This window comes from Pontibacter sp. LHS1, from assembly GCF_058932855.1.
Map to the genome: position 1 here is coordinate 1 of NZ_JBZYWF010000005.1, position 55,247 is coordinate 55,247.

Here is a 55,247-nt window from a genome sequence, read left to right on the forward strand (position 1 = left end):
TCCCTGGGGGCTGAACCTGGTGGGGATAGAGAAGCAGGGAAGTCCTAACCACCTCTTCCAGTACAACGGCAAGGAGCGTCAGACCGAGCTGGGACTCAACTGGATGGACTACGGGGCCAGGATGTATGACGCCCAGATAGGAAGGTGGCATGTGGTGGATCCAATGACCGAAACGCAGGAGAGTTGGACGCCTTACCATTATGTATACAATAATCCTGTACTTCGTACAGACCCAGACGGTAGATGTCCAGATGGCGATTGTCCTACCATCAGCGTGGCTGGCATTATTGAGAATACAGCCAAAGACTTGGCAGTATCGGTTATGAACGTGGCTTTCATGACTGAAAGTCCACTTGCAATAGTAGCGAACGGCGGGCAGACCCGAGCCTATAGGGATGAGAATGGAACGATTCAAGTTGGAACAAGGCCTTTGCCAACTAGTAACAAAGAATTCTTTCAGAATTTAGGTTCTGATGCGCTAGATGGGCTGAACGTTGCTACAACTGTTGCTACGGGCGGTACAGGTGGTGCTGGATTATTGATGGCTAAGACGGGGGCTAAAACTATTGTTACTAATGCGATTGTTCAGAGAGGTAAAGGTGCTGCAAAAGGATCTTTAAGTGGAACAAAAGAAGCATTAAAGGAAGCTAAAGCTAAAATAGGATTGAAACCTACTGATAGTTTGCCAAAAGGAAAGCAAGGGAAATTTGGTAGCCCTCAAAGAGGGGATGGCAAAAAGGGATACAGACTTGATCCTACTCATCCTGATGCAAAAGCTGGTTCTGGAGAAGAATACCCACATATAAATTACTGGGATTATACGAAAGGTAAAAGAGATAAAGGAGGAGTTAGTGGCGCAATCCCTATCAAAAATTAATTCACTATTATGGAAAGTTTTAAAATTGATCTATTTGAAAGAGAGTATAAATCAGTATTTCCTGATTATAAAACTCTATCTAGTGAAGACAGTTTGAAGCTAGCTAAGGAAATATCGGAAAGATATAAAATGCCTATTGCTTCTTTAGTCGAAAGCATAGGTTCTAAACAAATTATATTAGAGGGGCCTAATGCTGAGAGTAGCTTTTGTTTAAAAGAATTGTTGAGTAGCCTCGCAATTAAGCCAATGCCAAATGTTTACATAAATTGGTACAGGTTCGATGAAATAGACTTATTTAATTTAGATGACTTGGACAAATACTTCAGTGACATATGGTTTCCTAGCTCTGACGATATTGATTTATTTGATAAGAGCTTGGATTGGATTGTTTCAATTAGACATGATGGAGTTATCAGTTATATTAGACAAAATTGATTGTCTCAGTTTGAAGAGCCTATTCTTTCACTTGTAACCATTGCCTTTTCTTTGGCGCTGATTTGTGTCCCGAGTCCTCATTCTGTATGAAAGCAAAAGTCCTTTCCACTTTGGATTGGGTTGCTGCTTTCCCGCTGTAAGCATTAAGTATATCTACTACTGCCACATGAGAGGCTGTTGATGCAGTATAGCGGTGTTCGTACGTGTCCTCGGCTGGACTTCGCTTCGGCAAAAGCAAGGCTAAATAAACTCCCTCTGGTCGGCCTTGCTTTTGCCTGCGCTTGCCAGCCTGCGGTACTCCTCACGGCTGTTCCTATTTTATTTTTAGAGTTTAAATGATGCCTCCGGCAGGAAGGCGAAAAAATAAAACCCACAGCCCATGTTATGCTCGCCTGCGGGTCAGCCGCCGCACAGCCAGCCGCCCACCCTCACGGGTGTTCTTCTCCTGGCTGGCTATGGCTTCCGCTCGCAGCGGCTTCGCGCTTTGAAACCTTACCCCCAACCCCCGGCATCAACCGGGGGCTTTTTGTTTATGGCCAGTGCTACACCTTATGGTAAAGCTATACCTATACCTTATAGCTGGTGCTATACCTTGGGGCCAGCTGATTCGGCAGCCGCACGAAAGGCCAAGGGGCTTTTCCGGCCCCTTCCACCCCAGGAGCCTTGCCTTGTGAAAGAGAAGAGTATTTTCAATCATTTCTCGCTGTTGCAACTTGTAGTGCAGCATGATTTATTGAAAAGTAGACATAATGTCCTATCTTGTAGGGGTGTAGGCCTTACAATTATAAAGGCCCAGCATCAACTGCCAGATACCTCTTCAAAGAAAACAGAACCACTCTATGCGCTACCTGCTTTCGTCCCTTTTCAGAGCCTGTTTTTACATGCTGCCCTTCCTGCTGCTTTCTTTTGCATCGCTTGCCCAGCAAACCAAGCAGCACCTGCCAACCGGGGCGCCGGAGGCTGGGGAGCTGCTGCGCGAGATGATGGCCTGGCAGGATAGCCTGCAGGCAATCGACTACGCGCTGCAGGACTCCTCTCGGCTGCATGCTTCGCTTGATAGCCTGCGGCAGCTGGGCGAGGAGGGGGAGGCGCTGGCACGAAGAGTGGACAGCCTCTCACAGGCCGTAGTAGGGCGGTCGGTGCTGCCTGAGGAGCTGAAGGAGGTGCGTGCGAGATTGGAGAGCCAACTGCAGGAGGGAAAGGAGGCGCTGGCCGCCCAGCTCCTGCCCGAGGAGCTCAAACAGGCCCTGCGCCAACTGGAAGAGGCCGGGCAGAAGAGTGCCGCCGCCCGGTTGCCACAGTCTCCTGCGATGAGGCAAGTTCCCGCCTCACCAGACGAACTGAAGGCAAAAGCCGGTCAGGCGGCGCTGAAGGCGGCGGGAGAGCCCTTTACCGAGTCCTTCGACAAGCTGGGGCAGGCGAAAGCCGATTTTGACAAGTACAAGGGCCGGGCAAGCAAGGTAGAGAGCGTGAAGGATATGCCAAAAGGCCTGCTGGCACCCTACTCGCTCAAAGGAAAGCCTTGGGCGGAGCGACTGGTGGTGGGCAGCCTCTGGCAGGCGGGCAAGCAGGAGCGCTTTTTCCTGGACCTGGGGCCGACGGTGGCCTGGCGCTTCTCGGAGCGCCTCTCGATGGGCGTGGGCGGGCAGTACCGCCTGCACCTGAGCGTGAAGGAGAAGCCCTTTGTGGGCGGCGCGGAGCGGGTGGGGGGCTACAGCCTCTTTACAGACTTCCAGATCAAGAGCGGCTTTTTTACACGGCTGCACTACGAAGGCTTAAGCGCGCCGGTGACGCACACGGATCCTCTCACGCAGGAGCAAAGGTCAGAGAGGGAGTGGGTGCCGGGGCTGTCGGCGGGGCTGGGCAAAGACTACACGCTCTACAAAAAGCTCAGGGGCTACGCGCTCCTGCAGTACAACCTGCTGCACGAGAAGAACCGCAGCCCCTACCTGCACCCGCTGCAGGCCCGTGTTGGCTTCTTCCTCTTTGGCAATGACATTATCCGTTAGTTTCGCGCAGCAGCCATGTCCGGGCGAAGAAGGGATCCAAGAACAAGCGGGTCTGTATGGCTTTACCCTGTGCTTCCGGTTGCTTTGTGAATTGCTCCAGGAGGCGATCCGTGTCCATCAGTTCCAGGCTCACCTGTGAAATAATAATGGCTTGTCTTTCCAGTGCAGTGGAATGCAGAAGGGGAATCCATTGCCGGATGATCCAGTTCTGATCTGCAAGCTCCAGGTAGTGGACCGCCTGTGCGTTACTGAGCAGGTACCGGCATTCATACTCTAGTAACAGGTCTACGAGCAAGAGACTATAGTGCCGGAATTCTTCGCTAGTGGGGTGACGCAGCCACCTGAACGAGGCGAAGTCCGACTGCTCACCGATTTGCAGCTCTATAAAATCAGTCTGAACGAACTCTGAAATATTTTGTGTAATGGTAGACATCACCTGAAACAGTTTTATAGATTACCAAACTTACATCATTGTATAAATTAAAGAAATAACCGGGACACCTGCTAGTTGTTTCGCATTTTTAACCTGCAGTTTATGTAGTGCTTCAATAAGAGTGTCTGATGAGAGGTCTATTTGTCATTACCAATCTAGAACCTATCGCTTCTGCTCCCAAAATAATTGCTTCTCCGGGAAGGCATGCCAAGTAAAGGCAGCTGTATCAGGTAATACAGCGCCATCGGATGGTGCAAAAAAGGGGCTACATGAGCCCCTCGTCTGCCAGTGAGTAATAACTATCGCTGGTGAGGATGATATGATCCAGTACCGCAATGTCAAGTAGCTCCCCTCCCTGCTTCATCTTTTTGGTCAGTTGCAGGTCCGCAGCGCTGGGCTTGAGGTTGCCGGAGGGGTGGTTGTGAGAGAGGATGATGCCGGAGGCGCAGGCTTTGAGGGCGGCCGCGAAGATGAGCTTGGGGTCTGCAACGGTGCCAGAGACGCCCCCGGTGGACACCTCAAAAATTCCCAGCACCCGGTTGGCCCGGTTGAGGAGCAGTACCTTGAATTGTTCGACAAACTCAATCCTTCCCTGGTCCCAGCTGGCTTTAAGTACTTGGTAGCAATCCGTAGAGGAGGTGATCTGTGGACGGTCACAGGGTCTGACGCGGTTGCGGTAGGTGAGTTTGATCTCGGCTACGCGGGTCACATTGGAATTTTTAACTGTCTTTTCCATAATCATTGATTTTTAGTGTGAGGAATTGATTATGGCACCTGCCCAGCCGCTGGAACGGACTAAAGGCGAGGTGGAGCCAAAGAAAATGCGGAGGGTCCGCTGTGAGGCGGATACCCATTTTGTTTGGACAACCTTGGCGCAGCACACCTGTGTCCGGAACACGCGGCTACCTTTGTGCCTGCATGAATACCGTTGAATGGTTTTCAGTAACTCTTCAGAGCATACCCACAGATTCTCAGTCTTTTGGTCGGCTCCGGCCATACTGGCTGCTCCCGGTTTCCTGCTCCCATGGGGATACATTCGTCGCTGACTTTCTGCACTAATCCCGGGACTTCCTGTTTCAGACTATTTTTTCCCTGCTTCGATCCTGCAGCGGACAGTACTTCGGGTGCTCCTGCGTACTGAATGGCATCCCGGTTGAGAGCATAGATGCTGCCGGGAGAACCGACGCATTGGCGCCTGAGCCGATGCTGGAAAGTTCCGGTCCCTGCGATGGTCACCTACTATATGCTGTCATGATACAATTCTCGAACAACCTGTACACCCGGATGAGCGAGGGGCTTCAGCGCATTGCCGTCCGGTCAGAAAACCTGTTGCAGCAGGCTGAGCAATCCTGCAGAGAAACCGAGACTGCCCTGGAAGAGCTCAAGCAGTACATACAGGAGCACGCTTTTCCTGATGCGGAGGCAGAGATTTTGTTCTTCAAGGAAATTAAGCCCCGATTTCTCAGGGAGCTGCTCTATTTCACAGAACTTTTTTACCTGGAGGCTTCCCTGCCAGTCGGGGGAAAAGACAGGGTACGCGCGTACCTGCTGCAGACATTGGACCGCGTGGCGGCCTATTTTGACCGGAACCAGTGGTTTTATACCTATTACAGGATGAACCTGAACCACCTGGATCAGGCGTTTTACCTGCGGGAAGGGCAGCAACTACCCTTCTGGCCGGGCTATTCCCTTGAGCTGGATTCCTGCTTTTCCACAGTGCACAGTTACCGGCTATCCAAGCTGCAGGCCTACGAAATGCTGGGGGACCATTTGCAGGGAAGGCTGCAGGCGTTGGAGCATGGGGAGGCGGAAAAGAGCGAAGGGGCACGCCTGACATGGACGGAGTCGAAGGCCGCACTTATTGAGCTTGCTTACGCCCTGCGCTCACGCGGGGCCGTGAATTTCGGCCAGTCGGATGTCAAGGAATTGATCAGGGGACTGGAGCATTGCTTTAACATTCGGTTGGGAAATTTCTACCGGGTTTACCAGGGCATGCGCATCCGTAAGAAAAGCCGGACGCCCTTCCTGGACCACCTGAAGGAAAGCCTGGAGCTCCGCATGGACGAAGCGGACCGGGAATAGATAGTTTTCTGCCAGCAGTGCTTTTGACAGCTCACATCACCGTGTCAGTTTACAGCTGCACCATCACGCATTACGCGGTGATTTCCGGTTGCAGCAATCTCCTTATGCCGGCAGCGGCCTGTCAGCTTTGCAAAAAAGCAGCGGAATCGGCTGTCAAAAAAATAATTGTTAGCTCACACGGCAGTGTCAGAAATCTCACCTTACATGCTCCATCTTTGTCTTAAACCCAGGGGAAACGGGTCCCCGGGTAACCTGAAAAGCCATGATAAGCGAGCTGACGTGGAGCCAGTACCTGGTGGGTACAGGCGCGCTGCTGATCCTGTACTACCTGGGGGTAGCAGGCTGGTATTACCGGCAGGAGGTAAAACACCTGCTGATGCGGAAACCTGCCGTTCCGGAATCCACTCCACCCCCTGAGGAGGAGGAACATGACTTTTTATCCTATGATGCATTAAAGGAAGTGGCGTCCCAGGTACGCCAGGGCATACTCGAGGAGGCAGGCAACCATGCCGGTAAGCAGGCGCTGCTCATGCGGCTGAGAGCGATACTGGCCAGCTGTGGCGGGTTACGCCAGCCTGCCTCCCGGGGTGCCATTAACCAATACATTATCCAGCAGGCGGAGTCACTGTGCGGGATCCGCTTTACGGAAGAGGAGCTGGAGCTGGAATGGAATAAGCCGGGCGAAACCTGATTCCCGGCTGTTGGCCCACACTGCCTGCCGACGGCTCTCCCTGAATTTACATGACACGGATTAATCAACTTTAAACCCATATGAGATGAAGATCAACGCAACTCTCCTGAAGAGGCCGGGGGGCATGATGCCCCGCAAGCCCTGGCCATCACTTGTCCTGCTGGTAACCCTGTCCCTGCTGAGCCTGTGGGCTTACGGGCAGGACGGCAATGCAGGCATCAATGAGGCAAACCTGAAAGTGCGCAGCTACTTTGACTCCGGCACCCAACTGATGTACGCGGTCGGGGCCCTGCTGGGGCTGATCGGTGCCGTGAAGGTATACCAGAAATGGAACGCGGGTGACCCGGACACGGGCAAAGTGGCCGCAGCCTGGTTCGGCAGCTGTGTTTTCCTGGTGGTGGTCGCCACGGTTATCAAATCCTTCTTCGGGGTGTAGCCCGGCATATTGCACATATGGCATCTGCGACCATGAACAACAGTGTCTATCAGATCAACAAAGGCATCAACCGGCCGATCGAGTTCAGGGGACTCAAGGGGCAGTATATCTGGTATTTCGGAGCGGGCGTGATCGCCCTGCTTTTCCTGTTCGCCATACTCTACGCGACCGGCCTGCAGCCCCTTGCTTGTGTCGGGGGCATCCTGACCGCTGGCGGCCTGATGACCCGGCAGCTTTACCGGATGAGCAACACCTACGGCCCTGACGGCCTGATGAAAAAGCTTGCCAGGCGTCGCATGCCGCGGTTAATTCGTGTCAGCAGCCGACACCTGTTTCAGTGTCCGGCAGCCTATGCGCTGCCCGAAGGCAACAAACATTCTAAAGCATCACAAGCAACGGCAAAATGAAAAAAGAACTGGAAGCCATCTTTCCCCTGATGGGCGTGGAGCATGACTGCCTGCTCTCCAGGCAGGGAGACGTTACCGTAGCCTTTCGAGCAGAGCTACCTGAAATTTTTACGCTCTCTGACCAGGAGTACGAAGCCTTACACCAGGCGTGGGTGAAAGCGGTCCGCGCACTGCCCCACGGAGCGGTCCTGTTAAAGCAGGACTGGTTCCTGGACAGCAGCTACGAACCGGACTTTACCGCCGGTGCAGCCAGCTTCCTGGCGCACAGCAGCGAGCGCTTTTTCAACGAGCGGCCTTTCCTGGAGCATACCTGTTTTCTGATGGTCACCTGTAAAGGGACGAACCGGCGGGCGTCCAACTCCCTGCTATCCAGCCTGCTGCGCCCGACGCTGGTGCCAAAAGAGACCCTACAGCCTGCGCTAATGCAGGAGTTTCTGGACAGTGTGGATCAGTTCCGGCACCTGCTGGAGGAGAGTGGTTTCATGCGTCTCAGTCGCTTGGCTGAAAAGGACCTGCTCAGCAGCCGGCGCAGGATGGGACTGATCGAACGCTACTGCAGCCTGGCAGAGCGGGAGGACCGCTACCTGCTGAAAGACATCTGCTTCGAGGACGGTCTCCGGGTGGGCAGCCAGTACGCCCAGCTTTTTACGCTCGGTGATGCGGCAGACCTTCCGGCCCTGTGCGGGCCGCGGCTCAACTACGACCGGTATTCAACCGACAAGGCAAAGTTCAGTATCGGGTTTGCCGCCTCGCTGGGGCAGCTGCTGCCCTGCAACCACCTCTATAACCAGTACATTTTTCGGGAGGACCCACAGCAGACGATCAGGACGCTGGAACGCAAGAGGCTGCGGCTGCAGTCGTTGTCGGCCTACTCCCGGGAAAACGCGCTGGCGCGGGATGCCACCAATAACTTCCTGAACGAGGCGATCGGGCAGCAGCGACTGCCCGTCAAGGCCCATTTCAATGTACTGGTGTGGACCGATGAAAAGGAAAAGCGGAAAGAGCTCAAAAGTCTGGTGGGTGCGGCACTCGCTCAGCTGGACGCGGTGGCACGGGAGGAGACAGTGGGAGCGCCGCAGCTCTTCTGGGCGGGTATCCCTGGCAATGCGGCTGATTTTCCGATGAACGAGGCCTTCGATACCTTCGCCGAGCAGGCTACCTGTTTTCTGAACCTGGAGACGGCTTACCGGTCTTCCGTCAGCCCGGTGGGACTGCGCCTCGGAGATCGGCTGACGGGGAGGCCGGTACACGTGGACATCAGTGACGAGCCGGTGCGCAAAGGGATCTGCACGAACCGCAACAAGTTTGTGCTCGGCCCTTCCGGGAGCGGTAAGTCCTTTTTCACAAACCACCTGGTGCGGAGTTATTACGAGCAGGGGACTCATGTCGTGCTGGTGGACGTGGGGCACAGCTACAGAGGACTGTGTGACCTGGTGGGCGGTTATTACTTTACCTACGACGAGCAGCGACCGATCTGCTTCAACCCCTTCTACATCGGGGAGGGGGACCGGCTGGACACCGAGAAACGGGAAAGCATCAAAACCCTGTTGCTGGCCCTGTGGAAGAAGGACGGCGAGGTATACCACCGCTCGGAATATGTGGCCCTGTCCAGTGCCCTGCAGCAGTATTACGCAAAGCTGGAGCACCACCCGGAGCTGTTCCCCGGCTTTGACAGCTTTTATGAGTTCGTGCGTGATGAATTCGTGGTGGCGCTCTCCAGGGACGGGGTGAAAGAGAAGGACTTTGACATCGGCAACTTCCTGTATGTGCTCCGGCCCTATTACCGGGGCGGGGAATTTGATTTCCTGCTCAATGCCACGGAAAACCTGGACATGCTGCAGGAGCGCTTCATTGTCTTTGAACTGGACAACATCAAAGACCACCCGATCCTCTTCCCCGTGGTCACCATCATCATCATGGAAGTCTTTATCAGCAAAATGCGCAAACTCAAGGGGGTGCGCAAGATGATCCTGATCGAAGAGGCCTGGAAGGCCATTGCACGGGAGGGCATGGCCGAGTACATCAAATACCTGTTCAAGACGGTACGCAAGTTCTTCGGCGAGGCGGTCGTGGTCACGCAGGAAGTGGAGGATATCATCTCCTCTCCGGTGGTCAGGCAGGCCATTATCAACAACTCGGACTGCAAGATCCTGCTGGATCAGTCCAAATACCAGAACAAGTTCGGGCAGATCCAGGAGCTGCTGGGCCTGACGGAGAAGGAGAAGGCATTGATCCTGTCAGTCAACAAGGACAATGACCCGAATCGCAGGTATAAAGAAGTTTTTATCAGCCTGGGGGGCGTGCTGTCAAAAGTCTACCGCACGGAAGTATCCCCCGAGGAGTACCTGGCCTACACCACGGAGGAAACAGAAAAGCTCCGGGTCCAGGAGTATGCCCGCCGGTTCGGGAGCGTGCAGCGGGGTATCGCTGCGTTTGTCCGTGACATGCAGGCGGGGGAGGAAGCACTTAAAGGGAAGGGAGGGGAAGGATGAAAAAGTACCGGCTCTTCATCGCATTGGTTCTGATGGGATTTCTCCTGCCGTGGCAGGGAGCCAATGCCCAGGACCCCATCACGGCTGCCATCAGAGAAGGCGTGATGAAAGTAATCAAAGCGCTGGACCTGCAGGTGCAGCGCCAGCAGAACGAAGTGATCTGGTTGCAAAATGCCCACAAAGTGTTGGAAAATACCATGGCAGAGCTACAGCTCTCGGAGATTCACGGGTGGGTGGAAAGACAGCGTGTCCTGTACCAGGATTACTATGCGGAGCTGCACCAGGTGAAACTGGCCGTGTCGGATTACCAGCGGATACGAGGGATTGCCCAGAGGCAGGCCCAACTCCTGGAGGAGTACCGGCGTTCCTGGCGCCTGCTGCAGGGAGACGAGCGGTTCAGCCAGGAAGAGCGGGCCTACATGGCACGCGTGTACGGCGGGATTCTCACGCAGAGCAGCCGCTACGTGGAGCTGCTGGTCCTGGCGACGGGGGCGCAGGCACTGCAAATGGGAGATGCAGGGCGGCTGGAGCTGATCCGGGAGGCGGCAGATCAGGTGGAGGCCATCTACCGGGACCTGTTACAGTTTAACCGGCAAAACTTTCTGCTGAGCCTGCAGCGAGCCAGGTCCCAACAGGAAATGGCAGCGGTCAGACGTCTCTATGGCCTGCCCTAAGATAACTGGGAAAGCATGTTCAATCTAACTAATTATAATCATGAGAAGAAAATTAGTCTTGCTGCTCTTGCAGCTCTTTATGGTGGCAACGGGGGTATCTGCCCAGACTGTTGATGAATGGCTGCGGCAGAGAAAGACGCAGCAACGCTACCTGCTCGAGCAGATCGCCGCCCTGCGGCTGTATGCCGCTTACGCGCATGAGGGGTACAGTATCACAAGAGAAGGTTTGCAAGCCATTGACAGCGGAAAGACGGGGGCGTACGGCCTGCACCTGGATTTTTTCGGGTCACGCAGGAAAACTGGACCTACAGGCATGCACTGGAAAGTGGCCGATGCACAGGCCCTTGGGGAGGGGCTTTTGCAGGTATGCCTGCAGGCGAGGCAGCTGGTACGGGACGGGAAACTTTACAGCGGTAAAGAGACGGCCTACGTGGAGCGTGTAACAGAGCGACTACTGGCCGGGCGCACCCGCCTGCTGGAAGCGCTGCGGGAAGCAACGGAGGAGGAGCACTGGGAAATGCTGCCCGAAGAGCGGCTGCAGCGGGTGGAGACTGTGTACCGGCAGATGCGGGAGCATTACCTGGCTGCCCGGCATTTCCAGCAGGAGCTCACGCTGTTGGCGGCTGGCCGCCGACGGGCCTGGGATGCATGGCAGAAAGATCGCATGTTCCACGGCCTGACTCCTGCCCTACCATGAAAAGGATCGCATGGGTAATCCTGCTGTACCTGCTCAGTCCCACGCGCCTGTGGGCCCAGACCGACGAGATACAGCAGCTTCTGCTCAACGTGGAAAAGCTGGCCCAGCACAGGCAGATACTGGCTGACATGAAGAAAGGCTACGAACGTGTGACCGCTGGTTATAGCACTATACGGGATGTCAGCCAGGGAAACTTCAAGCTGCACCACGAATTTCTGGAAGGCCTGCTGGAGGTCAGCCCCGCTGTCAGACGGTACCGACGGGTAGGTGAGATAGCGGAACTTCAGGTAGCGCTGGTGGAGGAGGGGAAAAAAGCGTTCAGTCGTTTCGGGCGGGAAGGTGCCTTCAGCAACAAAGAACTGAACTACCTGGAGCAAGTCTACTCCAGGATGCTGAGGCATAGCCTGGACCAACTGGAACTACTAACCCGGGTGTTGGCTGAGAGACAGCTGCGCATGACGGATGAGGAGCGCCTGCAGGCTATCGACGCCATCTGGCGGGACATGGAGAAGCTGGTGCAGGTCCAGCGGAGTTTTAACCGGAGTACGGCGCTGCTGGCCCTGCAGCGAGCCAAGGAGCAACGGGACCTGGCGGGAATACGGCAAATGCATGGTTTAAAACCTTAATCTGATGAAAGTATACACCTGTTTTGTTTTTGTCCTGATGCTGGGCCTGCTGAGCCCGAACCTCTCCCTGGCGCAGGGAACGGGTGCTGCCGGGCTGCACGAAACGCTTTCGCAGCTGTATGAGGAGATGGTACCGTTGTGCAGCGGGCTGATCGGGGTAGGGCAGGGTATCGCCGGCTTTGCCACGCTCTGGTACATCGGGAGCCGCGTCTGGCGGCACATTGCCAGTGCCGAGCCGATTGACTTCTACCCGCTGCTGCGCCCTTTCGTGCTGGGCTTTGCGATTCTGGTTTTCCCATCGGTACTGGACCTGATGAACGGGGTGCTGCAGCCGGTGGTAAGTGCAACAGCAGCCATGGTAAAGGACAGTGACAAGGCCATCGAGGTGCTGCTCCGGCAGCGGGAGGAGGCACTCCGCCATACGACTGAATGGCAGGTCTTCATCGGGGAGACCGGGAGCGGTGACCGCGAACGCTGGTACCAATACACCCATGACGAAGAGGCAGCCGGCGAAGGGCTCCTGGAAAGCATCGGCAATGACATGCGGTTTGCCATGGAGAAGGCCGCCTACAGCTTCCGCAGTTCGATCAAAGAATGGATGAGTGAGGTGCTGCGCCTGCTGTTTGAGGCCGCCGCCCTGTGTATCAACACCATCCGGACATTTCAGCTGGTGGTGCTGGCCATACTGGGGCCGCTGGTTTTTGGGCTGGCCGTGTTCGACGGCTTCCAGCATACGTTGACGGTCTGGATCGCCCGCTACATCAATGTGTTTCTGTGGCTCCCCGTGGCCAATATTCTGGGAGCTATCCTGGGCAAGATCCAGGAGCTGATGCTTTACCTGGATGTCTCCCGGGCAGAAGCGGAAGGAAGGACTTTTTTCAGTCAGACCGATACGGCCTACCTAGTGTTCCTGGTTATCGGCATTGTCGGGTATTTCACCGTGCCTTCGGTAGCCAACTACATCGTGCATGCCAGCGGGGGCAATACGCTGCTCCACAAAGTCAATAACCTCTTCAGTGCCACGTCCAGGACGGCAGTGCAGACGGTTTCTGGCGGTGCGGGCATGGCTGCTGATGCCATGGGAGACGCGGCAGCGCGGATGACGGGCAGCCTGAGCCGGAGTACTGCCACTTCCGGGTATTTCGGGGAGGCGGGTACCGGGCGCAGCACAGGTTATATGGAAAGCAGGCTTGCAGGAAATGACGGTTCAAACAAATAAGCGATACCATGTTCACACAAATGAAAAACATCGATACTGCCTTTCGCCATGTGCGCCTCTTCACGATGGTGATCGTGGCCTGTAGCACGCTGCTGAGCGGTTTCGCCATCTACAGGAGCCAGGTGATGGTGGCGCAGCTGGAAGGCAAAGTATATGTTCTGGCGAACGGGAAAGCCCTGGAGGCCTTTGCAACCGACCGGAAAGACAACATCCCGGTGGAGGCGCGGGAGCACGTGAAAACCTTTCACCGGCTTTTCTTCACGCTGGACCCGGATGACGGGATGATACAGGCCAACCTCGCACAGGCGCTTTACCTGGCAGATGCCTCCGCCAAGCGGGAGTATGATAACCTGAGCGAGAGCGGCTATTACACACGGCTGATTGCCGGCAACATCAGTCAGCGGATCCGAGTCGACAGTGTGACACTGGACCTGGCGCAGAGCCCTTACTTCTTCCGTTGCTACGCCAAGCAGGAGCTTGTGCGGGCTACCAGTACTGTTACGAGGAACCTGGTAACCGAGGGTTTTTTGCGCGAGGTCAGCCGGTCTGCCCATAACCCGCATGGATTCCTGATCGAGCGCTGGGTGACAGTAGAGAACCGGGACCTGAAAACCGAGCGTCGCCAGACAGCGCCGAAAGGCCACCCCTGACATCAACTTGATATTAATTAATCAATAAGACACAGACCATCATGAACCTTATCAGTCCTACACAAGCCTTTCTCCGGCAGCGCCGCTTCATGCTGGTGCTGCCACTTCTGGTGCTTCCTTTTGCCACGCTCCTGTTCTGGATTTCAGGCGGCGGTCAGGGCGGTGACAGCCGCATTTTGACACAGCCGCAACAAGGGATAAATCAGGCGCTGCCCGAGGCCAGCCTGCCCCCGGGGCTGGAGCGGGGGAAACTGCGCTACTACCAGCAGGCGGCCTCCGACTCTCTCAGGCTGCTGGAACGGCTTAAAAAAGATGTGCTGGCTTTCGGCGGATTGTTTGCAGGCGAGCACCCTGGAGAGGCAGGCATACCTGAGGACACAGGGTATTTCGCAGGCCCAGCCCGGGAAGGTGCGGTTATTGGGGGCGAGGCTCAGCTCGCTGCCCAGCAGGCTACAGCCTACCGGAAGCTGGCTCAGCTGCAAGAGATGCTGCAGGATAATCCGAAGGGCACAAGCACCGGCAAAGAATCTGTCGGGTCTTCTGCTTCGGGTATGGCGGCGTCTGCCGCAGGGCAGGAACTGGCGCGGCTGGAGCACCTCAGACAGCGGCTGCCGGATGGCCGGGACACTGATCCCGGGCTGCAGCAGCTCAACGGTATGCTGGAGAAAATACTGGATATCCAGCATCCTGAACGAGTGCGGGAGAAGATCAAGCAGTATGCGGAGGCGAGCAGGGGAGAGGTCCTTTCTCTGGCTCCGGCACAGCCGGAGGTCGTCGTCTCCCTGTTAGGAGAAGTGACCGCAACACAGGCCCGGCCGTCAGCGATGTTTCATGGTTGGTCGGTGCCGGATCCGGAGGAGCGGGCCCGGTCAGCGGTTCCCGCAGTTGTCCACGAAACGCAGACAGTCACAAGCGGCTCCACTGTCAAGATGCGGCTGACCGGGGAAGTTTTCATCAACGGGGTGCTGCTCCCCAGGGACAGCTTTGTGTTCGGAACAGCCTCCCTGGAGGGGGAGCGCCTGAAGATAGAAGTTAAGAGCATCCGTTTCCAGGATGCTGTCTTTCCGGTCGCACTTGCAGCTTACGATCTGGATGGCCAGGCAGGTATACGGGTGCCCGAAGGGATGACGCAGGATGCGGTACGGGAGTCTTCTGAGCGCGCGCTGCGCGGGGTTGGTCTCCCGGCCGGCTATCCTACACTGGAGATGCAGGTAGCCGGTACGGGAGTGGAAGCAGCCAGGAGCCTGCTTGGAAGAAAGGTCAGACAGGTAAAAGCGACCGTGAAAGCAGGATACCGTGTCCTCCTGCAGGATGAGCGGCAGAGCAGGTAAACGCAAAGCAGCTGCTGAAGTGCACAGATGATAGTTCACCAAAATTTTTGCATATGAAAAAACACGCGATCATGACAACTACTGTTGTGCTGCTTTTGCTGATCACACGCATCGCTAGCGCACAGCAACTGACTTCCGGAGAGGGAGCAAGTGTTATCCCAGCAGCTCCCTTGGCTCTTTCGGAACAAAAAACAACGCACCTCGTTTTTCCCGCTGCCATCAAAAGTGTGGACAGGGGAAGCGGGGATATACTGGCTGAACCGGCGTCGCCTACTGACCATGTGCTCCGGGTAAAAGCCGGGAAGCGGCATTTCAGGGAGACGAATCTGACCGTTATTACTGCTGACGGAGGGCTGTACACTTTCACGCTTACCTATGCTGAAAATCCGGCCGTACTCACACTCAGGCTTGGGAAGCGGCCATGGAACCAGAGCGGTGCCGTGCCGCTGAAGGGAGACAGATTTTCAATATCCGCCCTAGAGCAGGCAACGCGCCGTGTCGCCGGCTGGCCGGTGACGCATGGGCAAGCAAGGACCAGAAAGCACGGGGTGGAGCTGCAACTGGATGGGGTTTTCGTGCTGGAGGATGTCATGTTTTACCGGCTGAAACTGCGCAATACCTCTGTCATCAGTTACGAGACGGACCAGCTGCGCTTTTTTGTCAGGGACCGAAAGCAGGGCAAGCGAACCGCTTCACAGGAGCTCGAGTTGACACCCCTGTATGTACATGGGGATGCCGACCTCATTCCCTCAGATGCAGAACAGGTGCTGGTGTACGCGCTGCCGAAAATGACAGTACCGGATGACCGCTACCTGTTCATCCAGTTGCAGGAGAAGCAGGGCGGGCGTAACCTGCAGCTGAAGTTGGGCAGCAGGGCATTGCTGCGATCCATTAAACTTGACCAGCGATTAGGACCAACCATAACAGCAGAAAGATGAATGAGAAAAATTTTGAGTTCCTCCGGGACCAGGTGCGGTACACGGGTTTCGGTGACGGGTTGCAGTCCGAACTGCGGGAGAAGATGCAGAGCGGCGTTACCTCCTTTGATTTGTTCCACAATGCCAGCTTCGGAAAAGACAGGACCGCCGCGGTGCTGCATTTTCGGAAATCCGATCAGCAGGACATGTACTTTTTTAACAAATACCTGGTCGTACTCCGCCCGGAGGATCCGATGCGGATTACGGAGCAGACCTTCTACATTAACAAAGGCAACAATATCACGCTGAAGGAAGCCTATAACCTGCTCAGTGGTCGGGCTGTGAACAAAGACCTGACCAATAAGGAGGGCCAGCTCTATAATGCCTGGCTGCAACTGGATTTTAAGCGGACGGAAGGCAACGGCAATTTTGCTGTCAGGCAGTTTCATCAGAATTACGGTTTTGACCTGGAAAAAGCCTTGACTGCCCTTCCGATAAAAGAATTGGGTAGCGAACAGGACAAAACCCGCCTGTTGGAGTCGCTGCGAAAAGGTAACCTGCAGCAGGTCTCATTCCTGACAAGCAGCGGGGGTGAGGTAAAATATTTTCTGGAGGCAAGCCCGCAGTTTAAGTCCATTCATGTCTACGACGAGCAGTTGCAGCGGGTCAGGCAGTCGGAGGCACAGCGGTTGCAGACAGGGACCGCACTGAAAACCGGTCACAAAGAGGAACGGCGGCAATCTTCCGCAGAGGAAGAGGATGGCATTGGGACAAAGCGGCGGGCACAGCGGCGGGGCAAATCGCTTGGCTCCTGATAGTACTGTCTGCCCGCCTGAATAAAAAGCGCCATCCGGTATATGGAACAAGAGCAGCTATTGAAAACATTTTTTGGCAGGACTGTGCGTGACCCCCGCATCGGGGTATCACACATCGCCCTCTACGGGGCACTCTGTCTGCAGTGGGTAGAAGCAGGGTGCAGGGACCCTGTGCAGGCTTACAGTCATGAATTGATGCCTATTGCCAAGATATACGGCAGTGCCACCTTCCACAAAGTGCTGCGGGAGCTGGATGCCTACGGCTACCTGCGCTACGAGCCCTCTTATAACCGGCTGCGGCGAAGTCGGATCTACCTGGAAGTAGGGCAATACGAGGAATAGTAGGGCGGAACACTGTGTTCCGCCTTTTCTTTTAAAACTGTCTAGTCAGCAGAAAATCTTGTATTCCATGGATAAATTGAAGTCTGTCAGCCCAGAAAAAGCGGTGCAGCTATTGCGCAAGGAGGGGATTGAAATATCCCTGGAGGAGGCGAAATCAGTTTTGGAATTTTTAAGAATAATTGCTAAACTGACTGTAAGTCAATATATAAAAGATGGAAACAGCTGATTTATATATAAGAGTAAGCACAGATGAACAGGCAGACAAAGGATACTCACAACGGGACCAGGAGGAGCGGTTACTGAAATATTGCGAACAGCAAGGGATCCGGGTACGGCATGTAATTTTTGAGGACCACTCGGCCAAGTCTTTTAACCGGCCTGCCTGGCAGAAGTTGTTGCAGGAACTCAGGAAGCAAAAGGGGAAGACTGACCTGGTGCTGTTCACCAAATGGGACCGGTTCAGCCGGAACGCGGGCGACGCCTACCAGATGATCAGCACGCTGCGGAGACTCGGGGTGGAACCACAGGCAATCGAGCAGCCACTGGATTTAGCGGTTCCAGAGAACAAGATGATGCTCGCCTTCTACCTGGCGGCACCGGAGGTGGAGAATGACCGCCGGGCATTGAATGTGATCCGGGGCATGCGGAAGGCAAAGAAGGAAGGCCGCTGGATGGGGGCGGCGCCGATCGGCTATAAAAACAAGACCACGGAGAACGGCATCAAATATATCGGTCCTGTAGAACCTGCCGCCTCCATTGTGCGCTGGGCATTCGAAGAACTTGCCACAGGACGATTCAACACCGAACAGGTCTGGAAAATGGCCCGTGAAAAGGGGCTTAAATGCCAGAAGAATAATTTCTGGTTGTTCATTCGCAATCCCGTCTACTGTGGGAAAATCTTTATTGCCAGGTACAAAGACGAAGAAAGTTGTTTCGTAAGGGGTTTGCATGAGCCCCTGATTTCAGAAGACCTCTTCAATCAGGTGCAGGATATATTGGACGGCAGGGGACGCCACTACAGGCCGAAAGCGCAGACCGAATGTGAGTTCCCGCTGCGGGGCTATCTGCAATGTCCTGTGTGCGGGAACCTGCTCACTGCCAGCAAGTCGAAGGGCAGAAATGCCTACTATGCCTACTATCACTGCCACAAAGGCTGCCCGCACCGGACAAGGGCAGAGCAGGTGCACACCGTTTTCCGGCGGGAGTTGCAGAAATATACCCCGCGGAAAGAATTTTATACTCTCTACAGGGAGCTGTTGCGGGAAGCGTTCTACGGGCAGACAAAAGAACAAGTGGATGAACGGCAGGGATTGCTCCGGCAGATCAAGGATTTTGAGCAGCGCATAACGCGTGTGCGTGACCTGGTGGCTACCGGACAAATCGAACCGGAAGACTACCGCGAAATGAAACAATCCTATACTTCCAGCATTGAAAAACTGGAGGCAAAACTGAGCCATTTAGCGCGCGAGACGGACATTGAGGGGCTTTTTCGCAAGGGACTGGACCGACTGATGCGCTTAGACGAAAGCTATGATCTGGGTAACACCATGGAGAAAAGGATGCTGATCGGTTCGATTTTTCCCGAAAAACTGATAATTGAGAACGATCGAGTTCGAACCGCCCGGGTGAACGAAGTATTGTGTCTTATTTACTTGATTAACAGGCAATTAGAAGGTCAAAAAAAATGGACAAAAGGCAGAAAAAGCCTTTTGTCCAGTCAAGTGCACCCGAGAGGATTCGAACCCCTAACCCTCGGAGCCGAAATCCGATATTCTATCCAATTGAACTACGGGTGCTTTCCGTGTTGCAAAAATAGAAACAATGTGCTAAAAAGGAAATTTTAGTAGCAATAATTATAGTTCAGAAACGCAGATCCGGCAGGTATAGCATTGTCATAATTACATAATTAGTTCATACCTAAAACAATATGAATAAATTGGGAGTTAGTAAATAATATTTCAAATCAAGCAAACAGAATCAGGAAGCTATGGAAAAAGTGTATACAGCAGAGGTTACTGCTACAGGAGGCCGCCGTGGCCATGTGACGTCGTCTGACGGAGTTATTGATATGCCACTCTCATTGCCTGAAGGTCTGGGAGGGGAGAAGGGGAAGTCCAACCCCGAGCAGTTATTTGCTGCGGGCTATGCAGCCTGCTTCCAAAGTGCTTTACTGCTGGTTGCCGGTAAGCATCATATCCGCCTTAATCCCGAATCTACTGTGAAAGCACATGTGGATCTGCTCAAGTCAGAAGATGGTAAATACGGGCTAGGCGTGAAGCTGGAGGTGCACCTGCAGGGGCTTGAAAAAGACAAAGCGAAAGAGCTCGTGGACGAGGCGCATGAGGTATGCCCCTACTCAGTCGGTACGCGGGGTAATATCAATGTAGAGTTAGAGATTGTTTAAAAACAGAAGGGGCTGCCAAAACTGGCAGCCCCTTCTGTTTTATTTGCTATCGGAATTAAGCTCCTACTTCAGCCAGTACCTGCTTCACTTTTTCAGCAGCTTCTTTCAAAGCTACGGCAGAGTATACCTTCAAGCCAGACTCGTCGATGATGCGGGCGCCTTCTTCAGCGTTTGTTCCCTGCAGACGAACAATGATTGGCACGTTGATGTCACCGATGTTCTTATAAGCTTCTACAACACCATTGGCAACACGGTCGCAACGAACGATACCGCCGAAGATGTTGATCAGGATAGCCTTCACGTTCGGGTCTTTCAGGATGATGCGGAAACCAGCCTCAACCGTCTGCGCGTTTGCCCCACCCCCTACGTCCAGGAAGTTAGCAGGTTCACCGCCAGAAAGCTTGATGATATCCATAGTTGCCATCGCAAGACCGGCACCGTTTACCATACAGCCTACGTTACCGTCCAGCTTCACATAGTTCAGGTTAGACTCGCTTGCCTCAACTTCCAACGGATCTTCTTCCGTAATGTCGCGCAGGGCAGCCAGGTTCTTGTGACGGAACAGCGCGTTATCGTCCAGATCCACTTTGGCGTCAACAGCCAGAATCTTGTTGTCTGAAGTCTTCAATACAGGGTTGATCTCAAACATAGAAGAGTCTGTCTCCACATAAGCTTTGTACAGGTTGGTGATGAATTTCACCATCTCTTTGAAAGCTTCGCCTTGCAAACCGAATGCAAACGCAATCTTATTTGCCTGGAATGGACGCAAACCGATTGCCGGGTCAATCCACTCTTTGATGATTTTCTCAGGAGTTTTCTCAGCCACTTCCTCGATGTCCATACCACCTTCAGTAGATGCCATGATCACGTTGCGGCCTTTGGCGCGGTCCAGCAGGATGCTCAGGTAGTACTCCTTCGGATCAGATTCGCCAGGGTAGTATACGTCCTGCGCTACCAGTACTTTCTGTACCAGTTTGCCTTCAGGACCAGTCTGGTGTGTTACCAGCGTCATGCCCAGGATGTCGTTAGCGATTTGCTTCACCTGATCCAGGTTCTTCGCCAGCTTCACGCCACCGCCTTTACCACGGCCACCCGCATGAATTTGTGCTTTGATCACATGCCATCCTGTACCGGTTTCTTCGGTCAGTTTCATGGCCGCTTTTACAGCTTGGTCTGGCGTTTCCGCCACAATGCCTTCCTGTATGCGAACGCCGTAGCTTTTTAGAATCTCTTTAGCCTGATATTCGTGTATGTTCATGCTTTCAGTTTTTATGGACGCACGAAAGTAAGCCTTTATCGGCTTAAATTCAAGTAATAGGTTTTTAAAATATACACTGGCGGGTACAGCACACTGGTAATTTTAAAAGTCCTTGTGCATCTTACCATTGCGTAATGAGTATGACCTGCAGTCGAATGATGCGACGCATGGAGCTGCCTGGGCTAGTAACGACAGGCGCAAATCCTGTATTAGGCAAAGGCCACAGTGTGTACCAAGGTGCTGTTGTGAGGCTTGCTGGAATAGTTTTTCAGAACGGATTTCCACCTGCCTGTTTCGGCGAAATGTTTGACTACCCTGTTTTTTTTCTGGAGCAGACCTGTAATGTATTTTTTCAGGAATAACTTGTCGAGCATGCTGCCCAATGCTCCATAAGGAGATGAGTAATTAAAAATGTCAGTTATTACGGTCTCGCCGCCTGTTTCCTCAAAAAAACGTTCGTGCTTAAATTTTACAAATGACCGCTTTTCCATCTCTTCAACAAAATAGCAAGGCCTGTCATACGCTGTAATCTTGCTGGTTATATGCAGCCACAGGAAAAAATGCTTTGCTCGCCAGGTCACTGTTTCGTTATAGCTGATAAGACCAGTTGTAACTCCGGCTATAGCCTGCTGCCCAGAATGCCGGGTCGAGATGGCGTGCAAGTCTATACTTCTCGATAAGTCGAAGCAAAGGGATGCCGGGGCATCAACAACCGTTTCTAGCGTGATAATGGGCATAAGGTATAACGTAAAGATTTTAAATTACTTCCTTAAAATATCTTGTAATCATTCTGCCTTCGCAAACAGGGGATAACGATTTCAAGTAGCGACGGCCACCATCCAATCTGAAAAAGTCATCCAGTCCAGGGCAAGGTGCTCTTACATTTCAAAAGCGAATACCGAAGCAAGATGTGAATATAGTTATTTTTATATAAATATGGGGCAAATTTTTTCCCGTAGCCACCTGCTAGTTCCCACACCCTGCTAAGTACATAAAGACTCATTTCTGATTGATAAATGTATAATCCGGACTGCTCAGGTTTTTCTACTCACGCGGATGAAATTGCTTTGTGCTCTGTACGCAAGCAGGTTTTCCATGTGTTATGCTTAACGCCTTTGCTTAGGTAACTCCTTGAAACCTGCCAACTGCTATGCAACGATGTTTTTGCTTTTAGAGTAATGATGAAGGTATATAGCTTCGGCCTATTATTTTACTAGACAGCCCTGCATGCAAGATATCTACACCTATGCTCGCCGAATTGCACTGGCCGCATTTATTTTCTTTCTGGTGGCGGCAGCCTTTTACCTGATCATTCAGCTCACACATTTTCTACTGCTGGTGTTCGCAGGTATACTGCTGGCGGTGCTTTTCACGAGCCTGTCAGAGTGGATGAGCGCTAAGACAGGCTTTGGAAGGGGGCTCAGCCTGACCATCGTGACCATTTTGCTTTTTGGGATACTGGTCGGTCTGGGCTTTATTGTGGCGCCAACGGTCGGGGAGCAGGTCAATGAAATGGGCGATTCCATACCCCAGGCCTGGGAAGATCTGAAAGATAAGCTGCGGGAGACCACCTGGGGGGAGCAGGTGCTCCACGAGGTGGAAAATGGAACGGGCAAGATGATACCGGAATCCAAAGCCATCTTTTCGCGCGTCACCAATATGTTCACCTCCACACTGAGCATTCTTACTGATTTACTTATCGTGTTGATCACAGGCTTGTTTCTGGCGGCAAACCCGCTGCTCTATACCAAAGGCTTTGTGAAGCTCTTTCCGGTCATGAGGCGCAACCGGGTATACGAGGTGCTCAGCCTGTGCTACGATACGCTGCGGCAGTGGCTCTGGGGCATGTTTCTGGCCATGTGTCTTATTGGAGTGACAGTATGGCTGGGCTTTACGATCATAGGGCTGGAGCTGGCTCTGCTGATGGCGCTGCTGGCTTTTTTCTTTGCTTTTATTCCGAACATTGGACCTATCATAGCAGGCGTGCCACCCATCTTGCTGGGCTTGCTGGACAGTCCCCAGATGGCGCTGCAGGTATTCCTGGTCTATAGTGTCATCCAGGGTATAGAGGGCTATGTGCTGACGCCCCTTATCTTCCAGAAAACAGTGGCGCTGCCTCCGGCGCTGCTGCTGTTCTTCCAGGTACTGCTGGGCATTGTGCAGGGTGGGCTGGGGCTTTTTCTGGCGGCGCCGCTGCTGGCAGTGGTCATGGTGATCGTGCAGGAAGTATATATCAAGGATGTGCTCGAAAAACCGGCTTCGCCTGAGCCGTCTAATGCCGCAGGCAGTTCAGGTGCCGAAGCAGCAGGCTCCTAGAGGGTGCTCCGGCAATGGCCGGTGCTAAATTTTGAAGAGCAGGTACCGCACTTATACCTTTTGTTTTGTAGCTTTGGAAGGTCCAACACTTTCAACCCAATTCGTTAAGCTGTGCTGCAGGTAGTCAACGTTCACAAAAAATACGGTTCGCTAGAAGTTCTAAAAGGCATTGACCTGACCATTCATGCCGGAGAAGTTGTTTCTATTGTGGGTGCTTCTGGTGCCGGCAAAAGTACGCTGCTGCACATCCTGGGCACGCTTGACTCAGCTGATAGTGGCGACGTGCTGTTCGATGATAAGAACATCTCCCGCCTCAATCCGGCTGAGCTGGCCCGTTTCCGTAACCGGCACATTGGCTTTATCTTCCAGTTCCATAACCTGCTGCCTGAGTTTACAGCCCTCGAGAATGCCTGCCTGCCGGGCTTCCTGGCTGGTCGCCCGGAGTTGGAGGTGACCGAACGGGCAGCAGAATTGCTGAGCATGCTCAACCTGAGCCACCGCATGCACCACAAGCCCTCCGAAATGTCGGGAGGGGAGCAGCAGCGCACGGCAGTGGCACGTGCCCTGATCAACTCACCCCGTATCATTTTCGCCGATGAGCCCAGTGGTAACCTCGACTCTAAAAATGCCCAGGAACTGCACGAGATTTTCTTTAAGCTGCGCGATGAGTTTAACCAGACCTTCGTGATCGTGACGCACAACGAGCAGCTGGCTACCATGGCCGACCGTACCCTGATCATGAAAGACGGTCTGATCGTGCAGGAGGTAAGGGCATAAGCTATACCTGATCCCTTCTTCATAGTGCTATAACCGACCATCACCTGGGCGGATATTTCCCATGCCCCAGGTTTTAACCGTCCTTCTGGTTCTCCCGACTACCTCAATTGTAATTTTCACGTACAATATATCCCCTCTTTGCCTTTTAGTACTAAATGAAAGGCTGGTTCCGGGGTAAATATACCTTGCTGAAAATATTTTATAAGTCACTGATAACCAGTTATTTATAATGGATATTTTTTTAGTTTTTTTGCACCATTTCAGGAGCAGGTATGTTTGATATATATACTAAAACATGAAAACTAACGAAAATATGAGTCAAGTGAATAAAGAAACAAAAGTGGAGAGAAAGCCGAAGATTGAGAGCTATGATATAGCCAAATCTGATGAGACGCTTCACTTAGCTGTTGACCTGGCTAAGTTTATAAAAGAGAACAGGTTATATCAAAATATACAAGGGAAAGAGTACGTGAACGTGGAAGGCTGGCAGTATGCCGGTTCTCGTCTGGGTATCCTGCCGGTAGTAGAGCATGTGGTGAACATCAGTACCGACGAGGAAATCAAATACCAGGCGAAGGTAAACCTGCTCGACCTGCGCAGTCAGCAGGTGGTGGGTGCCGGCTTTGCGATCTGCTCCAACAAAGAGCAGGGCAAGAAGTACTACCAGGAATTTGCAATTGCCTCGATGGCGCAGACACGTGCCATTGGTAAGGCTTACCGCAATATTCTGGCCTGGATCATCCGTGCGGCTGGTTACGAGCCAACTCCGGTAGAGGAAATGGACTATGCAGGCAATGATTCGTCTGCCAAGCCAGCTGTTCCTACTGAGAAAAAGGCAACCATGAAGGCTGCTCCGGCTACAGCGGCTGCGGAAGCCGCCGCCGCGGATGCTGAACCGGCCACGGCTGGTGTGCGTTATGCATCGGCTAAGCAGAAAGAGGAGATTATCCGTCTGCTGAACAACCCGGTGATCACACGCCAGGAGAAGACCAAGATGCTGCTCAACATCAATAGATTTGACGAAGAGCGTGCTGCGCAGGCGATCGATAAGCTGAAGAAGGTGATCGAAGACCGTGAAGATGGTCAGTCTGCTGCCGCTTAATACTAAATAAACCGCACTTAAAGCCCGCCCTTCTGGAGGCGGGCTTTTTTTATGCCGAATCTCTCCGCTATACCTTATCTTCGCCTTTGTAAAGCACGCACCCTTGCAAGACATCCACCACATACTCAAAACCTACTGGGGCTACGACCAATTCAGGCCGCTGCAGGAAGATATTATCCGCTCGGTGCTGGCGGGGCAGGATACCCTGGCGCTATTGCCGACGGGTGGGGGAAAGTCGATCTGCTTTCAGGTGCCGGCCATGGCCATGGAGGGGATCTGCCTGGTGGTCACGCCGCTGATTGCGCTGATGAAGGACCAGGTGGAGCAGCTGAAGAAGCGCGGTATACCTGCCGTGGCTATCTTCTCGGGGATGAACCGTCGCGAGATCGATATTGCGATGGACAACTGCGTGTATGGCAACATCAAGTTTCTATACCTGTCGCCGGAGCGTTTGCAGACCGAGCTGTTTCAGGAGCGGGTGAAGCGGATGAAAGTGAGTCTGCTGGCGGTGGATGAGGCGCACTGTATTTCACAGTGGGGCTACGACTTCCGGCCGCCATACCTCGAGCTGGCAGCCCTGCGCGAAACACTGCCGGCTATACCTGTGCTGGCCCTCACGGCTACGGCTACAGAGCAGGTGCGACTGGACATACAGGAGAAGCTGGCTTTCAAAAAGCAGAATGTGTTTGTCAAGAGTTTTGCCCGGGCCAATCTGTCTTACTCCTGCCTCTATACCGAAGATAAAGTAGGACGTTTGCTCGAGATACTGCAGCGCATGCCGGGGCAGTCCATCGTGTACGTGCGCAGCCGCAGGCAAACGGTTGAGATAGCCCGCTTTCTGCAGAGCCGGCGTATACCTGCAGCGGCCTACCATGCGGGACTCAAATTCGAAGAACGCAACAGGACACAGCAGGCCTGGATTGAAGACAAGGTACGCGTAATCGTGGCGACCAACGCCTTCGGCATGGGCATTGATAAGCCCGATGTGCGGCTGGTGGTGCATCTCGATCTGCCAGAGAGTCTGGAGGCTTATTACCAGGAAGCAGGCCGCGCCGGTCGTGATGAGAAGTATGCTTATGCCACGCTGCTCTACGGCCCCAGCGACACCATCGACCTGCTGCAGAAAGTGAAGGAGGCCCATCCACCACTGGAGCTGATCCGACGGGTGTACCAGTGCCTGGCCAATTACTACCAGATAGCGGTGGGCAGCGGCTTCATGGGCAGCTTCGATTTCGACCTGGCTGCTTTCTCCAAGAACTACAAACTGTCTGCCCTTGAAACGCACCACGCCATTAAGCGGCTGGAAGGGGAGGGCTATGTGCAGCTGAACGAGGCCTATTACAGTCCGTCGCGGCTGTACCTGCTGCTCGACAACATGGCGCTTTATGAGTTTCAGGTGGCCAATGCCGAGCACGATGCCCTGCTGCGCCTGATCCTGCGCATGTATGGGGGTGAGGCTTTTACAGGTTTTGTGAAGATATCGGAGCGCAAACTGGCCGAGCAACTCAAAAAGCCAGAGCAGGAGGTGCGCCGCAAGCTCGAGTACCTGCACAAACTACAGGTGCTGGTGTACGAGCCGAAGCACGATGCACCACAGTTGGTCTTTACCGCTCCCCGCCTGGATGCAGCTAACCTGCCACTCAATCACAAAAAGCTGGAACAGCTGCGTGACCGTGCCATGAAGCAGGCCCAGGAAATGGCGCACTATGTAGAGACTACCGATCGCTGCCGCACACAGTTGCTGCTGGAGTATTTCGCTGAAGTCAGCGACAAGAGCTGCCGCATCTGCGACTACTGTCTGGCGCAGCGCAAAAAGGAGCGGGAGGGACAGCAACAGCAAGCCCTGAGGCAGAAGCTGCTGGAAGTGGTGCAGCGCAAAAATCTGCTGCCGAAAGAGCTTGTGCAGCAGTTCGAAGCCAGGCACAGTGACACAGTCACAGAGTTGCTTCGTGAGCTCGTGGATACAGGCATTGTGAAATACGCCGAGAGCGGTAAGCTATACCTGGCAGCAGAACAGGTATAACCCATCGGAAGTTTTTCGTATAGTCTTGTACCTGATCACCAAAACCGCTGCATCATGAACGTCCTCTTTTTCAGTTCCAAAGTATACGACAGCACTTTTTTTAATGCCGCAAACGAAGCCCACCGGCACAAACTCAGCTACCTGGAGGTACCACTTAACAAGAACACCGCCGTACTGGCCAAAGGATACGAAGCAGTTTGCATATTCGTAAATGACACGGCTAATTCGGAAGTGCTGCAGCTGTTGGCAGAGCAGGAGGTAAAGTTGATCGCCTTGCGCTGTGCTGGCTTCAACAACGTGGATCTGGAAGCAGCACGTAAGCTGGATATGAAAGTAGTGCGTGTGCCCGCTTACTCGCCTTACTCGGTGGCCGAGCATACCCTGGCGCTCATCCTGACGCTTAACCGCAAAACACACCGCGCCTACAACCGGGTAAAAGAGGGCAACTTTGCACTAAACGGGCTGATGGGCTTTGACCTGAACGGCAAGACTGTCGGCCTGATCGGACTCGGAAAGATCGGGCTTGTGACGGCAAAAATTCTGAAAGGCTTTGGCTGCCGCGTGTTGGGCTATGACGTTGAGAAAAAAGATGAATTTGACGAGATAGGTATAGAATTTACCGACCTGAGCAGTCTCTACACCAAGTCTGACATCATCTCACTGCACTGTCCGCTCACGCCACAAACCCACCATATCATCAACAGAGAAACCATTGCTCAAATGAAGCCGGGCGTGATGCTCATCAATACCAGCCGGGGAGCGCTCGTTGATACCAAAGCTGTCATTGCCGCACTCAAGAGTGGTCAGATCAAATACCTGGGCATCGATGTGTACGAAGAGGAAGCCGATCTTTTCTTTGAGGACCTGTCGGACCGGGTGATACAGGATGATGTGTTCATGCGGCTGCTCTCGTTCAACAATGTGCTGATCACGGGGCACCAGGCCTTTTTCACGAGCAACGCCCTCGAAAGCATCGCCGCTGTCACACTGCAGAATATTGAGGACTTTGAGCAGGGGCGACAACTGGAAAATGAAGTAAAGGCCTAAGCTATACCTATACCTGGTTATACCTCCGCCACAAACTCCTGACATGCCCTACCTGCTCTCCTTGCTGCCTATACTGCTGCTGGTTGTGCTCTCCCTCACCAGAGGGGTGAAGGTGGCGGTGCTGGTTGGGGCGGTTGTCACTACAGGGCTTTTCTTTTACTGGGGTGCTACGGCAGCGCATTTTATGGCCGCGATGGGAGCCTCATTGCTCACAACAATCAACATTTTGATGATTGTGCTGGGCGCTACCTTCCTCTACAACATCATGTCCGAAAACGGGCTGATCAACCAAATTACCCATTCGCTCGATCAGCTGCATCCTTCCAAAGAGATCCGCTTTTTTCTGCTGGCCATCGGGCTCACAGCCTTTTTTGAGGGAGTGGCTGGCTTCGGAACGCCAGGCGCGATCGTGCCGCTGATACTGGTTGCCCTTGGGTTTGAGGCTGTGCTGTCGGTAGCGGTGGTGCTGCTCTTTGATGGGCTCTTTGCCATATTCGGAGCCGTGGGCACGCCTCTGCTCACAGGCCTGCAAATACCCCTGGAGTTGCCTGATGCTGCCATACATGATATCGCCTGGATGGCTGCAGGAGTCAATGTGCTTGTCGGACTGCTGATTCTGTGGCTGGTATTCCGGATGGTGGCCCGCAGCCATGGCGACTTGCAGCATCGCAGGCAGGTGCTGTTGCTATACCTGTTCATCGCGCTTCCCTTTCTGTTGCTGGCCTGGTTGGCCGCCGAACTCGCCACCGTGCTGGCCGCCCTGACCATGCTGGGCCTTTCGGTGCTATACCTGCGGCAGAAAGGAGTGAAGATCGACCTCAGGCCCTGGCTGCCTTATGCACTGCTCGCAGTTATGCTGCTTTTGCCAAAACTCTCTCCGGTGCTGCGGAGCTGGCTGGGCTGGGAGCTGGCATTTGAGAATATGTTTGGCACAGGTATACGGGCTGCCATCAGGCCGCTTGCCTCCCCCTTGCTCCCTTTTGCGGCGGTTGGGCTGGGGGTAGCTGTGCTTTACAAAAGCAAGTCGCTCTACCTGGCTGCGCCGCTTAAAAAAATGCTGTCCGTCTTTGCCGTGCTCTTCCCATCCATCGCCATTGCCCAAATGATGATCTACTCCGGTGTCACACAGCCTTCCATGGTTCGGTACATCTCTGAAATGCTAAGCGGTCTGGGACCTGCCTATGTGGTATTTGCGCCTTTTGTGGGCATCATGGGTGCTTTCATCACGGGCAGTACCACCATTTCCAATGTCGTATTCGGGGCTTCGCAACTCGAGACGGCCACCGTGCTGGGGCTCAACCCCAATGTGCTGCTGGCGCTGCAGCTGAGTGGTGCCGGACTAGGCAATGCCATTTGCCTCTTCAATATTATCGCGGCGGCATCTGTGGCAAACATCCAGAACTATAAGGCCATTCTTGCGGCCAATATGCTGCCCACGCTTCTGGCAGGAGCACTGGCGGGCGTATTTGGCTGGCTCGCTCTGACCCTGTTTTGATGCAATTGATTTACTCCCTTTTCTGCTACAAGATTTGTTAACTTATACTTTACAGCCCTAGGTCAGTGTCACAGTGCGGTTCACCCAAAAGCGGATATAAACTTTAATTAAATGCATAAAAAGTGCTACTTTTTTGGGTAAAATCATGTTGTAATAAATAGGGAAGCCCTGCAATTTTAAAGAGTGACAGACTCAAATGAGAACAGATAGGCATTAGCGGGGTGAGCATCCTTCACATTACGGGCGAAATAGACGATGGAGGGTATGTAGGGAAATTTAATAAGGTATTTGTGCCCAGAAATGAAATATTGACCTTTGATACAATTGCTGCCTTTGAAAGAAAAATAAACCACGATACACGGCCCTATGATCCGGGCCTTCAGTTCCTGCCAGGACGCATGGAGGAAAGGCACCAACATGTTGACCCAAAGCTGGGGATTCCAGCTTTGCGGAGAAACTTTAACCTGATCTACCTCCTCCTCGATGGCCTGCATGATATCCGGCTTGATGACAGGCACCGCTGGCTCATGCCCCATGATCTGGTCATTGTACCGGCCAATGTGCTATATGCTTCCACTAATATCAAAGACTGCAAGGGCTTCTGTATAGAATTCACAACAGAGTTCCTGGAGCCGGTCATGCAGGGAGCCCTGTCAGAGCAATTTCCATTCTTTGATCTGGATGCCGAGCATGTCATCAGCCTCACCTCGCACGAAAGCAAACTGTTGCAGCGGTCGTTTGAGGACATCATAGAAGTATACAGCGGCCATTCGAGGGAGAAAACACAGTTGCTCCGCGATTATATCCATATCCTGCTGTTGCTCATCCGTGACTGCTACAAAGCCAGGTACACTGTCTACATCAAAGAAAAAGCTACCCGTGCCGTGCAATTGACAAGTGCCTACCAGCACCTGGTCGATGAGCATTTTCGCGATATGCACGAGGTGCAGCAGTATGCCAGTTTACTCAACATCACACCGAAACACCTGGCCGATGTTGTGAAAAGCACCACGGGCAAACCGCCGCACGAAATGATTCATAACCGGCTCTTACAGGAGGCCCGTACGCTGCTCAGCAACACAGAAATGAGTATGGCTGAGATCGCTTATGCGCTGCATTTTGAGGACCAGTCGCATTTCAGCCACTTCATCAAGCGCAAGACCGGGCAGACCCCACTGGCAATTCGGAAGGGCTTCTGATTTGCACAAATTATTCCGAAATTTATACAATACTTCTTGATATAAGTGTTTTAATTTTAGGTTGTTATCTTCAAACTAAACACTACTGCTATGAAAGAGAATACAATTAATAGAGAGCAGGTCAGGCCGGAGCGGGTAGAGGATTTTGCACACCACGTACTGGATGACCTGAGCGCTGCCGAGCGAGTCAGGATGTCTTTTCTGGGCAGCCAACTGGGGCTTTACAAAGCGATGGTCAATGCAGGGCCCATGACGGTAGGTCAGATTGCAAGGAGCGCCGGAGTCAGCATCAGGCTGGTCAAACATTGGGTGGACAGCCTGTCCGCAGACGGCTACCTTCTGCACGAGCCTGAAGCCGACACCTTCTGCCTGCCCGAAGCGCATGCCATTGCGCTGACAGACCCAACCAGCCCCCACTACATAGGTAACCGCTTCCTGAAAGGAAATGGAGGCCAGCAAGGTAAGCCTCGTGAAATGGCACTGCCAACAGTAGGCAGCTATGCCAAAGGAGTAGGTCTGCTACCTGAAGATGTGTCCGGCCGGTTTTTCAGTGAGGAATATCTGTCAAGCCTGTTGCATAGCTGGATTCCGGCTGTAAAGGGACTCGCTGATCAACTGGAAGCCGGTATACTGGTAGCGGATCTGGGCTGCGGTCGTCACGGGGCTTCGACGCTGGTGATGGCTCGCGTTTTCCCTAACTCGACTTTCCTGGGGTTTGACAGGTATGTCTCCTCCGTAGAGCGTGCTAACCTGCTCGCCAAAGAGAAGCATATCTTGAATGCACACTTTGAGTGGGCTACCGAAGAACAGGTATATGCTTACCAGTATGACCTGATCACGCTTATCGAAACTTTGCACTGCATGGGGGACAGTCTACAGGATCTGCTCTCCGAATGCTACCAGGTGCTCAAAGCAGATGGGGTGCTGATGGTGGCAGAAGCCAAGGACAGCAGCATCGTAAGCGAAGAGCAGTACCAGCGCCTGCGCTCCTCCAGAGCATTGCCTGTTTTGGAAGAGCACATATACCGGGTAGAGCGCGGTATTGACGGACACGAGCACGAACTGCATAAAGCAGCTACAGCAGCAGGTTTTTCAGTTTTTCGTAAAGTAGCGGAAACCCTCTACGACAAGGTATACGAACTGCGACGCTAAGCTGCAAGTAAGCTAGAGTTTGACTTCTACCGTTTCCTGCCGCTTGTCGTGGTCCAGCGTCTGGTCGTAGTGAAACACTGTTTCGTAGCCGTTGATGGATACGACTTTGGTTACGTCCAGCACCAGCCGGTCCTGTTCTTTGTGAATCTCCTGCAGTTGCTTGTCCAGCTGCAGGGGCGCAGTCTTGAGGGGCAGCTCCTGGAATGGCATCCAACCGAAGGTGGTGTCCAGCACGATCTCGTCTTTGGGCAGGGTGGTGCTGATGCGGCGCAGCCTGAGGGTCAGGTTCATCTTAGAATCCTGCCAGCGGGCTTCGCTGTAATCTGTTTCCGTAAAAATTTTGAAGGCCACCTCTTTGTTGTACACAGACGAGTCTGGGATAGGCATTCCTTCTTCTTTTTCTTTGTCGCAGCCGCTTGTGAGCAACAACAAAAACGCCAGAAGGGGCGCAAGGGTGCGGATTGTCAGAACCATGATAAACGTAAGTAGAAGCTGTTAGGGGAAGGCAACATGCGGTGTTACCTACTTAGCATTACGGAGCGTCCCGGCTTCAGTTTTCGGTTCCGGATTAGTTTTTTCTCGAATTTCCCGGCTCCTGCAGTGGCAGCACCATGTGCTGAGTAGAAGGGGTGAAGCCCAATGATTCCCAGAAGCGGATGGCCTTCGGGTTTTGCACCGATACCTGTAGTTCGAGGTGGTCGGCTCCCTGGTCGCTGAGCCACTTTCGGGCGGCCTCAAACAATTCCTTGCCGATGCCTTTGCCACGATATTCGGTACGCACCACCGTCTCGCCAATGTAGCCTTTGTTGGATAGCTTAAAGCCTGCCGAGCCGGGCCGTAGACTGGCCACCAGCATACCTGCCCAGGTTTCCCCATCCTGGTACACAAATACCCGCGTGCTTTTATCCTTGAGGCGGTGGAGCAGCTCTGTCTTCAGAGCCTGCTCGCTGCCAGGCCTAAAGCGGAACACGGCATGATGAGACTGGTGCAGGTCGAGTAGCAGGCACCAGAGCTCGTAGAGTTCGTCAATATCCTCAGGCTGGGCTTCGATGATCATGGAGGAGCTATTAGAAAAGCGTGGTCAGATCGCTGATGCGCTTCAGGCGGTGCTCGTACTCATCCACTTCGCGGTAGCCGTAACCGGCATGGATGAAGGGTACACCGGCTTTCTTGCTGGCATCCAGGTCGCCGGGGGTGTCGCCTACATACACGGGAGCCTGCAGGTTGTTCCGCTCCACGATAGCTTTCAGGTTCACATCTTTGGGATCGCCGGTGCGGCCGGAGCACTCGAAGTCACCGAAGTACCTGCCCAGGTCGTGCCGCTCCAGAAAAGCCTCGATGTAGCCGTCCTGGCAATTGCTCACGATAAAGAGTTTGTACTTGCTGTGCAGGTAATCCAGCGTTTCCTCCAGTCCCTCGTACAGGTCGCCACCATGCGCACGGATGTGGGCCATTTCTTCTTTGCCACTCACTTCCATCAGCTCCTGTCGCTGTTCCTGGTCCAGATGCGGGAAAAGCATATCGAAGATCAGGTTGTGCTGTGTGCCGGCAATGGAGCGGATCTTGTCAGGGGTGATTTCCTGAATTTCGAAGTCAACCTTCTGGCGGGCGGCGCTCCATGCTTTTGCCACGGTCTGGGCGGCATCCCAGAGGGTACCGTCTAGGTCAAATATAATACTGTCTATCTGGTTCGTCATTTATTGGGTATTGTAAGGCGGTATAAAAGTCACCTCTACGATCAGGCCATCCTTTACGCGGTATACGGCTATGGCGTCGGTGCGCGGCTCACCTTTTTTTCGCTGCACCTTCTCCTGGTCGATCACCACATCGCCCGCCACAATGCGGTTCACGATCTCGCAGTGCAGATCCGGGGTGTTGGCGAACATGGCGCCATAGCGTTTGTGCAGTTCGTCGCGGCCCTGGTAAGTAAGCACGCCGGGCTGGCGGTATACCTTCACGGTGTCGCTGAAGGCGCTGGCAAACAGGTCGATGTCGCGGCTGTTGTAGCCTTTCAGCTGCAGCTCTACCGGTTTTACAACGGCAGGCGTTTCAGGTTTGCTTTGGCTCATGGCAGTGATGCTGCTGAATAAAAGGATGGTGAGAGGTAGCAGGTATTTTTTGATCATGCACAAAATTAGGCAATTTTGCGGGGATATACCTTGCGCATTTACATTGCGTATAAGCGGAGCTATGATAGAAGAACTCATCATTCGCGCACTTTGCGATACGATACCTGATGAGCCGGTAGACGGCTTATTTCTGTTCGGCCAGACCGAAGACAATCAGCAGGCAGCCTTTGAAACAGCCCACCAGTTTCTGCAAAACGGCCGCACCGACAGGGTGCTCTGCCTCGGCACCAAAGCCATGAGCGGCTATCCCGGATTTGAGGTATGGAAAGAGGAGATGAAAAAGCTAGGTATAGGAGAGGAGCAAATTATACCTGTTCCGCCTGTACCCGCCGATACCGACATGCTGCATACTTTGATCGAAGCCACATCGGCAGTGCGCTACGCAAGGGAGCAGGGCTTTAAAAATATGGTAGTGACGGCAGCTCCTTTCCAACAGCCCCGTGCTTTTATGACAGCCATCACCGCTGCACTACGGGAGTACCCGTCGCTATACCTGTACAGCCTGCCCGGCAAGCCCATGCCCTGGCAGGAGGAAGTGACGCACTCGCAAGGCAAACTCGAAGACACCCGCGCCGGACTCATCACTGGCGAAATGGAGCGCATCCGCTGCTACCACGACCGCAATGATCTTATTTCTGTAAAAGAAGCACTCGACTACCTGAACCGGCGGGATAAAAAGAAGTTAGATTCGTAATCTGTCTCTACCTCCAATTTAAGTATAAGGAACAATTTGTTTAATCTGTCATCTCGACAATAGGAGAGATCTGAATTAACTCAAAGCCTGAGCCATACTTCAGATTTCTCCCAAAGGTCGAAATGACAGGAGATTTTAAACTCCCTCCACTGCGATCATGCGGGTGCTGGAGGCGCTTTGGCGCAGGGCTTTGGCTGGTGCGTATTCTTCTGAAGACCACCAGGCTTTCGCTTGCTCCATGGTTGGGAATTCCAGAATCACAATACGCTGTGGCTCTTGCTCGCCTTCCAGTAACTCAGCAGCGCCACCGCGCACAATGAACTTGCCGTCAAAAGGCTCCAGTGAGCCTGGCGTAAGTTTTTTGTAATCTTCATAAGTGGCAGGATCTTTTACTTCCACCTCTACTATAATGTATGCTGGCATAGGTTTAAATGTTTGGGTTATTGTGCGTGCATATTAGGTATAATCTGCTGCAGCTGCAAATGTCAGGCGTATTACAAAGACTCCTACTTACCGGGACAACTTTTTGCTCTGGCTTCAGTTTAGAATAATCTTGGTACAGGACAAAACTTGTGAACTATGAAAGCATACATTTTACATGAACCGGGAGGGCCAGACAAATTACAGTTGGAAGAAACGGACCGCCCCAAGCCAAATAAAAATGAGGTGCTGGTAAAAGTCAGGGCTTTGAGTATAAATCCTGTCGATACTAAAACCAGGGAAGGTAAATCGCTTTACGACAAGCTGAAGGAGACACCGCCCGTTATTCTGGGCTGGGATATTTCGGGTGAGGTAGTAGAAGTAGGGGACGAGGTGCAATATTTTAAACCTGGTGACGAAGTGTTTGGGATGGTAAATTTCCCGGGACACGGAAAGGCCTATGCCGAGTATGTGGTGGCCCCTGAGGCACATTTGGCGCATAAGCCGGCTAATGTGCCGCACCACGAGGCAGCGGCTGCCACCCTGGCGGCTCTCACAGCCTGGCAAGTGCTGGTGCACGAGGCCGGTATACAGCCTGGCCAACGTGTGCTCATACATGCCGCTGCGGGAGGGGTAGGCCATTTCGCTGTACAGATCGCCAAATATTTCGGCGCTTCCGTGATCGGAACGGCCTCAGCTGAGAACCACGACTTTCTGCGCAATATGGGTGCTGATGAACAGATCGATTACCATGATTTTAATGTGGAAGATGTTGTGATGGACATGGACATCGTGCTGGACTCGCTGGGGGAGGAGAACACCCGACGCTCTCTCAAAACGCTGAAGGAGGGCGGTACGATCGTCTCCATACTAGGGGGCGCAAAAGAAGAGGTGCAGGCGCTGGCAAAGGAGCGAAACATCGACGCAAAGAGTTACCTGGTGCACTCCAGCGGCGAAGACATGGCCAAAATAGCTGACCTGATGAGCCAGGGACGGCTGCAGGCACATGTGTCGCACGTATATGACTTCGAAGACATGGCCAGGGCGCACCAGCAGGTGGAGACCCGCAAAACACGCGGCAAGGTTGTCGTGCATGTGAGCTGAGGTCGGGAAGACCTGCCGCAGCTGCTTAAACCATGGAGTATACCCTAAACCAAATCTTATGACACAGACCAAAAACCTCGAAGTATGGCTGCGCGGCCCGCTGCCTGACGTACCCGCTCTGCTTCAGCCAGTAGCCCATGCGTTGCTACAAACCCGTGAAGAAGTCGGAAGTTTCATGGAGGACTTCCCGGATGAACTGCTCTGGGAGCGACCTGCCGGTGTGGCCTCAGTGGGTTACCACCTGCAGCACCTCACCGGTATATTGGAGCGCCTGTTTGCCTATGCCCGTGGCGAGCAATTGAGTGAACAACAGCTGGCCTATCTGTATGCGGAAGGCAAGCCGGTAGGGGAGGACAAGCAGTCCGAAACACTGGTGCAAAAGTTTAACGAGCAGGTGGACAAGGCCCTGGAGCAACTGCGGCAGACAGATGAAAACAGCCTGACTGAAAGCAGAAGGGTAGGACGTGCGCAGGTGGAGTCCACCGTGATGGGCTTGCTGTTTCATGCTGCCGAACACAGCATGCGCCATGTGGGGCAGCTGCTGGTAACGGCACGGGTGCTGCGGGAGCGGGAAATGTCGAATGGCAATATGGTGGATTAGCAGGTATAGCGCCGGAACAGAAGTTGATCAGATCACAGTGATATCCTCTGCCAGAACAGTCAGGTATACCTTGTCACCTGTAGCGGCAGGTATAGCCTGCGTTCTGACCGTGACGCTGATGCCTGGTAGCTGCACCTGCACATCATAGTAGCCGCCATAGAACGTTACCTTTTGCACGGTGCCGGCCAAAGAGCTGGCAGTATCACCTGCGAACTTGAAATGCTCCGGGCGTACCACTAGGTCACGTCCCTGGCTGTCTATACCTAGCCTGGCTGCAAATTCCGAAGCTGCGTCAGCGGATATCAGGTTGTAGCTGCCAAACAAACCGGCGGTATAAGCATCCACTGGGTGGTGATATACTTGCTCAGGAGTGCCTTGCTGTATGATGCGCCCCCCTTTGATCACCAGGATGCGGTCGGCCCAAGAGAGGGTGTCGTGCGGGTCGTGGGAGATGAGAATGCAGGTGATGGCAAGCCGCTCCGTGATATCGTGGATAACCTCCTTCAGTAATTCCTTGTGTCCTTTGTCGAGGTTGGAGTAGGGCTCGTCGAGCAGCAGCAGGCTGGGCCAGGTGCTGAGCAAACGGGCGAGGGCTATACGCTGGCGCTCGCCACCCGAAAGCTGATTGGTTTTGCGCTGGGCCAGGTGACTGATGCGGCATACCTCGTACAAGGTTTCGGCCTCGTCGCCCTGCAGCATGTTGGCATAGCGCAGCACCTGCTCCACCCGCAGAAACTGGGGCAAATCGTAGTGCTGCGAAAGATAAGCAATCCCTTCGTGGCCGGGCACCAGCTTGTCGTGCGGACCGATCACTCTTTTGCCTTCAAAAGTGATCTGGCCGGAGCTAGCCTGCACCAGCCCGGCGATAGTTTGCAGCAGGGTGCTTTTGCCGGACCCGGTTTCGCCGGCTATCGCAATTTTCTCGTACTCACCTTGCTGAAAGCTGATGTCATTTAAAACAATACTCCCTTCTTCCTGCACACTTATTCCGGAGACCTCTAAAAAACTCATTCTATCTGAAGGGCTTAAATTCGATTAGTTGGATTTATTGGGAGCAGTAGCAGCGGTTCTATACGCCAGCGTGCTGTTGCACCTTGTCAGCTTTACTGAGCTGCTGCCGCTTTCCCGCTGAACCTGTGCGGCGGCTTTCTGTGCAGGGTACCTTGCTCGTAAGAGTAGGTATAGCGGATCAGGGTAGGCTCATCAAACATACGACCCAGAAACTGCAGTCCGGCCGGAAGGTTGTCATAGGTATAGCCCATGGGCACGGTAAAGGCCGGCTGACCGGTATGCGGTGCTATTACTTGGCTGTTGTCGCCTTTATAACCTTTGAAGTCGCCTACGCGGGCAGGAGGATGGTTCCAGGTCGGGTAAACAATGGCACCCAGCTCGTGCTTGTCCATAACCCGCTCAATGGCCTCTCTAAATGCAATTCTTTTCGGATCGTTAAAAGGGTCGGAGCAGGTATGCCGGGGGTTGTTCTGGTTCTGCTGGTGCTCCAGGAAGTACTTTAAGTTCTCCTCGATGTAAGGCGAATACTTGCCTGAAGCCACAATTTCCTGCAGATTCTTAACGGGTACCTTCTCTCCCTGAGCGGCCAGGTAGGCGTTGATATCCTCCTGAAAAACATCGCACCACTGGTCTTTCCGCAAACTGTCAAAGCCAGAAATCTCTATCGGGTCTACGATCACGGCACCGAGCCTTTCCAGGTCGGCGATTGCCTGTTCAAACAGCGCCTTCACCTGTGGGTCCGGGTCTTTGTCGCTGAGGCTACGCAGCACGCCGATGCGGGCACCCTTGAGCCCGTCCTTGTCCAGGAATTGGGTATAGTTCTGAGGGACCTGCCCCTGACTGTATCGGGTGACCGGATCATTCGAATCGTAGCCGGCGATCACTTCCAGGATCCGGGTGGCATCCTCGACGGTGCGTGCCATGGGGCCGCCTACATCATTGCGCAGGTAGAGCGGCACGATGCCATGGCGACTGGTCAGGCCAAGGGTAGAGCGGAAGCCAACGAGGGCGTTGTGCGAAGATGGACCGCGAATGGAGTTGCCGGTATCGGTACCCAAACCAACGGTGCCCATGTTAGTGGCTACGGCAGCGGCAGTTCCACCACTTGAGCCTGCCGGCACGTGTTCCAGGTTGTATGGGTTCAGCGTTTCTCCTGCAATGGAGCTGATCGAGACCATCGGACTGAAGGCCCACTCTGCCATGTTGGACTTAGCCAGCACGATCGCACCAGCTTCCTTCAGCACCCGAACCTGGTAGGCATCCTCTTCAGGTATAAAGCCTTCCATGGCCGCTGAGCCTGCCGCCGTCTGCAGGCCGATGGTGTTGTAGTTGTCTTTTACAATGATCGGAATGCAGTGCAGCCGCCGCAGCTTCTTCGTGCGCTGGTACTCCCGGTCCATTGCCCGGGCAGTGGCGATCGCCTCCTGGTTGGTTACCACAATGGCATTGAGCCGGGTGGGCTGATCGTAGGTTTCAATGCGCTGCAGGTAGGTCGTTACCAACTGCTCGCAGCTACAGGTGCCTTCCTGCAGGGCCCTGTGAATGTCGGCGATGCTTGTCTCCTCTATTTCAAAAGGAGTTGCTGTGACCACACTTTGCCCGGCTTTGGGACTGCACTGGGTAAGCAGCAGAAGGCAGAGCGACAGGAGGAGGCTGATGGCAGAAGGCTGATGCATAGGCTTACTACAATTCGTCCTCGTAAAACTCGATCAGGGCACCAAAATAGGCTTCGTTCCAGCCTTCCACGATGTCGTCATAGTCCTCGTCAGGTATGTTGAGGTGGCGCAGTTCGGCGGAGGTGCCATGCTTGTGCGGGTGCAGTTTGATAGTTACGATTGATTTGTCAGCCTGTTCGCCGAAGTACCATTCCTGCACCAGCATTTTTCCTTCCTCAAACTCCAGGTTCTTGCCCACGATGTTACCCTCGAAAAGTGAGAACTCCGAGCCGGGCTCCGTCGACATCTCTGCCGGGTCGCCTGTCCACAACTGGATGGTGCTGGGGTTGGTCAGGGCCACATACACCTCCTCAGGGGCAGCCGGAATGATATAATATTTTTTGTAGTCTTTCATGTCGATCGCTTTTGTAAGGTCCTAGCTGAAGGTTCTGATGTAAAGCTCTTCTACTTTCTGCCTCGCCCAGGGTGTTTTGCGCAAAAACTTCAGACTGGAGTTGATGCTCGGGTTGTTGTTGAAACTGTTGATGTTGATCTTATAACCCAGCTCTTCCCAGCCATAATAGTCTACGAGCTGCACCAGGATGCGCTCCAGTGTTTTGCCGTGCAGGGGGTTGTTTTTCTGTTCTTCCATACGCAATTGTTAGGGCTTGCAAGTTCCACACATTATCCTGAATACGCAATTTAATTAGCCGGAGGCCGCTATACCTGTTCGCGGCCTATATCCCCAGCTCGATCTGCACGCCGGCCGTCCAGTGGTAATCGTTGTTTACGGGCAGGAAAGGATTGAAAGAGTGGTAGCCCACATTAGCCTGTAGCTTGAGGCGGTGCGCCCGCAGGTATTTGGTTACGCCTGCCAGGTAGGCCTCTTCGGTGTTTTCCAGAGAGCGCACTTCCTGATTGGGCGTTATGCGGGAGTAGCGGCCTGCCAGTTCCACATTGTTCGGGAAGATATAGCTGAGCTGGTAATTTTGCCCACGGCCGGTGAGGGTGTGGCGTCGATCGCCTGTAGCATTGAACGTAATCGGGTTGTCAGCCTCCCTCGCCATATACTCGGCATACAGAGCCATCCCTCTGTACTTGAGCAGGCCATCAAAAACATAGGTTTGCATGTCGGTTTGCTCATACAGGTCACGACCGATCTGGCCTCCGGTGCGGCGGGCGTCTTCATTATGGCTCATACCGCCTGCCAGCGAAAGTTTTGGGGTCGGCTCGCGCTCCAGGTCTCCCTCAAAATAATCGCCTCCGTTGGTAAACTTGCCAAAGGGGAGGAGTTCCACACGCCCGGTATAGGCAAGGCCTTTGTCAGTCGAGAACACGTTGCGACCCTCACCAGCCGTCAGAGCGCCTTTGAGCATGTAGTGGAAACCGCCGAACTGATTGCTATACACCGCCTGAAAGCCAAAGTCACGGTCTACGTTGAAAGCCACGTTCACGATAGAGCGGTCAATGAACTGTTGATCACCGGAGGAGATCACACGCTGTCGGTTGCCGGGAAGTTTGGTTTGACCGAAAGCAAACTGCCAGTTGTCATTTGGCCGGTAATACACGACTGCATCCCGCACCACATTAGGGCTGGTGTTGATGTTGGATTGATCGCGCATGCTCCAGTCCATGTCACCGCGCGAGAAAGAGAGCTGTATGTTATAGGTCAGTTTGGGCGAATACATAAAACCCTCGAAGCGCAGTCGCAGACGTCGCACCCGCATCTCATACTCCGACACCCCAAAGTCGTCCTTTGCAATGGAGTTATACATGGCCCGGCTCTGTACACGAAACCGCATGTTGATCGAGAAGGAGCTGTCCGGTGTCACGATGCCAACGCCGCGTTTGAAGTTGAACAGCGGCAGATTACCTTCCGGCGTCTGTGCTATAGCAGCTATAGGACATGCCAGCAAAAGCGCTAGCAATAGGGTATGAATTTTCATGTTTAGTCTCTGGCTCTTATCAAATTCAACTGGCTCTCAGAGCTTAAAAAGGACCAGTGTGATCAGGTGTAATTTCAAAGTAAACAGCAATGCTGTGAGATTATAATGCTGTCTGCTGTTTAGCAAAATCCCCCGCTGCTCTTCAGTAGCGGGGGATTGGTATTTTATATAGCGCGAGCGCCCTCGCTCGTGCCATAAATACTATATTGACTAAAATCTACAACCTTAGCTGCACCTGATTAATAATCATCACGCTCAATGGCGGCCACACCCGGCAGGGTCTTTCCTTCCATGTACTCCAGTAGCGCACCGCCGCCAGTAGACACGTAAGACACGCGGTCGGCATAGCCCAGCTGGTTTACAGCGGCAGCTGAGTCACCACCACCGATAAGGGAATAAGCCCCACGGCGGGTTGCATCTACCACCGCTTCAGCTACAGCTTCAGTTCCGACAGAGAAGTTCGACATCTCGAACACACCCATCGGGCCATTCCACAGGATCGTTTTAGAGTTGCGAATTACATCGGCATACTGCTCGCGGGCATTCGGTCCAATGTCAAGGCCCATCCACATTGGCTTGATGTGGTGACTGAGTGAAGTATCCACATTTGCATCGTTGCTGAATTCGTCGGCGATGATGGAGTCAACGGGGATCATCAGGTTCACACCTTTTTCTCTGGCCATCGCGATGAGACGGGCTGCCAGTTCTACTTTGTCTTCTTCCACCAGCGAAGAACCAATCTGTCCGCCGTCTGCTTTCACGAAGGTATAGCTCATACCGCCGCCGATCAGCAGGTTGTCCACGCGGTCCATCAGCTTCTCGATGATCAGGATCTTGTCGGAAATTTTGGCACCACCCATGATAGCGGTATAAGGGCGCTCGGCGTTGTCCATCACGCGGCGGGCATTGTCGAGTTCAGCGTGCATCACGTAACCCATTACCTTGTCGTTCGGGAAGTAGCGTGCGATCACAGCCGTAGAAGCGTGCTCACGGTGCGCCGTACCGAAGGCATCGTTCACATACACATCGCCCAGTGTGGAGAGTTCTCTGGCAAATTCCGGATCGCCTTTTTCTTCGGCTTTATGGAATCGCAAGTTTTCAAGCAACAGGATTTCGCCCGGCTGCAGATCCTGCGCCAGCTGTGCCGCCTCGGGGCCTACACAGTCAGTAGCAAACCTTACAGTGGTGTTGAATTCATCTGAAAGACGATCCACGAGGTGACGCAGCGAGTATTTCTCTTCCGGTCCGGCTTTGGGACGGCCCAGGTGCGACATCAGGATGACAGCACCGCCATCGTTCAATATTTTCTGGATAGTGGGCACGGCCGCACGGATACGGGTGTCATCGGTAATGCGGTAGTCAGCATCCAGCGGAACATTAAAGTCCACCCGGACCAGCGCCTTCTTGCCGGCAAAGTTATACGCGTCTACTGTTTTCATGTTTTTATTTGTGTTGATTATCAGGTTTATATGATTTGTTTCGAGTAATGTAGTCAAATATTAGTCAAACATTTTATGCAGATATATTAACTATACTTGTTTAACGTGAAAGATACGTAAAATGCAGGAGGAAATTTTTGAATAGATGAAGATGAATGTTGGAGCGGCTGCTTTGAATCCAGTAGGGTAGGGGAGAAACATGCCAAAAAAACTCTCTCTATTGTCGTAACGAAGAAGAGTATATAAATTGCAGAGTACAAAACACCACCTATGATTCTATTCGAAAACAGCGTTATCAAATTAGACTACAATCCTGCCACGGACATAATCTCAGCCGAGTATCCCGACTTGCACCAGTACCTGCTTCCCGAAATAAAGCACACCATTGATATCATGGTGGACATCATCAAATCATACGACATCAAGAAGCTGCTGCTCGATTCGAGACGAACACTTATAGACGTGACCGAAGAGGAAAGCAGAGAAATAGCAACTTACCTGGCAACGGGTGTGATGCAGACTCGCATCCAGAAAGTGGCACGGATTCAATCCCAAACCGAAAAGGTAGAGAAAACAGCGGAAGCCAACATAAAACACTTGTCTCAAGCACATGCCCTTCCGTTCATGATTCAAAACTTCTCTAACAAGGAATCGGCTATCGACTGGTTACGGCAAGCTGAGTAATACAGGATTAGTTTTTGTGGAAGGTTGATAGCGAGATTCAGTTGTCTATCATGCGTAACATGTGAGGTGCTGAATCAACACCAGCAATACCGACAATATCATCAATATCCCAACTGCCTCCCACTATGCTTTATTCTAAGAAAGGAACCCCCAACACAACAGCAGCTTAGATATCTCTGGCAGGAACAAAAGAAAAGCATGGCTTCGAAAGTTGCCATGCTTTTTTTCTACGGGAAATGTGAATGTTTTACAACAGGCTTCTGCAAGCTTCCTCACATCGTCTGCATGCCTCAGCGCAATCCTTACAGTGCTGCGCCTCGTGCCTGGCACACTCTTCACCGCACATCCTGCACACCTCGGCACATGCCTGAAGATAGGTTTTCGCTGCCTCCGAGTCTCTCGCCAGTGCGCTTGATGTCAGCTTGCAGATTTCCGCACAGTCACGGTCTAACTGAATACAGCGTGCCATCATCTTCACGTCCTGCTCCTGGAAACAGGCGTTGTAGCAGTGGTCACAGGCGGCAGCACAGTCGTTGAGTGCCTGGATTACGTTCTTGTACTCTGGTGAATTATGCATAGTCTTTAAGTTTGTTTATATAGATGAAACATGTTTCATAAGTATACCCCACCCGATGTCTGATTGTTGCAAAAGCAAACGTGTGTCCTCTTTATACTGGTGGTACAGGACAGTAGTGTGAGGACAGCTTAAACACTCTTCAGGAGAGTGAACGTTTGAAATTTCAGTTTAGAAGCTGTAAATTTGATTTGTGAAAGTCTTAACTATCATATTGGCACTTTTAGTGGTAACGCTCTCGGTTTCGCCCTGCTGCGCTACCGAAGACTGCGCAAACGATGATGTTAAGACAGAGCAAAACGACAGGCACGAAAAAAATACTGACAGTTGCTCACCCTTTTACAGTTGCTCATCCTGTGTAGGTTTTACTGTATCCCACTTTACAGTTGCACAGACAGTACCCTCCCTGCAATTTAGGAAGCATTATTCTGTTTTCAAACAAAGCTTCTTTCCCCGCTTCTACCATTCCATCTGGCAGCCTCCGAGGCTAAGCTAATGCCATAATTGTGACCTCGTCACCTGATATGCGGTACTCCTTTGTATCGTACTTAACTATATTACAGTATTAGACAAACCAGAATGAAGAAGTACATCTTTGTACTGCTCATCTTACTGAGCAGTACGATGGCGTATAGCCAGAATACATTGAAAGCTGTCCTAAGGGATAGCGAAACAAATCAACCGTTAATCGGGGCGACCGCTGCCGTTCAGGTAACAGCGATAGGTGCCAGTGCCGATGCCAATGGAGAACTCGAACTAAGGAACATACCTAATGGAAAGCAGGTAATCAGGTTCAGCTACCTCGGGTATGAGGACAGGATGGACACCCTTAACTTTCCGCTCACTCAGTCAACTCCGCTTGTGGTGTTGTTGGACCCAAGCGGTGAAGAACTTGATGAAGTAGTGGTCACCACTACCCGTAGCAGCCGAACAATAGAGGACATTCCGACCCGAGTGGAAGCCATCACACTGGAAGAACTTGGTGAGAAGGCGAACATGAAGCCTGGCGATATCAGAATGCTGCTGAGCGAAAGCACTGGCATCCAGACACAGCAGACGTCCGCCACCAGTGCCAATGCCAACATCCGTATCCAGGGCTTGGATGGTCGCTACACGCAGATACTACAGGATGGGTTCCCGCTCTACTCTGGTTTTTCCAGCGGTCTGAGCATCATGCAGATTCCACCGCTCAATCTCTACCAGGTGGAGGTTATCAAAGGCAGTTCTTCCACCCTCTACGGTGGGGGTGCGATAGCTGGTCTTGTTAACCTGATTACAAAAAAACCGACCGAGGAAGGGGAACTGAGCCTGATGGCGAACGTAACCAGTGCCAACGGGCTTGACCTGAGCGGATTCTACGGCAAGAAGTTCGGTAAATTCGGTGTCACCGTGTTCGCTTCCAGAAACGCCAACCAAGCCTATGACCCTGCCGATAATGGGTTTTCCGCTATACCAGAGTTTGAGCGTTACACGGCAAACCCCACGCTCTATTACTATCCAAGTGACCGCACAACGCTTTCGTTGGGTGTAAACGCATCGCAGGAAGACCGCTTGGGAGGCGATATGCGCTATATAGACAGAGAGGAAGGTGATTTCTACTATGAGAAAAACAACACCGAACGCCTGTCCACGCAGTTTGGCTTCGAGCATCGTTTGTCAGAGCAGTCACTGCTATCGGTGAAGAACAGCCTGAGTTTCTTCAACAGAGCCATTGCAGTGCCTGACTATGACTTCGATGGAAACCAGACTGCCAGTTTCAGCGAAGTGGCATACAGCCTCAACAGCGAAAAAAATGATTGGGTGGTAGGCGCAAACCTCTGGACTGACAACTTCTCCGAGCGGAATGCCGATGCCATTGGGGCGAGAGACTACGAATTCACTACAATCGGTGCTTTTGCACAGAACACGTTTACGCCAGCGGAATGGTTTGTACTGGAATCTGGTCTGAGAGCCGACTATGTCACCCCTTCGCCAGCCAACAAGACCAGGGGGCTTTTTGTGCTGCCACGGGTGTCGGCTCTGTTCAAGCTAAGAGACCGCCTGACCTCCCGTATCGGGGGTGGCATGGGCTATAAGACCCCGACCATCTTTACGCAGGAGGCAGAGGACATCACGTTCCGAAACATCCTTCCGCTCAACATCAGCCAGACAGAGGCGGAAACCTCCATTGGAGGCAACGCTGACATCAACTACAACACCCTGATTGGGGAGAACGTGACGTTCAGCATCAACCACATGTTCTTCTACACCTACCTGGACAACCCGCTTATCCTCACGCTGCGACCAGACAACCTGTATGAGTTTCGGAACGCCAGCGGCTACGTGGATACCAAGGGCGTGGAGACGAACATGAAGTTTGGCTATGAGTGGGCGAAGCTGTTCCTGGGGTATACCTACACCGATGCCAGGCAGCACTACAATGGAGAGGTGAACGACATGCCGCTGACCCCCAAGCATAGGGTGAACACGGTGCTGATGCTGGAAAAGGAGGACAATTTCCGCATCGGGCTGGAAGCGTACTATTTCAGTCCACAACGGCTCACGGATGGCAGTCGAGGGCGTGATTACTGGATAAACGGGGTGATGGTCGAGAAGGTGTTCGAGCGCTTCTCCCTGTTCGTCAACTTCGAGAACATCTTCGACACCAGGCAGACCAGGTTTGGCAGTATCTACAGCGGCAGCATGCGAAACCCTGATTTCAAGGAGATTTACGCCCCGATGGATGGCAGGGTAATCAACGGGGGCATCAAACTGAACATTTTATAAGCATCGCACATGGAAAAATCAACTTTTAAGATACAGCACATGGACTGCGCATCAGAAGAGAACATGGTGCGCATGAAGCTCGATGGCGTAACGGCAGTAAAAGGCTTGGACTTTGACTTGCAGAAGCGGGAGCTAACCGTGTTTCACGCAGGAGAACTTGAAACCATAAATGCCCATATCAATGAACTCGGCTTAGGTTCTTCCCTGCTGTCAACCGAAAGTACAGAACAGGATGTAGTGGTCGAGGATGCGAAGGGGCAAAGGAAGCTATTGTGGACTGTGCTTTTGATAAACTTCGGCTTCTTCGTTGTGGAAATGGCTACGGGATTCGTGTCGAAGTCGATGGGGCTGGTCGCTGATAGCCTGGACATGCTTGCCGATTCACTGGTCTACGGCTTGAGCCTGTTTGCAGTGGGTAGCACTATCACCAGAAAGAAGAACATCGCCAAGGCAAGCGGGTACTTTCAGCTAACGCTTGCTGCGGTCGGATTCGTTGAGGTGGTGCGTAGGGTTGTCGGGGATGAACCGATGCCAGATTTCCGAACGATGATAGTCGTGTCCATCCTTGCCCTTGTTGCCAATGCTTTCTGCCTGTACTTGTTGCAAAAGAGCAAAAGCAAGGAAGCGCACATGCAGGCAACGATGATTTTTACATCGAATGACATCATCATCAACGGAGGCGTGATTCTGGCTGGTTTGCTGGTGCTATTTACAGGCTCTGCTTTACCAGACTTAGTGGTAGGTGCGGTGGTCTTTGTTGTCGTTATCAGGGGAGCGTTCAGGATTCTGAAGTTGGCGAAGTAGCTTGAAGTCCATCATTGGGTTTAGATTTAGCTTCGGTAAAGTATAGACTCCACATAAATGCCTCAAGACCTTGTATATAAGCATGGTTAAGCTTTAACCACTTATTTCATTCTATCTCTACTGGAATCTTTATTTATATACCAGAACAGCAAGATATAATCTTTTTCATTATTTTAGCAGTTGCTTAAATGATATATTGAAAATGGAAATCACCTGTATAAGAGTAGAAGCAGACGAAAGCCAAATTAAACGGTGCAGAGAACGTGTAACAGAACTCAGCGGCTCCTTTGATGAACTATCCCAAGGGCTTGAACTGGCAGGCAACAATGTGAGGCTGAAGATACTCTTCCTGCTCTATGAGGAACAAAGGCTCTGCGTGTGCGACCTGAGCGATGTGCTTGGCATCACCGTTTCTGCCGTGTCGCAGCACCTGCGCAAACTCAAAGACCGAGACCTTATCAAGCCTCAGAAGGAAGGTAAGACTATCTTCTACTCGCTCACCCCGCAGTACGAGCAACTGCTCAGACCATTCTTCAAACTACTGGAAGGCAACAAAATATTCGAACTGGTATGAAATCAAATAACAGATTCCTCGGCTTAGGCGTGCTGAGCGCACTTGCAGCTTCCCTTTGCTGCATCACGCCCCTGTTGGCTCTGGTTGCTGGCACCAGCGGTCTGGCATCGTCATTCTCGTTCCTTGAGCCGTACCGCTATGTGCTGATGGGGGTCACCGTGCTGGTTCTCGGGTTGGCGTGGTATCAGCGGCTACGGACATCCAGTCAAGACGACTGCGGCTGCGAAACGGACAGGAAAGGCTTTTTCCAGTCAAAGACCTTTCTGGCGCTGGTTACAGCCTTCGCTGCCGTGATGCTTGCCTTCCCCTCCTTCTCCCATGTCTTCTACCAATTCCCGAAGCAGGAAGCGCAGACACCAGTAGCAGGCATCAACATGAATAGTACTGTGGAGTTCAAAATCAGCGGCATGACGTGCAGCGGATGTGAGGCGCACGTGGAGCAGGAGGTGAATGCGCTGAACGGTATCTTCAGGGCGAAGGCATCCTATGACAATGGCAATGCCGTGGTAGAGTACGACAGCACCAAGACCAGTGTATCAGCCATCAGGGAAGCCGTTCTGAAAACTGGCTATAAGGTAACAGACCAAAAGGAAAGATAGCAATGAAACGACAGTTTGACCTAATCATCATCGGGGGAGGTTCCGCTGCATTTGCCGCAGCCATCAAAGCGAACGAACTCCAACTCTCAACGCTTATGGTGAACGGGGGCTTGCCTTTGGGCGGCACATGCGTGAACGTGGGCTGCGTACCTTCCAAATTCCTTATCAGGGCAGCCGAAAGCGTGCGGCATGCCATGCACTCTCCGTTTGATGGGGTGCAGCCAAAAGGGGCTGAAATCGCCTTCAAAAGTATTATCCAGCAGAAGAAGGCACTTGTGTCGGAGATGCAGAGCCGCAAGTATCTAAGCCTTCTGGCAGACCTGCAAAACGTGACCGTGCTGGAAGGGAATGCTCAGTTTGTGGACAAGAATACCATAACAGTAAAGGGAGAGGTATATGAAGGAATAAAGATAGTTATCGCTACTGGCTCCACTACGGCTCTCCCATCCATTGAAGGTCTTTCAAATGTTCCGTACCTGACCAGTGACACGCTCTTTGATGTGGAAGAGCAGCCAGAGTCGCTAATCGTCATAGGTGGTGGCTACATCGGCTTGGAGATAGCGCAGTTATATAACCGCTTAGGCACTAAGGTCACTGTTGTGATGTCATATGACAGAGTGCTTGTAAAAGAGGGTCATGACATCACGGATGAACTGACAAAGCACCTGACCGATGAAGGCATAGAGATAAAAACGGGTGCTGCCATCAAGCGTGTTTGGCAGGAAAACAGTATTGTTAATGCTGAACTTGAGTACAACGGGCAAGTCCATCACCTCGAAGCCTCACACGTTGTCATTGCGACAGGAAGGAGAGCAAACACTGAGAACTTAGGCTTGGAGAAGGCTGGCGTGGTAACAGGCAGAAAAGGGCATGTGGTAGTTAACGAGTACCTTGAAACGAATGTGCCGAACATCTATGCCATCGGTGACGTGAACACCCTCCCGCAGTTCGTTTACACAGCCGCCTATGAAGGCACAACAGCGGTGGGAAACGCCTTCCAAGGGGCAAAGATTGAAGTTGATTACAACGTGCTGCCGTGGGTGGTGTTTACAGACCCTCAGGTGGCAGGCGTGGGTATGGACGAGCGACAGGCAGAAGAAAGAGGCATCCCCTACGAAGCAACCGTTATGCCCTTATCGGAGGTTCCCCGCAGCATTGCCGCCCTGGATACACGTGGCTTCATCAAACTGATTCGCAACACCGAGACCGACCATTTGTTGGGTGCCAGGATAGTGGCTCCTGAGGGCAGCGAGCTAACAATGGAGTTGAGCCTTGCCATCAAGTACAATATTACGGTGAAGGAACTCGCCTCGGCTCTCCACCCTTACCTGACATTGGCAGAGGGTGTTAAATTAGCTGCAATGTCCTTTACAAAAGACGTGAAGAAAATGAGTTGCTGTGCAGGATAATGACCAATGAAAGTTCGTTGTTATGCCACGCCTGAGTAAAAAGCCTGGCTGTAAAATGTCAGGCTTTTATGGTGCTGTTTCATTTCAACAGTTAATAATATGAAAGCTTTCTTGACCGTACCAGTTCAGGGTGATTTTTCTGTTTCCACCAGCTATCAGTAGTAAAGAAAGCCAGGCAACAAATCAACGTCAATAATCTTTACTTATAGACGAGATGGTTTACTTTCCATATACTTCAAAACTATTAATATTAGGTTATATCAGAATTTAAATCACATATATAGGGAATTGTTTTCATAGGCTATAAATCATCGTCAGATGTCTAACTATATTATGAACACTACTTAGTTAAACCGTTATTTTTGTGAGTGTATAGCAACATTATTGTCAAACTTGTTTGCTTCAATAAAGTATTGCTTTGTTCAGCTATTCTATTCACCAGAGAGCAAAAAAAAACTTATCTTTATATTAATATCATTAGACAGTAATATGCTCAAGGAAGAAAAGGAAACTATACTCAAGCGAATTGAGAATACAATAATTAAGTTGGAGATTGATAATAGTTGTTTAAATGGTGACCCTATAATTTACCACTATACCAACTACAACGCTGCTCGAAGCATACTAAGAAACAGCACCCTCAGATTCGGAAACCCCGCAAAGTTCGATGATAAAAAAGATATGGATTTAGGGCTGTTAAGCTTTGAAACCAGCACAGCCAATTATATAAAATTCTTTTTACAAACTCACCCTAACCTCAGTTACTCACAGTTACGAAAAATTGAAAGCGCAAATACCCAAAACCCCTATTTTTATCAAGAAGAAGCTAAGATAGCTCTTGAAAAGTTGAAGGCTAACTTAGGGGTTACATGTTTTAATCAAAATCACATTAATCATCATCTTTGGAAAGAGTATGCAAACAATGAAAGAGGTGTGTGTTTAGGTTTCAGGTCTTCAGCAATTAAATATTGTATGAAGTCAAGGGTAAAATATACAGATGATGAATTAGTTGAAAATTTCTTTGACGAAAGTATAGAGGCTCTTGTTCATTGGGCTTTAATTAAGAAAACAGGCTATACTGACGAGAATGAAATCAGGGCTTTTTGTTTAAATGTCAAAAAGCATTGTCTTAGCATGGATGAAAAATCACCTTACTACAGGTGTATTTCTCTTAAGAATAGTGCCATTGAAGAAATATATTTAGGTGTTGATATGCCTACTTATCATAAGACTAACCTGATTAAAATACTGAATCAAAAGAATTACCCTAATTCGTTGAAGCTATACCAAATGGTAAAGGATTTTGATACAGGTGAGTTTTTAACACCACAAAAATTAGGCTCCCTATCCCAAAACTTATAGTTTTAAAATAAAGCATTTGGAGCAGTCTGATTTGAAAAACGCTACAACATATAAACGTTCGAATGTTTGGCTGATTTTTACAGGGGAGGTTGGGCAGCGACAGGAGCAGAAAAACGTGGTTTGGGCGAAGTCGAATTGTTTGGGGGGAGTATTATTTGGTAGAGGTATAAAAGCAAAAAGTCTGCCCCAGGAGAAGCAGACTTTTCATGTCGGTGATGGTATCATGATTCTTACATTATGTATTCCTCAATCGGCTTGAAGATTCCTTTCGCTTCGTCAGCGGCTTTCCGCTTGCGCATCTCCCGAAGCTTATAGTTTCTGGTATCACGCTTCTTCGTGTCTTTCGACCCGACCTTTCTCCCAAGCTTCACCCCTGACTCCTTCTTTCGTTGCAATGCCGCACGTGTTCGGTCAGAAATGAGGGAACGCTCGAACTCAGCGAAGCAGCTTAGCAGTTGAAACAGTAGTTTACCTGTTGCCGATGAAAAGTCGAGTTGGTCGCTTAATGAAACAAAGCCTACTCCTTTATTATATAGCTCGGTTACTTCAAGAATCAACTCCGTAGAACTTCTCGCCCAACGGTCAAGCTTGTACACGTAAACCGCTGCATACTCGCCTGACCTAAGCTTCGTCAAAAGCTGCTGCTTAATCGGTCGGGTCTTTCGGGAACTCTCTTCCTCTTCGTACAGGTCATAGGCTAACCCGTTCTTTTGGGCATAGTCAACCAAAATCGCTTTTTGAGTGTCGTTCGTTTGAGTGAATGTTGAGACTCTACAGTATAGGGCTACTTTCATAGTATATTTTTTAGTGGACACACTCTGGCTTATGCACAGGCAATCACTGATTACTGAAACCGTTCAGAATAGTGTTCGCTAAGTCCATTAAATAAATTTGGAGTAAACTCATTTAGCTATTCTTCATCGTCCTGTTCAAACACATAGCCAATCCTTTCCTTTCTGAATAGCTTTGGATTATCACGTTGAAACATCTCTAAATTAACAGATAACGTCCACTCATCTTTGAACTCACTTATTGTTTCCAACCATTTTACAGTTATAGATGGTTGTGTTTTTAAAATATCTTGCACATATATACTTTCATCAGAATATTCTTCTAAGTCACCATTCTCATCTAATTCATCAACATCAACGTTAATAAACAGAAGATTCTTGTCGGTATCATGTTTTACAGCATTGATGTCTTTTGCTGCCAAAAACTGAACAACTTTATCTAATATTTCCATATCTAAAACTTAACGTGAACTTCTTAATTGAAAATTTCTGATGCGATTTGAGCAGAATTGGGGCTGTTTATACTGATACCTTTATTTTGAACCAGTTGCCGCACCTGCCTACTCCAATACACCTGATATCTTACGTTTTCTGTCATCCGCTCGTAGCTGACATGAAAGGTTGGTATACTCTGTCTTTGTCATATCAATATAGTAAATTATGTCACCAAAGGGATTGATAGAATAATCAACATAGAGACTCTGCTTCTTATCAAGCACATAGTTGTTCCCTTGCTTGACATATACGTTAAAGTAATATGCCACACCATTGGCTTTATGGTCTAACGCCACGCAGTCGCCTGTTATGACAAAATGCTTCTGCTGCCATCCAAACACATGACCAGGATTATCAATATCAGCATATGTTACTTCAGATACTATAAACACAGTGTTCCTATGCTTTCCTGAGCGGTTTTTGATTTTACTGATGTTGCCAACTACCATTCTCTGTATGAACGTTTCGTTTGAAATCCATTGAATACCCCTTTACCGTTAAGCTGCCTGTAGAACAACCTCTATTTTTTCAATTCGTGCATTACGGTTATTCACAAGCTTTCTGATACTTGTTATGTTGCTTCTCCTGCCGTTTCTCTCGACTTTAAGTTGCTTGTACACGTTGCTGCACGACTCCTTATAATAGAATTCGATTTCCAGACCTTCTCCAACAGCCGAAACCGTGTTCATCGACCAGTCGACATTCATACCTAATGAGTCGAAGAAATCATAGACCTCTCTCTGTCGCTTATACTCATTCGCTCTACGCTGGCTTGCGCTTCCTCCAGGTGACCAGTAATAGGTGTTGGCTCCCAATATGTAGGGTATTTCAATCAATCTTTTCATTTATTATTATAAGTTATTTATTATTATTTTTTATTAATTATTGTTCAAAAAAATAACCTACTTCAGTAGGTCTTTTTTATCTTCCTCACTCAAAGAATCTATTATCTCAGAAACTACTTTCTTAAATCTCTTAGACCTATCATCTATGGATTTATTTACCAGCTTTTTAAGTCCATCCGCAAAATCCAGCAGGGCATCTTCAATAGCCCTGATTTCAGCTAATGAAACTTTACCGTTGCCGTTCAGCTTGTTTCTCAGCCTGACTACAAGTTTTTTCTGAATAGCCTCATCATCATTCCATTCATCTCTGTATATTCTTTCAGCTACCCATGGCTTACTCACCAGGTACTTCTCAAATGCCTCAACGAGTAGTGGCGATTGATACTGAACATTCTTTACTTCCTTACTTCCCATTGTATAATCTGATATCTGATGCAAATATAGGGGAAGAAATTAAACAAAAAAACATTTTAGAATAAATTTTATTATATAATAATAAAAATAAACTTTAAGTAAATTATTTTCAGCAAGTTAAAACATTCACAATACTTTGTAGCCAGATAATATTATAAGTGGAAAGCTGATGAAAAGCACTTCATCAACTTAATGTATAATAGGTAATAGACTACAATGTTGTATTTCCATCTTTCTTCTTTCTCACCCGATAACCACCCCGTTTGCTCCTTTTCTCCACAGTGCCTTCTTTAGCCTGTGTAATTAGCGTTTCAATTTCGTTGAGAACTATCCTCTGATTGATAATAAACTTTTCCAATTGGCTTACCATTGCATCGAGTAACTCCTTATTTTGCTGAGATTGCTGAAGTGTCTCAACGATTGCATCAATGTCTGTACCTTTCGCCATTTCTTTGTTACTATATATTGCTTTGATTATTTTTGCAATGTTAATACTATAATTCAAAATCAGAAACACTTGAACGTTCTAAGTTTGTTTGATGGCATCAGTTGCGCTCGACTTGCACTGCAAGAAGCAGGTATTGAAGTCAATAAATACTATGCAAGTGAAATAGATAACGGAGCAATTGGGGTGTCAAAGAGTAATTTCCCTGACACTATTCATATCGGTGATGTTTCAAAAGTTTTTTTCAAAGAAAATTGTTTGATAACTGAAAATGGAATCTTTGATACGGGTCAAATTGATTTAGTTATCGGTGGAAGTCCATGTCAATCGTTTTCAAAGAGAGGCAATCAGCAAAACTTTGATGATAGCAGAGGTCGATTAATCTATGAGTTTGAAAGACTCTTGAAAGAAACCAATGCTCCTTACTTTCTGCTGGAAAATGTTATGATGAATAAGGCGCATCAGGATGTGATTAGTGGTTTATTTGGTGTAAAGCCAATGGAAATTAACTCCGCTTTGGTAAGCGCACAAAACAGGGTCAGGCTGTACTGGACCAATATAGAAGGTGTGGACATTCCAG

At 51.4% G+C, this 55,247-nt stretch carries 62 protein-coding genes, 1 tRNA gene and 1 pseudogene (1 of these 64 running past the window's edge); 40 read left to right on the plus strand and 24 right to left on the minus strand.

The window, feature by feature from the left end:
* The 3 genes from AC5FXQ_RS11170 to AC5FXQ_RS11180 form a co-directional block, all read left to right on the plus strand.
* Positions 1-877: RHS repeat-associated core domain-containing protein (locus AC5FXQ_RS11170; protein ID WP_493602510.1), on the plus strand; the 877-nt coding region annotated here is incomplete at its 5' end.
* Between the two features lie 9 nt (positions 878-886).
* The gene (locus AC5FXQ_RS11175) at positions 887-1,312 is read left to right on the plus strand and encodes a hypothetical protein (protein ID WP_493602511.1); all 426 of its coding nucleotides are present in this window, start codon (positions 887-889) and stop codon (positions 1,310-1,312) included.
* An 839-nt stretch (positions 1,313-2,151) separates the two neighbouring features.
* Positions 2,152-3,321, plus strand: coding sequence for a hypothetical protein (locus AC5FXQ_RS11180; RefSeq protein WP_493602512.1), 1,170 nt, complete (start codon positions 2,152-2,154; stop codon positions 3,319-3,321).
* Here AC5FXQ_RS11180 and AC5FXQ_RS11185 read toward each other — a convergent pair.
* Together AC5FXQ_RS11185 and AC5FXQ_RS11190 are read right to left on the minus strand one after the other, a co-directional pair.
* Entirely contained in the window at positions 3,311-3,754 is a 444-nt protein-coding gene (locus tag AC5FXQ_RS11185) for a hypothetical protein (RefSeq protein ID WP_493602513.1), read from the minus strand. The genes AC5FXQ_RS11180 and AC5FXQ_RS11185 overlap by 11 nt on opposite strands.
* Positions 3,755-4,019: 265 nt before the next feature.
* The gene (locus tag AC5FXQ_RS11190) at positions 4,020-4,490 is read right to left on the minus strand and encodes a JAB domain-containing protein (RefSeq protein WP_493602514.1); all 471 of its coding nucleotides are present in this window, start codon (positions 4,488-4,490) and stop codon (positions 4,020-4,022) included.
* A gap of 515 nt (positions 4,491-5,005) precedes the next feature.
* Here AC5FXQ_RS11190 and AC5FXQ_RS11195 point away from each other — a divergent pair.
* From AC5FXQ_RS11195 to AC5FXQ_RS11270, 16 genes and pseudogenes are all read left to right on the plus strand, one after another.
* Positions 5,006-5,836: an RteC domain-containing protein gene (locus tag AC5FXQ_RS11195; protein ID WP_493602515.1), complete on the plus strand. Its 831-nt coding sequence runs from the start codon at positions 5,006-5,008 to the stop codon at positions 5,834-5,836.
* A 262-nt stretch (positions 5,837-6,098) separates the two neighbouring features.
* Positions 6,099-6,527 carry a hypothetical protein gene (locus AC5FXQ_RS11200; protein ID WP_493602516.1) on the plus strand — a complete coding sequence of 143 codons (429 nt, stop codon included), beginning with the start codon at positions 6,099-6,101 and terminating at the stop codon, positions 6,525-6,527.
* Between the two features lie 85 nt (positions 6,528-6,612).
* The gene (locus AC5FXQ_RS11205; protein WP_493602517.1) at positions 6,613-6,963 is read left to right on the plus strand and encodes a DUF4134 domain-containing protein; all 351 of its coding nucleotides are present in this window, start codon (positions 6,613-6,615) and stop codon (positions 6,961-6,963) included.
* A 32-nt stretch (positions 6,964-6,995) separates the two neighbouring features.
* Positions 6,996-7,370, plus strand: a complete 375-nt coding sequence (locus AC5FXQ_RS11210; protein ID WP_493602518.1) for a DUF4133 domain-containing protein — start codon at positions 6,996-6,998, stop codon at positions 7,368-7,370.
* Positions 7,367-9,862, plus strand: coding sequence for a TraG family conjugative transposon ATPase (locus tag AC5FXQ_RS11215; RefSeq protein WP_493602519.1), 2,496 nt, complete (start codon positions 7,367-7,369; stop codon positions 9,860-9,862). The genes AC5FXQ_RS11210 and AC5FXQ_RS11215 overlap by 4 nt, the downstream gene beginning before the upstream one ends.
* Positions 9,859-10,536 (plus strand): conjugal transfer protein TraI, encoded by a 678-nt coding sequence (locus AC5FXQ_RS11220; protein ID WP_493602520.1) that lies wholly within the window; start codon positions 9,859-9,861, stop codon positions 10,534-10,536. The genes AC5FXQ_RS11215 and AC5FXQ_RS11220 overlap by 4 nt, the downstream gene beginning before the upstream one ends.
* Positions 10,537-10,576: 40 nt before the next feature.
* Positions 10,577-11,233, plus strand: a complete 657-nt coding sequence (locus AC5FXQ_RS11225; RefSeq protein ID WP_493602521.1) for a hypothetical protein — start codon at positions 10,577-10,579, stop codon at positions 11,231-11,233.
* The gene (locus AC5FXQ_RS11230; protein WP_493602522.1) at positions 11,230-11,859 is read left to right on the plus strand and encodes a TerB family tellurite resistance protein; all 630 of its coding nucleotides are present in this window, start codon (positions 11,230-11,232) and stop codon (positions 11,857-11,859) included. The genes AC5FXQ_RS11225 and AC5FXQ_RS11230 overlap by 4 nt, the downstream gene beginning before the upstream one ends.
* A gap of 4 nt (positions 11,860-11,863) precedes the next feature.
* Positions 11,864-13,078, plus strand: coding sequence for a conjugative transposon protein TraJ (gene traJ, locus AC5FXQ_RS11235; protein WP_493602523.1), 1,215 nt, complete (start codon positions 11,864-11,866; stop codon positions 13,076-13,078).
* A 20-nt stretch (positions 13,079-13,098) separates the two neighbouring features.
* Positions 13,099-13,728 (plus strand): conjugative transposon protein TraK, encoded by a 630-nt coding sequence (traK, locus tag AC5FXQ_RS11240; RefSeq protein WP_493602524.1) that lies wholly within the window; start codon positions 13,099-13,101, stop codon positions 13,726-13,728.
* Between the two features lie 41 nt (positions 13,729-13,769).
* Entirely contained in the window at positions 13,770-15,059 is a 1,290-nt protein-coding gene (gene traM, locus AC5FXQ_RS11245; protein WP_493602525.1) for a conjugative transposon protein TraM, read from the plus strand.
* 53 nt (positions 15,060-15,112) lie between these two features.
* Positions 15,113-15,997: a conjugative transposon protein TraN gene (gene traN, locus AC5FXQ_RS11250; RefSeq protein ID WP_493602526.1), complete on the plus strand. Its 885-nt coding sequence runs from the start codon at positions 15,113-15,115 to the stop codon at positions 15,995-15,997.
* On the plus strand, positions 15,994-16,791 hold the full coding sequence (locus tag AC5FXQ_RS11255; RefSeq protein WP_493602527.1) for a hypothetical protein: 798 nt from the start codon (positions 15,994-15,996) through the stop codon (positions 16,789-16,791). The genes traN and AC5FXQ_RS11255 overlap by 4 nt, the downstream gene beginning before the upstream one ends.
* Before the next feature lie 42 nt (positions 16,792-16,833).
* On the plus strand, positions 16,834-17,133 hold the full coding sequence (locus tag AC5FXQ_RS11260; RefSeq protein ID WP_493602528.1) for a hypothetical protein: 300 nt from the start codon (positions 16,834-16,836) through the stop codon (positions 17,131-17,133).
* Between the two features lie 67 nt (positions 17,134-17,200).
* A complete protein-coding gene (locus AC5FXQ_RS11265) occupies positions 17,201-17,359 on the plus strand; it encodes a hypothetical protein (RefSeq protein ID WP_493602529.1) in 159 nt (52 codons plus the stop codon).
* Positions 17,346-18,080 (plus strand): annotated as a pseudogene (locus AC5FXQ_RS11270) (recombinase family protein); the annotation flags it as partial. The gene AC5FXQ_RS11265 and the pseudogene AC5FXQ_RS11270, both read left to right, overlap by 14 nt.
* A 15-nt stretch (positions 18,081-18,095) precedes the next feature.
* On the opposite strand, the gene AC5FXQ_RS11275 reads toward AC5FXQ_RS11270, so the two are convergent.
* Positions 18,096-18,545, minus strand: a complete 450-nt coding sequence (locus AC5FXQ_RS11275) for a hypothetical protein (protein WP_493602530.1) — start codon at positions 18,543-18,545, stop codon at positions 18,096-18,098.
* A gap of 310 nt (positions 18,546-18,855) precedes the next feature.
* Positions 18,856-18,929, minus strand: a tRNA-Arg gene (locus AC5FXQ_RS11280).
* Positions 18,930-19,120: 191 nt separating this feature from the next.
* On the opposite strand from AC5FXQ_RS11280, the gene AC5FXQ_RS11285 reads away from it, so the two are divergent.
* Positions 19,121-19,537: an organic hydroperoxide resistance protein gene (locus AC5FXQ_RS11285; RefSeq protein ID WP_299989175.1), complete on the plus strand. Its 417-nt coding sequence runs from the start codon at positions 19,121-19,123 to the stop codon at positions 19,535-19,537.
* A 55-nt stretch (positions 19,538-19,592) separates the two neighbouring features.
* On the opposite strand, the gene sucC is transcribed toward AC5FXQ_RS11285, so the two are convergent.
* Both sucC and AC5FXQ_RS11295 read right to left on the minus strand, forming a co-directional pair.
* Complete coding sequence (gene sucC / locus AC5FXQ_RS11290) at positions 19,593-20,795, minus strand: ADP-forming succinate--CoA ligase subunit beta (RefSeq protein WP_493602531.1); 1,203 nt, start codon at positions 20,793-20,795, stop codon at positions 19,593-19,595.
* A gap of 209 nt (positions 20,796-21,004) precedes the next feature.
* The gene (locus tag AC5FXQ_RS11295; protein WP_493602532.1) at positions 21,005-21,532 is read right to left on the minus strand and encodes an SRPBCC family protein; all 528 of its coding nucleotides are present in this window, start codon (positions 21,530-21,532) and stop codon (positions 21,005-21,007) included.
* Positions 21,533-22,022: 490 nt separating this feature from the next.
* Between AC5FXQ_RS11295 and AC5FXQ_RS11300 the strand changes: the two genes are divergently transcribed.
* The 8 genes from AC5FXQ_RS11300 to AC5FXQ_RS11335 all read left to right on the plus strand — a co-directional run bounded on the left by AC5FXQ_RS11300 (position 22,023) and on the right by AC5FXQ_RS11335 (position 31,906).
* Positions 22,023-23,111, plus strand: coding sequence for an AI-2E family transporter (locus AC5FXQ_RS11300; RefSeq protein WP_493602533.1), 1,089 nt, complete (start codon positions 22,023-22,025; stop codon positions 23,109-23,111).
* Between the two features lie 111 nt (positions 23,112-23,222).
* A complete protein-coding gene (locus tag AC5FXQ_RS11305) occupies positions 23,223-23,888 on the plus strand; it encodes an ABC transporter ATP-binding protein (protein WP_493602534.1) in 666 nt (221 codons plus the stop codon).
* Between the two features lie 295 nt (positions 23,889-24,183).
* The gene (locus AC5FXQ_RS11310; protein ID WP_493602535.1) at positions 24,184-24,990 is read left to right on the plus strand and encodes a hypothetical protein; all 807 of its coding nucleotides are present in this window, start codon (positions 24,184-24,186) and stop codon (positions 24,988-24,990) included.
* A gap of 103 nt (positions 24,991-25,093) precedes the next feature.
* Positions 25,094-27,013 carry a RecQ family ATP-dependent DNA helicase gene (locus AC5FXQ_RS11315; protein ID WP_493602536.1) on the plus strand — a complete coding sequence of 640 codons (1,920 nt, stop codon included), beginning with the start codon at positions 25,094-25,096 and terminating at the stop codon, positions 27,011-27,013.
* A gap of 54 nt (positions 27,014-27,067) precedes the next feature.
* Positions 27,068-28,060 (plus strand): 2-hydroxyacid dehydrogenase, encoded by a 993-nt coding sequence (locus AC5FXQ_RS11320; RefSeq protein WP_493602537.1) that lies wholly within the window; start codon positions 27,068-27,070, stop codon positions 28,058-28,060.
* 43 nt (positions 28,061-28,103) lie between these two features.
* Entirely contained in the window at positions 28,104-29,555 is a 1,452-nt protein-coding gene (locus AC5FXQ_RS11325; RefSeq protein WP_493602538.1) for an L-lactate permease, read from the plus strand.
* Positions 29,556-29,776: 221 nt separating this feature from the next.
* Positions 29,777-30,754 carry a helix-turn-helix domain-containing protein gene (locus AC5FXQ_RS11330; RefSeq protein WP_493602539.1) on the plus strand — a complete coding sequence of 326 codons (978 nt, stop codon included), beginning with the start codon at positions 29,777-29,779 and terminating at the stop codon, positions 30,752-30,754.
* A 90-nt stretch (positions 30,755-30,844) separates the two neighbouring features.
* Positions 30,845-31,906, plus strand: a complete 1,062-nt coding sequence (locus tag AC5FXQ_RS11335) for a class I SAM-dependent methyltransferase (RefSeq protein WP_493602540.1) — start codon at positions 30,845-30,847, stop codon at positions 31,904-31,906.
* 12 nt (positions 31,907-31,918) lie between these two features.
* Here AC5FXQ_RS11335 and AC5FXQ_RS11340 read toward each other — a convergent pair whose 3' ends face one another.
* From AC5FXQ_RS11340 to AC5FXQ_RS11355, 4 genes are all read right to left on the minus strand, one after another.
* The gene (locus AC5FXQ_RS11340; protein WP_493602541.1) at positions 31,919-32,380 is read right to left on the minus strand and encodes a hypothetical protein; all 462 of its coding nucleotides are present in this window, start codon (positions 32,378-32,380) and stop codon (positions 31,919-31,921) included.
* A 94-nt stretch (positions 32,381-32,474) separates the two neighbouring features.
* Positions 32,475-32,963 (minus strand): GNAT family N-acetyltransferase, encoded by a 489-nt coding sequence (locus AC5FXQ_RS11345; RefSeq protein ID WP_493602542.1) that lies wholly within the window; start codon positions 32,961-32,963, stop codon positions 32,475-32,477.
* A gap of 10 nt (positions 32,964-32,973) precedes the next feature.
* A complete protein-coding gene (locus tag AC5FXQ_RS11350) occupies positions 32,974-33,603 on the minus strand; it encodes an HAD family hydrolase (protein ID WP_493602543.1) in 630 nt (209 codons plus the stop codon).
* The gene (locus tag AC5FXQ_RS11355) at positions 33,604-34,032 is read right to left on the minus strand and encodes a nuclear transport factor 2 family protein (RefSeq protein WP_493602544.1); all 429 of its coding nucleotides are present in this window, start codon (positions 34,030-34,032) and stop codon (positions 33,604-33,606) included.
* Positions 34,033-34,096: 64 nt separating this feature from the next.
* Here AC5FXQ_RS11355 and AC5FXQ_RS11360 point away from each other — a divergent pair, with 64 nt between their 5' ends.
* A complete protein-coding gene (locus AC5FXQ_RS11360; RefSeq protein WP_493602545.1) occupies positions 34,097-34,729 on the plus strand; it encodes a YdcF family protein in 633 nt (210 codons plus the stop codon).
* Between the two features lie 135 nt (positions 34,730-34,864).
* Here the strand turns inward: AC5FXQ_RS11360 and AC5FXQ_RS11365 are convergent, their stop codons facing one another.
* Positions 34,865-35,152: a DUF1330 domain-containing protein gene (locus AC5FXQ_RS11365; RefSeq protein WP_493602546.1), complete on the minus strand. Its 288-nt coding sequence runs from the start codon at positions 35,150-35,152 to the stop codon at positions 34,865-34,867.
* A gap of 156 nt (positions 35,153-35,308) precedes the next feature.
* Between AC5FXQ_RS11365 and AC5FXQ_RS11370 the strand changes: the two genes are divergently transcribed.
* Positions 35,309-36,253, plus strand: a complete 945-nt coding sequence (locus AC5FXQ_RS11370; RefSeq protein ID WP_493602547.1) for an NADP-dependent oxidoreductase — start codon at positions 35,309-35,311, stop codon at positions 36,251-36,253.
* Between the two features lie 58 nt (positions 36,254-36,311).
* A complete protein-coding gene (locus tag AC5FXQ_RS11375) occupies positions 36,312-36,854 on the plus strand; it encodes a DinB family protein (protein WP_493602548.1) in 543 nt (180 codons plus the stop codon).
* A 27-nt stretch (positions 36,855-36,881) separates the two neighbouring features.
* On the opposite strand, the gene AC5FXQ_RS11380 is transcribed toward AC5FXQ_RS11375, so the two are convergent.
* The 6 genes from AC5FXQ_RS11380 to AC5FXQ_RS11405 all read right to left on the minus strand — a co-directional run bounded on the left by AC5FXQ_RS11380 (position 36,882) and on the right by AC5FXQ_RS11405 (position 42,905).
* Complete coding sequence (locus tag AC5FXQ_RS11380; RefSeq protein ID WP_493602549.1) at positions 36,882-37,865, minus strand: ABC transporter ATP-binding protein; 984 nt, start codon at positions 37,863-37,865, stop codon at positions 36,882-36,884.
* Positions 37,866-37,957: 92 nt separating this feature from the next.
* Complete coding sequence (locus AC5FXQ_RS11385) at positions 37,958-39,541, minus strand: amidase family protein (RefSeq protein ID WP_493602550.1); 1,584 nt, start codon at positions 39,539-39,541, stop codon at positions 37,958-37,960.
* Positions 39,542-39,548: 7 nt separating this feature from the next.
* Positions 39,549-39,935, minus strand: coding sequence for an SRPBCC domain-containing protein (locus tag AC5FXQ_RS11390; protein WP_493602551.1), 387 nt, complete (start codon positions 39,933-39,935; stop codon positions 39,549-39,551).
* A gap of 21 nt (positions 39,936-39,956) precedes the next feature.
* A complete protein-coding gene (locus tag AC5FXQ_RS11395; protein WP_299989241.1) occupies positions 39,957-40,172 on the minus strand; it encodes a VF530 family protein in 216 nt (71 codons plus the stop codon).
* An 85-nt stretch (positions 40,173-40,257) separates the two neighbouring features.
* Positions 40,258-41,466 carry a porin gene (locus AC5FXQ_RS11400; RefSeq protein ID WP_493602552.1) on the minus strand — a complete coding sequence of 403 codons (1,209 nt, stop codon included), beginning with the start codon at positions 41,464-41,466 and terminating at the stop codon, positions 40,258-40,260.
* A 239-nt stretch (positions 41,467-41,705) separates the two neighbouring features.
* A complete protein-coding gene (locus AC5FXQ_RS11405; protein WP_493602553.1) occupies positions 41,706-42,905 on the minus strand; it encodes a phosphoglycerate kinase in 1,200 nt (399 codons plus the stop codon).
* A 270-nt stretch (positions 42,906-43,175) separates the two neighbouring features.
* On the opposite strand from AC5FXQ_RS11405, the gene AC5FXQ_RS11410 reads away from it, so the two are divergent.
* Positions 43,176-43,589 carry a hypothetical protein gene (locus tag AC5FXQ_RS11410; RefSeq protein ID WP_493602554.1) on the plus strand — a complete coding sequence of 138 codons (414 nt, stop codon included), beginning with the start codon at positions 43,176-43,178 and terminating at the stop codon, positions 43,587-43,589.
* Between the two features lie 247 nt (positions 43,590-43,836).
* Here AC5FXQ_RS11410 and AC5FXQ_RS11415 read toward each other — a convergent pair whose 3' ends face one another.
* Entirely contained in the window at positions 43,837-44,166 is a 330-nt protein-coding gene (locus AC5FXQ_RS11415; protein ID WP_493602555.1) for a four-helix bundle copper-binding protein, read from the minus strand.
* 190 nt (positions 44,167-44,356) lie between these two features.
* Here AC5FXQ_RS11415 and AC5FXQ_RS11420 point away from each other — a divergent pair, with 190 nt between their 5' ends.
* From AC5FXQ_RS11420 to AC5FXQ_RS11450, 7 genes are all read left to right on the plus strand, one after another.
* Positions 44,357-44,659 carry a DUF6660 family protein gene (locus AC5FXQ_RS11420; RefSeq protein ID WP_493602556.1) on the plus strand — a complete coding sequence of 101 codons (303 nt, stop codon included), beginning with the start codon at positions 44,357-44,359 and terminating at the stop codon, positions 44,657-44,659.
* A gap of 83 nt (positions 44,660-44,742) precedes the next feature.
* Positions 44,743-46,929 carry a TonB-dependent receptor gene (locus AC5FXQ_RS11425; protein ID WP_493602557.1) on the plus strand — a complete coding sequence of 729 codons (2,187 nt, stop codon included), beginning with the start codon at positions 44,743-44,745 and terminating at the stop codon, positions 46,927-46,929.
* Between the two features lie 9 nt (positions 46,930-46,938).
* On the plus strand, positions 46,939-47,733 hold the full coding sequence (locus tag AC5FXQ_RS11430) for a cation efflux transmembrane domain-containing protein (RefSeq protein ID WP_493602558.1): 795 nt from the start codon (positions 46,939-46,941) through the stop codon (positions 47,731-47,733).
* A gap of 202 nt (positions 47,734-47,935) precedes the next feature.
* The gene (locus AC5FXQ_RS11435) at positions 47,936-48,307 is read left to right on the plus strand and encodes an ArsR/SmtB family transcription factor (protein ID WP_493602559.1); all 372 of its coding nucleotides are present in this window, start codon (positions 47,936-47,938) and stop codon (positions 48,305-48,307) included.
* On the plus strand, positions 48,304-48,906 hold the full coding sequence (gene merTP / locus AC5FXQ_RS11440) for a mercuric transport protein MerTP (RefSeq protein WP_493602560.1): 603 nt from the start codon (positions 48,304-48,306) through the stop codon (positions 48,904-48,906). The genes AC5FXQ_RS11435 and merTP overlap by 4 nt, the downstream gene beginning before the upstream one ends.
* Positions 48,907-48,908: 2 nt before the next feature.
* Positions 48,909-50,315 carry a mercury(II) reductase gene (gene merA, locus AC5FXQ_RS11445; RefSeq protein ID WP_116544712.1) on the plus strand — a complete coding sequence of 469 codons (1,407 nt, stop codon included), beginning with the start codon at positions 48,909-48,911 and terminating at the stop codon, positions 50,313-50,315.
* A 489-nt stretch (positions 50,316-50,804) separates the two neighbouring features.
* Positions 50,805-51,677 carry a DUF2971 domain-containing protein gene (locus tag AC5FXQ_RS11450; RefSeq protein ID WP_493602561.1) on the plus strand — a complete coding sequence of 291 codons (873 nt, stop codon included), beginning with the start codon at positions 50,805-50,807 and terminating at the stop codon, positions 51,675-51,677.
* A 230-nt stretch (positions 51,678-51,907) separates the two neighbouring features.
* On the opposite strand, the gene AC5FXQ_RS11455 is transcribed toward AC5FXQ_RS11450, so the two are convergent.
* From AC5FXQ_RS11455 to AC5FXQ_RS11480, 6 genes are all read right to left on the minus strand, one after another.
* A complete protein-coding gene (locus AC5FXQ_RS11455) occupies positions 51,908-52,471 on the minus strand; it encodes a recombinase family protein (RefSeq protein WP_493602562.1) in 564 nt (187 codons plus the stop codon).
* A gap of 116 nt (positions 52,472-52,587) precedes the next feature.
* Positions 52,588-52,920, minus strand: coding sequence for a hypothetical protein (locus AC5FXQ_RS11460; protein WP_493602563.1), 333 nt, complete (start codon positions 52,918-52,920; stop codon positions 52,588-52,590).
* 108 nt (positions 52,921-53,028) lie between these two features.
* Complete coding sequence (locus tag AC5FXQ_RS11465) at positions 53,029-53,412, minus strand: hypothetical protein (protein WP_493602564.1); 384 nt, start codon at positions 53,410-53,412, stop codon at positions 53,029-53,031.
* 48 nt (positions 53,413-53,460) lie between these two features.
* The gene (locus AC5FXQ_RS11470) at positions 53,461-53,808 is read right to left on the minus strand and encodes a hypothetical protein (protein ID WP_493602565.1); all 348 of its coding nucleotides are present in this window, start codon (positions 53,806-53,808) and stop codon (positions 53,461-53,463) included.
* 57 nt (positions 53,809-53,865) lie between these two features.
* Positions 53,866-54,222, minus strand: coding sequence for a hypothetical protein (locus tag AC5FXQ_RS11475; protein WP_493602566.1), 357 nt, complete (start codon positions 54,220-54,222; stop codon positions 53,866-53,868).
* A gap of 211 nt (positions 54,223-54,433) precedes the next feature.
* On the minus strand, positions 54,434-54,670 hold the full coding sequence (locus AC5FXQ_RS11480) for a hypothetical protein (protein ID WP_493602567.1): 237 nt from the start codon (positions 54,668-54,670) through the stop codon (positions 54,434-54,436).
* A gap of 69 nt (positions 54,671-54,739) precedes the next feature.
* On the opposite strand from AC5FXQ_RS11480, the gene AC5FXQ_RS11485 reads away from it, so the two are divergent.
* Positions 54,740-55,247, plus strand: partial view of a DNA cytosine methyltransferase gene (locus AC5FXQ_RS11485; protein WP_493602568.1) — the 5' portion only. 422 nt of this gene lie beyond the right edge of the window; the window shows 508 of its 930 coding nt (coding positions 1-508); the start codon lies at positions 54,740-54,742; its stop codon lies off the right edge, out of view.

Bases quoted from the DNA above. Each gene is read 5' to 3' on its own strand.
- AC5FXQ_RS11480 (WP_493602567.1), bottom strand. From the start codon at position 54,670: ATGGCGAAAGGTACAGACATTGATGCAATCGTTGAGACACTTCAGCAA.
- merA (WP_116544712.1), top strand. From the start codon at position 48,909: ATGAAACGACAGTTTGACCTAATCATCATCGGGGGAGGTTCCGCTGCA.
- AC5FXQ_RS11260 (WP_493602528.1), top strand. From the start codon at position 16,834: ATGGAACAAGAGCAGCTATTGAAAACATTTTTTGGCAGGACTGTGCGT.
- AC5FXQ_RS11390 (WP_493602551.1), bottom strand. From the start codon at position 39,935: ATGAAAGACTACAAAAAATATTATATCATTCCGGCTGCCCCTGAGGAG.
- AC5FXQ_RS11375 (WP_493602548.1), top strand. From the start codon at position 36,312: ATGACACAGACCAAAAACCTCGAAGTATGGCTGCGCGGCCCGCTGCCT.
- AC5FXQ_RS11295 (WP_493602532.1), bottom strand. From the start codon at position 21,532: ATGCCCATTATCACGCTAGAAACGGTTGTTGATGCCCCGGCATCCCTT.
- AC5FXQ_RS11255 (WP_493602527.1), top strand. From the start codon at position 15,994: ATGAATGAGAAAAATTTTGAGTTCCTCCGGGACCAGGTGCGGTACACG.
- AC5FXQ_RS11190 (WP_493602514.1), bottom strand. From the start codon at position 4,490: ATGGAAAAGACAGTTAAAAATTCCAATGTGACCCGCGTAGCCGAGATC.
- AC5FXQ_RS11320 (WP_493602537.1), top strand. From the start codon at position 27,068: ATGAACGTCCTCTTTTTCAGTTCCAAAGTATACGACAGCACTTTTTTT.
- traJ (WP_493602523.1), top strand. From the start codon at position 11,864: ATGAAAGTATACACCTGTTTTGTTTTTGTCCTGATGCTGGGCCTGCTG.
- AC5FXQ_RS11310 (WP_493602535.1), top strand. From the start codon at position 24,184: ATGAAAACTAACGAAAATATGAGTCAAGTGAATAAAGAAACAAAAGTG.
- AC5FXQ_RS11205 (WP_493602517.1), top strand. From the start codon at position 6,613: ATGAAGATCAACGCAACTCTCCTGAAGAGGCCGGGGGGCATGATGCCC.
- AC5FXQ_RS11415 (WP_493602555.1), bottom strand. From the start codon at position 44,166: ATGCATAATTCACCAGAGTACAAGAACGTAATCCAGGCACTCAACGAC.
- AC5FXQ_RS11185 (WP_493602513.1), bottom strand. From the start codon at position 3,754: ATGTCTACCATTACACAAAATATTTCAGAGTTCGTTCAGACTGATTTT.
- AC5FXQ_RS11180 (WP_493602512.1), top strand. From the start codon at position 2,152: ATGCGCTACCTGCTTTCGTCCCTTTTCAGAGCCTGTTTTTACATGCTG.
- AC5FXQ_RS11385 (WP_493602550.1), bottom strand. From the start codon at position 39,541: ATGCATCAGCCTTCTGCCATCAGCCTCCTCCTGTCGCTCTGCCTTCTG.
- AC5FXQ_RS11365 (WP_493602546.1), bottom strand. From the start codon at position 35,152: ATGCCAGCATACATTATAGTAGAGGTGGAAGTAAAAGATCCTGCCACT.
- AC5FXQ_RS11410 (WP_493602554.1), top strand. From the start codon at position 43,176: ATGATTCTATTCGAAAACAGCGTTATCAAATTAGACTACAATCCTGCC.
- AC5FXQ_RS11175 (WP_493602511.1), top strand. From the start codon at position 887: ATGGAAAGTTTTAAAATTGATCTATTTGAAAGAGAGTATAAATCAGTA.
- AC5FXQ_RS11200 (WP_493602516.1), top strand. From the start codon at position 6,099: ATGATAAGCGAGCTGACGTGGAGCCAGTACCTGGTGGGTACAGGCGCG.
- AC5FXQ_RS11210 (WP_493602518.1), top strand. From the start codon at position 6,996: ATGAACAACAGTGTCTATCAGATCAACAAAGGCATCAACCGGCCGATC.
- AC5FXQ_RS11345 (WP_493602542.1), bottom strand. From the start codon at position 32,963: ATGATCATCGAAGCCCAGCCTGAGGATATTGACGAACTCTACGAGCTC.
- traK (WP_493602524.1), top strand. From the start codon at position 13,099: ATGAAAAACATCGATACTGCCTTTCGCCATGTGCGCCTCTTCACGATG.
- AC5FXQ_RS11425 (WP_493602557.1), top strand. From the start codon at position 44,743: ATGAAGAAGTACATCTTTGTACTGCTCATCTTACTGAGCAGTACGATG.
- AC5FXQ_RS11380 (WP_493602549.1), bottom strand. From the start codon at position 37,865: ATGAGTTTTTTAGAGGTCTCCGGAATAAGTGTGCAGGAAGAAGGGAGT.
- AC5FXQ_RS11360 (WP_493602545.1), top strand. From the start codon at position 34,097: ATGATAGAAGAACTCATCATTCGCGCACTTTGCGATACGATACCTGAT.
- AC5FXQ_RS11475 (WP_493602566.1), bottom strand. From the start codon at position 54,222: ATGGGAAGTAAGGAAGTAAAGAATGTTCAGTATCAATCGCCACTACTC.
- AC5FXQ_RS11465 (WP_493602564.1), bottom strand. From the start codon at position 53,412: ATGGTAGTTGGCAACATCAGTAAAATCAAAAACCGCTCAGGAAAGCAT.
- AC5FXQ_RS11220 (WP_493602520.1), top strand. From the start codon at position 9,859: ATGAAAAAGTACCGGCTCTTCATCGCATTGGTTCTGATGGGATTTCTC.
- AC5FXQ_RS11370 (WP_493602547.1), top strand. From the start codon at position 35,309: ATGAAAGCATACATTTTACATGAACCGGGAGGGCCAGACAAATTACAG.
- traN (WP_493602526.1), top strand. From the start codon at position 15,113: ATGAAAAAACACGCGATCATGACAACTACTGTTGTGCTGCTTTTGCTG.
- merTP (WP_493602560.1), top strand. From the start codon at position 48,304: ATGAAATCAAATAACAGATTCCTCGGCTTAGGCGTGCTGAGCGCACTT.
- AC5FXQ_RS11470 (WP_493602565.1), bottom strand. From the start codon at position 53,808: ATGAAAAGATTGATTGAAATACCCTACATATTGGGAGCCAACACCTAT.
- AC5FXQ_RS11300 (WP_493602533.1), top strand. From the start codon at position 22,023: ATGCAAGATATCTACACCTATGCTCGCCGAATTGCACTGGCCGCATTT.
- AC5FXQ_RS11455 (WP_493602562.1), bottom strand. From the start codon at position 52,471: ATGAAAGTAGCCCTATACTGTAGAGTCTCAACATTCACTCAAACGAAC.
- AC5FXQ_RS11195 (WP_493602515.1), top strand. From the start codon at position 5,006: ATGATACAATTCTCGAACAACCTGTACACCCGGATGAGCGAGGGGCTT.
- AC5FXQ_RS11335 (WP_493602540.1), top strand. From the start codon at position 30,845: ATGAAAGAGAATACAATTAATAGAGAGCAGGTCAGGCCGGAGCGGGTA.
- AC5FXQ_RS11395 (WP_299989241.1), bottom strand. From the start codon at position 40,172: ATGGAAGAACAGAAAAACAACCCCCTGCACGGCAAAACACTGGAGCGC.
- AC5FXQ_RS11340 (WP_493602541.1), bottom strand. From the start codon at position 32,380: ATGGTTCTGACAATCCGCACCCTTGCGCCCCTTCTGGCGTTTTTGTTG.
- AC5FXQ_RS11230 (WP_493602522.1), top strand. From the start codon at position 11,230: ATGAAAAGGATCGCATGGGTAATCCTGCTGTACCTGCTCAGTCCCACG.
- AC5FXQ_RS11430 (WP_493602558.1), top strand. From the start codon at position 46,939: ATGGAAAAATCAACTTTTAAGATACAGCACATGGACTGCGCATCAGAA.
- AC5FXQ_RS11350 (WP_493602543.1), bottom strand. From the start codon at position 33,603: ATGACGAACCAGATAGACAGTATTATATTTGACCTAGACGGTACCCTC.
- AC5FXQ_RS11215 (WP_493602519.1), top strand. From the start codon at position 7,367: ATGAAAAAAGAACTGGAAGCCATCTTTCCCCTGATGGGCGTGGAGCAT.
- AC5FXQ_RS11460 (WP_493602563.1), bottom strand. From the start codon at position 52,920: ATGGAAATATTAGATAAAGTTGTTCAGTTTTTGGCAGCAAAAGACATC.
- sucC (WP_493602531.1), bottom strand. From the start codon at position 20,795: ATGAACATACACGAATATCAGGCTAAAGAGATTCTAAAAAGCTACGGC.
- AC5FXQ_RS11225 (WP_493602521.1), top strand. From the start codon at position 10,577: ATGAGAAGAAAATTAGTCTTGCTGCTCTTGCAGCTCTTTATGGTGGCA.
- AC5FXQ_RS11435 (WP_493602559.1), top strand. From the start codon at position 47,936: ATGGAAATCACCTGTATAAGAGTAGAAGCAGACGAAAGCCAAATTAAA.
- AC5FXQ_RS11265 (WP_493602529.1), top strand. From the start codon at position 17,201: ATGGATAAATTGAAGTCTGTCAGCCCAGAAAAAGCGGTGCAGCTATTG.
- AC5FXQ_RS11285 (WP_299989175.1), top strand. From the start codon at position 19,121: ATGGAAAAAGTGTATACAGCAGAGGTTACTGCTACAGGAGGCCGCCGT.
- AC5FXQ_RS11400 (WP_493602552.1), bottom strand. From the start codon at position 41,466: ATGAAAATTCATACCCTATTGCTAGCGCTTTTGCTGGCATGTCCTATA.
- AC5FXQ_RS11325 (WP_493602538.1), top strand. From the start codon at position 28,104: ATGCCCTACCTGCTCTCCTTGCTGCCTATACTGCTGCTGGTTGTGCTC.
- traM (WP_493602525.1), top strand. From the start codon at position 13,770: ATGAACCTTATCAGTCCTACACAAGCCTTTCTCCGGCAGCGCCGCTTC.
- AC5FXQ_RS11355 (WP_493602544.1), bottom strand. From the start codon at position 34,032: ATGATCAAAAAATACCTGCTACCTCTCACCATCCTTTTATTCAGCAGC.
- AC5FXQ_RS11405 (WP_493602553.1), bottom strand. From the start codon at position 42,905: ATGAAAACAGTAGACGCGTATAACTTTGCCGGCAAGAAGGCGCTGGTC.
- AC5FXQ_RS11450 (WP_493602561.1), top strand. From the start codon at position 50,805: ATGCTCAAGGAAGAAAAGGAAACTATACTCAAGCGAATTGAGAATACA.